Below are 57,671 nucleotides of genomic sequence, written 5' to 3'. Positions count from 1 at the left end.
GGCTTGAGCACGGCCTTCATCGCGCCGCAGTCGGTATGGCCGCAGATCACGATGTGCCGCACGCCCAGTACGGCGATGGCGTACTCGATCGCCGCAACCACGCCGCTGACGTGCTGGGAGTAAGGCGGCACCACATTGCCGATATTGCGATAGACGAACAATTCGCCCGGTTGTGCGGAGAAGATCAGCTCGGGCATGACGCGCGAGTCGGCGCAGGTAATGAACAACGTGTGCGGACTCTGGCCGCCGGCCAGTTCCTGAAAGCGCGCACTCTGGCGCGGATACACTTCCTTACGGAAATGACGAAAACCTTCTAGCAAACTTTCCATGGGAGATACCTCTAGGCAACGAATGGCTATCCGCGGCGCAGGCCGCGAATTGCAAAGACGAACAAATCAAAGGATGCCGGTGCGCTGCACCGGTTGACGCGACTAACGAAGGATCAGGCGCGCGCTGCGTTGGGAGGACGCAGTTGCGGGATCAGGTCGCGTTTTTGAGTTGCCGGCGCGTAGTGCGCGTACCAGGAGGGGAAATAACGTGCGACCACCGGCCATGCCTGGGAGAGCAAGGGGATGTCGTCTGCAGAGTGCGTATCGACCTGGGTCTGTGCGTCCCCGTCGTCCTGCAGATCATCGGCTGCGTCGCGTTCTTCACCAGCATCCGCCATCACCGCCACGCCGTCGCCCACAAGCGCATCGTGGATGCGGTCGTGCGCATCGGCCGCCGACCACGCAGTGAGCGCGAGCAGGCAGGCCAACAGCAATTGGAGGAATCGGGGAAACATGGCCTCGAAACTAACAATTTAGAACGCGCCTGTGCAAGTGGTGCGACGCACAAAGCGCGTGATACGCCGCCGTTCCACCTGGTTGGTTCAGGTCGCAATAAGCTTGAGCTCGCTGAAACGGTGAACCACGCCACTGTCACATCTGTCATACGACGCGGCCCGTTCAGACTCATGACACACACTGACAAAAGACAAACACGCGTAAATCTTTGTCTTTGTTGACAAAAATCAGATTGCAACGTGATCCGAAGTTGTCACATTAACGCAACTTTCACGCCATAGCCTGCGCTCACTTTCTCAGGTCGCAAGGCACATATGAAACTTTCTCCCACCCTGCTGGGCGCTGCCCTGTTGCTGGCGCTGGCCGCACCTGCCGCGCATGCCGAAATCGCCATCGACGTGATCGGCGGCTCGGAGATGTCGCTGGAAGGCCTGGTCCAGGCTGATGGCAACTGGTTCCACAACGATGTGCAGGATCTCAATGGCCCGATCGGAGCCAATGGCGACAATTCCGAATTCAGCATCCGCCGTGCCGAGCTGGTGCTCAAGGGCAAGGGCCCGGGCAATTTCGAATGGGTGGCCGGTTACGACCCGAGCGTGCTGAAGGAGGTCACCATCCGCGGCACCACCATCCGCAGCACCGGGCGTTTCCTCGACAACAACATCAAGTACAAGTTCGCCGGCAACGCCAACAACTACCTGCAGGTCGGCCAGTTCAAGCAGCCCAACAGCCTGGAAGAGCTGTCCAGCACCAAGAACAACGACTTCGTCTCCAAGGCCGCAGTGACCAACACCTACGGCATCTCGCGCCGGCTGGGCGTGGCCTACGGCGTGGGCGACAACGACTGGAGCATCACCGCCAGCGCGTTCGGCCGCGAACTGACCCGCAACCAGGCACATGGCAGCGGCTACGGCGCACGCGGCACCTGGGCGCCGATCAACGAGAACGGCAATGTGCTGCACGTCGGCCTGAGCTACCTGGGTTACGACACCGACGACGACACCCTGCGCCTGCGCGCGCGCCCGGACGCCGACCTGACCACGGTGCGCCTGATCGACAGCGGCGCCATCACCAACGTGGACAGCGTGGGTGTGGCCGGAGCCGAGGCGATGTGGATCACCGGCCCGTTCAAGCTGCAGGGCGAGTTCTTCCAGGAAAACGCCAAGCGCATCGGCAACAACGCCAACGACTACAAGAGTGATGGCTGGTACGTCAGCGGCGTCTGGAACATCACCGGCGAGACCTGGGGCTACAAGGCCGGCGTGCCGACCACCCCGCTGCCGAACGCGCCGGCCTCGGGGATGTGGCAGCTGGCGGTGCGCTACGACACCCTGGACCTCAACGACGGACACCTGGTCTCCAACGGCACCACCCCGTTCGTGGACGGCGTGCTGGGCGGCAAGATGGACGTGTGGACGGTCGGCGCCAACTGGTACTGGCGCTCCAACTTCAAGTTCGCGCTCGACTACGCCAAGGTGGAAAGCACCCGTTACAACAGCGCCACGCGTGGCCTGGTCGACGACAACCCGTCGATCATCGAGGCACGTGCGCAGTTCTATTGGTAAGTGCGCGATCGATCCGGCCGCCCTGCCGCGCTGCTGTGAGCGCGCCATGGCGGTGACTCACCTGGCCCGGTAACGCGCTCCGCCGCAACGCCGTCATCTGCATGTCATCTCCCGGACACCGCGCGGTCATGCCCCTGCCCTGCAATGGCACGACCGCGGGACGTCCTCATCCCTTCGCTACAGGAGCTGTTCCGTGATCCACTCTCTGAAGACCCGTCTGGCCGTCGGCGTGCTCACCGCCTCGCTGGCCTTGTGCGCCCAGGCCGCCGATGTCACCGGCGCCGGTGCCTCGTTCATCTACCCGGTGATGTCCAAGTGGTCGGCCGACTACAACGCGGCCACCAAGAAGCAGGTCAACTATCAATCGATCGGTTCGGGCGGCGGCATTGCCCAGATCAAGGCGGCCAGCGTGGACTTCGGCTCGTCCGATGCCCCGCTCAAGCCGGAAGAACTGGCCGCTGCCGGTCTGGCGCAGTTCCCGTCGGTGATCGGCGGCGTGGTGCCGGTGGTCAACGTGCCCGGCGTGGCCGCAGGCGCCCTGAAACTGGACGGCAAGACCCTGGGCGACATCTTCCTGGGCAAGGTCAGCACCTGGAACGATCCGGCGATCGCCGCGCTCAACCCGGGCGTGAAGCTGCCCGAGGGCAAGATCACCGTGGTGCATCGCTCCGACGGTTCGGGCACCAGCTTCAACTTCACCAACTACCTGTCCAAGGTCAACCCGGACTGGAAGAGCAAGGTCGGCGAAGGCACCGCGGTGCAGTGGCCGACCGGCATCGGTGGCAAGGGCAACGAGGGCGTGGCCGCGTACGTGAAGCAGATCAAGGGCGGCATCGGCTATGTCGAGCTGTCGTATGCGCTGCAGAACAAGATGGCCTACACCGCGATGAAGAACGCCGCGGGCAAGTTCGTGCAGCCGTCCGACGAGACCTTTGCCGCCGCTGCCAACAGCGCCGACTGGGGCAACAGCAAGGACTTCTACCTGGTGATGACCAACGCCTCCGGCGACAACGCCTGGCCGATCACCGCGACCAACTTCATCCTGGTGCAGAAGAAGCCCAAAAACCCGGCCGGCCTCAAGAACACGCTGGAGTTCTTCCGCTGGGTCTACAGCAAGGGCGATGCGCAGGCCAAGCAGCTGGACTACGTGCCGCTGCCGGACAGCCTGGTGACCCAGATCGAGGGCTACTGGGCCAAGAACCTGCCCAAGTAACGCCACGCACAGCAACAGGAACGACGCCGTCTCTCTCCCCGGCGTCGGCACCGGGACGCGGCCCCACGGGGGTCGCGTCTTTTTTGTGATGCCTTCTCCAAAAGGCACTGTCATGCACGTGTAACAAAAACATCATTTCATAGCGTGGTCTGCCGGGTCCCCCGGCCAATCCAGCCTCGGAGCTTCCATGAAACTGCAGTCGGCCAGCCTGACCGCCCTGTCCCTCACCATCGCCCTCGCCCTGGCCGCCTGCTCGCCCGGCAAGGATGCGCAGTCCGGCGATACCGCCAAGGGCGCGCCCAGCGCGGGCGCCACCGCCAGTGACAGCAAGAGCGCCGAGATCTCCGGCGCCGGTGCATCCTTCATCTATCCGCTGGTCTCCAAGTGGTCGGCCGACTACAACGCCGCCACCGGCAACAAGGTGAACTATCAGTCGATTGGCTCCGGCGGCGGCATCGCGCAGATCAAGGCCGGCACGGTGGACTTCGGTTCGACCGACAAGCCGCTGGACAGCGCCGAACTGCAGCAGGCCGGTCTGGGCCAGTTCCCGTCGGCGATCGGCGGCGTGGTGCCGGTGGTGAACCTGGAAGGCATCGCACCGGGCAAGCTGCGCCTGACCGGCGCGCTGCTGGGCGACATCTTCCTGGGCAAGGTCACGATGTGGAACGATGCGGCGATCGTGGCGGCCAATCCGGGCGTGACCCTCCCGGCCACCAAGATCAACCTGGTGCATCGCTCCGATGGCTCGGGCACCACCTTCAACTTCTCCAACTACCTGTCCAAGGTCAGCCCGGAGTGGAAGAGCAAGGTCGGCGAAGGCACCTCGGTGCAGTGGCCCGGCGGCGTCGGCGGCAAGGGCAATGAAGGCGTTGCGTCGTACGTGCAGCAGATCAAGGGCTCGATCGGCTATGTCGAACTGGCCTACGCCCTGCAGAACAAGATGCCCTACGCCTCGCTGCAGAATGCCGCCGGCCAGTGGGTGGAGCCGAACGCGGAAAGCTTCGCCGCCGCTGCGGCCAGCGCCGACTGGGCCAACGCCAAGGATTTCAACCTGGTGATCACCAACGCACCGGGCGAGAAGGCCTGGCCGATCACCGCCACCAACTTCATGCTGATGCACAAGCAGCCCAAGGATGCGGCGCGCAGCAAGGCGACGCTGGACTTCTTCAAGTGGGCGCTGGACAACGGCCAGGCCCAGGCCAGCGAACTGCATTACGTGCCGCTGCCGCCGGAGCTGGTGAAGCAGATCCAGGCCTACTGGGCCAGCGAGTTCAAGTGATGCCCTGCACCCGCTGTCGTGGCGGGATGCGCTGCGGTGAGGTGCCTGCGGGCGCCTCGCCGTTCCTGCTGTCTCACGCTCCCGCGATTGCGCGGGTGACGAGTCCAATCGAATGAATGCCACCGCCATTCCCGAAGCGATGACCGCCCCGCGCGGCCGCGACCTGCGCGATGCGCGTGCCGATCGCCTGTTCAAGCTTGCGCTGGCCGCCACGGTCGTTTTCGTCCTGTTGGCGCTCGGCAGCGCCGCGCTGTCGATGCTGTGGGGCGGACGCCATGCCTTGCAGATGCAGGGCCTGAGCTTTTTCTATTCCGCCGACTGGAATCCGGTGGAAAACAAATACGGCGCGCTCGCGCCGATCTACGGCACCCTGGTCACCGCCCTGATTGCGATGGTGATTGCGGTGCCGGTGAGTTTCGGCATCGCGTTCTTCCTTACCGAGGTGGCGCCGCGCTGGTTGCGTGGCCCGGTCGGCACTGCGATCGAACTGCTGGCCGGCATCCCGTCGATCATCTACGGCATGTGGGGCCTGTTCGTGCTGGTGCCGGTGATGACCGAGCACGTGACGCCCTGGCTCAACGATCACCTGGGCACGCTGCCGCTGATCGGCCCGTTGTTCCAGGGCCCGCCGCTGGGAATCGGTCTACTGACCGCAGGCTTCGTGCTGGCGATCATGGTGATTCCGTTCATCTCCTCGGTGATGCGCGAAGTGTTCCTGACCGTGCCGACGCGCCTGAAGGAATCGGCGTACGCGCTGGGATCGACCAAGTGGGAAGTCAGCTGGGACATCGTGCTGCCCTACACCCGCTCCGCGGTGATCGGCGGTGTGTTCCTGGGCCTGGGCCGTGCGCTGGGCGAGACCATGGCAGTGGCGTTCGTGGTCGGCAACACGGTGCGGCTGTCGCCGTCGCTGCTGGAGCCCGGCACCACCATCGCCGCGTTGATCGCCAATGATTTCGGCGAGGCCACCGAAACCTATCGTTCGGCATTGCTGCTGCTGGGGTTTGTGCTGTTTATCGTGACCTTCATCGTGCTGGCGATCGCGCGTTTCATGCTGATGCAGCTGTCGCGTCGGGAGGGCAACTGATGTCCTCGGTCTCGCAATCACTGTACAACCGCCGCCGCGTGACCAACGCGATCGCCCTGTTGCTGTCGTGCGTCACCGCGGTGTTCGGCCTGTTCTTCCTGGCCTGGATCCTGTGGACCCTGTTGTCCAAGGGCGTGCCGGGCATCGACGTCAACCTGTTTACCAAGATGACACCGCCGCCGATGCAGGAAGGCGGCCTGCTCAACGCCTTCTTCGGCAGTGCGGTGATGTGCGGCCTGGCACTGGCGATCGGCACGCCACTGGGCATTGCCGCCGGTACCTGGCTGGCCGAGTACGGCAATACACGCAAGGCCGGGCTGGTGGTGCGTTTCGTCAACGACATCCTGTTGTCGGCACCGTCGATCGTGCTGGGCCTGTTCGTCTACACGCTGTACGTGATGCAGACCGGCGGGCGCTTCTCCGCGTTTGCCGGCGCGCTGTCGCTGGCCTTCATCGTGCTGCCGGTGGTGGTGCGCACCACCGACGAAATGCTGCGCCTGGTGCCGGCGCAGATGCGCGAAGCGGCGCTGTCGCTGGGCATTCCGCAGTGGAAGGTGACCGTTCAGGTGCTGTATCGCGCCGCCTCGGCCGGCATCCTCACCGGCATCCTGCTGGCCCTGGCCCGCATCAGCGGCGAAACCGCGCCGTTGCTGTTCACCGCCTTCGGCAACCAGTACTGGAACAGCAATGTGTTCCAGCCGATGGCCAGCGTGCCGGTGATCATGAATCAGTTCGCCGGCAGCCCCTACGAGACCTGGCAGACCCTGGCCTGGTCCGGCGCGCTGGTGCTGACCGTGTTCGTGCTGCTGGTGAGCCTGGGCGCGCGTGCCCTGCTATTGCGCAACAAGATCTCCAATGACTGACCTCTCCCTCCGGACACCCCACATGAACGATCTCCAAAACGCCATGCCGATGCATCGCATCGCCGTTCCGGCCGCCAAGGGGGCACCGACCGCACAGGCGCCGGTGAAGGTGGCCGCACGCAACCTGGATTTCTACTACGACAAGTACCACGCGCTCAAGGGCATCAACATCGAGATTCCGGAAAAGCGCGTCACCGCGCTGATCGGGCCGTCCGGTTGCGGCAAGTCGACCCTGCTGCGCATCTTCAACCGCATCTATGCGCTGTATCCGAAGATGGAGGCGCGCGGCGAAGTGTTGCTGGACAACGAAAACATCCTCTCGCCGAAGTACCCGATGAACCGGCTGCGCAGCAAGGTCGGCATGGTGTTCCAGAAGCCGGTGCCGTTTCCGATGACGATCTTCGAAAACGTCGCCTACGGCATCCGTCACCACGAAAAACTGTCCAAAGCCGACATGCAGAACCGTGTCGAGCAGGCGCTTCGCCAGGGCGCGCTCTGGGACGAGGTCAAGGACAAGCTGGGGCAAAGCGCGCTGGGACTGTCCGGCGGCCAGCAGCAGCGGCTGTGCATTGCACGCGCCGTGGCGCTACGGCCGGATGTGTTGCTGCTGGACGAACCGACCTCGGCGCTGGATCCGATTTCCACCAGCCGCATCGAGCAACTGGTGGAAGAGCTCAAGCGCGAATACACCATCGTGATCGTGACCCACAACATGCAGCAGGCCGCGCGCGTGTCCGACTACACCGCCTTCATGTATCTGGGCGACCTGATCGAACACGACCGCACCGAAACGATTTTCTCCCAGCCGTCCAAGCAGCAGACCGAGGACTATATCACCGGTCGTTTCGGTTGATGTAAGGCGGGCGCCGCATCCCGCATCGACGCCGCTTCGCCGCACCCTTGCCCGGCACGACATCCCCCTCACCTGCGATGTCGCCAAGGTGAAGGCGGACACCCACCACCGCCACGAATCGAGACCACGATGAACCAGCACCTCAACGACCATATCGTCAAAAGCTACGACGAGGAGCAGCACCGTCTTGTCGCCGAGATCGTGCGCATGGGCGACACGGCGGTGGCGCAGCTGGAAGCCGCACTGGATGTGGTGGAACGTCGCGACGACAACGCCGCACATCGCATCGTGGTCAACGACGAGGCGATCGATGCGCTGGAGCATGCGATCAGCCACGACGTGATGCGGCTGGCGTTGCGTGGCCCGATGGCGCGCGACCTGCGCGAGATCCTGGCCGGCCTGCGCATTCCGGCCGATATCGAACGCATCGGCGATTACGCGGCCAATGTCGCCAAGCGCTCGATCGCGCTCAATTCAGCACCGCCGCTGCCGCAGACGGTGGGCCTGCGTGCACTTGGCCAGATGGCGGCCGACGCCGTGCGCGAGGCGGTGCAGGCATACCGCAACAAGGATGCCGATGCGGCCATCCGCGTACGCGATGAAGATGCACGCCTGGATGCGCAATACACCGCGCTGTTTCGCGAGTTGCTGACCTACATGATGGAAGACCCGCGCAACATCACCCCGTGCACGCACCTGCTGTTCATGGCCAAGAACCTGGAGCGCATCGGCGACCACGCCACCAATATCGCCGAGAACGTGTGGTTCCTGGTCCATGGCGAGCAGCCGCTGCCGCCGCGCCTGAAGCGCGACGACACCAGCACCACCGGCGTCATCTGACCCCCGCCTGCGACCCCCGCTGGCACGCCGCGAACACGCGCAGAGGCCCTGATCATTACGTATTCAGCAAATTGCGCCTAGGGTGCAATCACACAGGCTGTTCCTGTGACGCAGGAGTACGCAGATGAAACGCATCATCGGATCCCTCATGGTTGTGTCGCTGCTGACGTCCGGTGCAGCGTTCGCTGCGCCGCAACAGCATGACGACCGCGATCGCCGCGCGCAGCACCACGACGCGCGTGGTCCGGACCGTGGCGATGAGCATCGCGACGACAGGCACGATGACAGGCGTGACCACCGCCCTGGCGCGCACAACGACGACCACCGCAACGATCGTCGTGGCCCGCCTTATCGGCGCGGTGAACGTCTGGCACCGGACCATCGCGGCACGCGCGTGGCCGACTACCGCAAGCATCATTTGCATGCGCCGCAGCGCGGGCACGAGTGGCGCCGCGTGGACAACAACTACGTGCTGATTGCAGTGGCCACCGGCCTGATCGCAAGTGTGGTTGCCGCCCGCTGAGGCCAGCGCTTGCGATGCGAGGTTATCGGGCCCGATCCGTGGCAACACGGGTCGGGCTTTTGTTTGCCCGATTGCCAGTGCGGACGTGCGGGCAAGCTGCCGACTGCCACGATCGGGCCGGTCGTGCGACCTGCTAGGCTATGCCGATGAACGCACCGGTCGACCTGCCACCTGCCCCCTCCTTCCTGCCCATGTCGCGGCGCTTTCGCGGCTACCTGCCCGTGGTGGTGGATGTGGAAACGGGAGGATTCGACTGGAACAGGCACGCCCTGCTGGAAATCGCCTGCGTGCCGATCGAGATGGATGCCGACGGGCGGTTCTTCCCCGGCGAGACCGCCAGCGCGCATCTGGTGCCGGCGCCAGGGCTGGAGATCGACCCGAAGTCGCTGGAGATCACCGGCATCGTGCTCGACCATCCGTTCCGTTTTGCCAAGCAGGAAAAGGACGCGCTGGACCACGTGTTCGCACCGGTGCGCGCGGCAGTGAAGAAGTACGGCTGCCAGCGCGCGATCCTGGTCGGGCACAACGCGCATTTCGATCTGAACTTCCTCAACGCCGCGGTTGCGCGCGTCGGCCACAAACGCAATCCATTCCATCCGTTCAGCGTGTTCGACACCGTGACCCTGGCCGGCGTGGCGTATGGGCAGACCGTGCTGGCGCGCGCGGCACAGGCCGCGGGCCTGGAGTGGAACGCCGCCGACGCGCATAGCGCGGTCTACGACACCGAACAGACCGCGCGGCTGTTCTGCACGATCGCCAATGCGTGGCCGGGGCCTAGCGCGGGCTGATCGAGCCGGGAATCGGGAATCGGGATTGGGGAATCGCAAGAGCAGCGAGGCTTCCTGCTCGAGAAATCAGCAGTTAGTGGCGCCGCCGTGTGGCCGTGCCCTCATCCGCCCTTCGGGCATCTTCTCCCGCAGGAGAAGGAAAGCGCCAGGCACCTTGCTCTGCGATTCCCGATTCCCGATTCCCGATTCCCGATTCCCCAATCCCAGCACCTAACCCACACAGATCCGGTCGCGCCCCGCGCTCTTGGCCTGGTACAGCGCCTGATCGGCGCGCTGCATCAGCGATGAGCCGGTGTCGTCATCGCGCAACTCGGCCACGCCGGCACTGAAGGTCACCTGCAGGCCGTCCACGCCGCCCCAGTCGTGGCGCGCATGGAACAGCTCGCGGATGCGCTGGCATAGCGCCTGCGCATCGTCCAGCGTCGTATCGGCCAGCAGCAGGGCGAACTCTTCGCCGCCCAGGCGTGCCGGCAGGTCCGATGCGCGCGCGGCGGCCGTCAGCAGCACGCCGACGTCGTGCAGCACCGCATCGCCGCTGGCGTGCGAGTAGTGGTCGTTGATGCGCTTGAAGTGGTCGATGTCCAGAATCGCCAGCACCAACGGGCGCGTGCTGCGGCGTGCGCGGCTGATGTCGCGCGCCAGCGCCTCGTCGAAATGCCGGCGGTTGGGCAGCCCGGTCAGGGCGTCCTCGTGCGCCTGGCGCTCGAACACGTCCGACTTGATGCGCAGCCGCGTCAGCAGCTCGCTCTTTTCCTGGTTGGCCTGCAGCAGGCGCTGTGCCTGCAATTGCAGATCTTCGGTGCGTATGCGCACCAGTTCGGCCAGGCGCGCGTTATGGGTCTTGTAGCGGCGCAGCAGGAAGCGATACACCAACGCGAGTGCAAACATGGCGCCCAGCACCGCGGCCAGGCGCACGTCCTGGCGCTGCCACCACAGCGGCAGCACCTCGAACGCCCACATCGCCTCGTGCGTGCTCCAGGCACCGCCGGGATGACGGGCTGCCACATGCAGACGGTAGCGTCCCGGCGGCAGGCCGATGAACTCCACGCTGCGTTGCCGGCCACGCTCGATCCAGTCGTTGTCCAGCCCTTCCAGGCGCGTGCGGTACTCGATGCGCTCCGGCAGCAGGAAGCTCATGCCGACGTAGGACACGTTCAGGCGATGCCCGCCCGGTAGCCGTGCCTGCTGCCGCCATGTCAGCGGACGTGCGTCCTGTTGCACGCTCTCGATCACTGCAGGCGGTGCGGGCCGCTCGCGAAAGCGCTGCAGGCGCGCCGGGTCGACTGTGCTCACGCCACCGGCGGTGACCACCCAGATCGAGCCATCGGCACGCTTGATCATGCTCGGCCCGGAGCTGCCATTGGCCTGCGCGTTGCCCATGCCGTCGATCTCGCCATAGCGTTCGATGACCAGCCGACCGCGTCCATCGGCAACCGCGTCGAGCAGCGTCAGTGGCGTGCGCAGCACGCCGCGATTGCTGCTGATCCAGGCGTTGCCGAATCGGTCGTCGACCAGCTGGAACACCGTATCGACCGGCATGCCCTGCTCCAGGCCCACGCGTGCGAGCCTGCCGTTACGCATGCGGTACAGGCCGCGATCGGTGGAGATCCAGACAGCGTCACCGATGCGCTGAAAACCGAACACACTCCGCGCGCCGCCATGGGCTTCCAGATCCAGCTGCTGCAGCTTTCCGTTGCGCAGCACCGCCGCGCCGTCGACCGAGCCAATCCACAGCGCGCCATCGATGCTGACCAGTGCGGTCACGACCCCGTCGGGCAGGCCTTCGACGGCCAGGGACTGGCGCCTGCCGTCGACCAGCTTCACCACCCCGCGCTGCGTGGCCAGCCACACCACGCCGGGGTCTTCGGTCACGATGGCGCGGATATGCCCGCTGGGAATGCCCTCGGCATCGCCGTAATGTTGCAGCAGACGTCCGTTGCGCAAGACGAAGACGCCATCGGCATAGGTGCCCACCCACAGATCGCCGCGCCGATCCAGCGCCAGGCTGAGCACCGAGAGCTTGCGCCCGGATGGTGTGGCCACCGCCACCGGCACGATGCGTCCGTCCGGCAGCATGCGATCCAGGCCGGCGGTGCCGGCGATCCACAGACTGCCGTCGTGGTCTTCCAGCACGGCACGGGCGTAGTCGCCGCTCAGGCCATCGCGCTGGCTGTAGCTGCTGAACAGGGTTTCGCGCAGGCGAAACAGCCCGCCGTTGGCACCGACCCAGATGCTGCCTTCGGCATCCTCGCGCAGGCTGACGATGCGCCCGGTCGGCAGGCTGCGACCGGCCGGCAAGTGCTCCACCCCATGACTGCCGATGCGCAGCAGCCCCTGATTTTCGCTGCCCAGCCACAGGTCGCCGTGGCGATCCTGCAACATCGCGGTGAAGTGGCCTTGCCCGGGCACACGATGCACCAATTCGGAGGACTCGCCCTGCAGCCGGTACAGCTGCTCGCCGGCGACGACCCACAGCGTGCCGTCCGCTGCGCGGTACGGCCATGCCAGCCCTGGCGGCAGGCCGAATGCGGCCGGGGCACGATGCATGCGTCCGTCCGGTTCGCGGTAGATCAGGCCGTCCAGCGTGCCGATCAGCAGCCGGCCCTGGTCATCGAACGCCATGCGCGGAAAGCTGCTCTGCAGCGGCACGCCATCACGCGGCGGAAAGTACTCAAAGCGCCCATCCGGCCACAGGCAGCCCAGCCCGTGTCCCTCGAACAGCAGCCACATGCGACCACGCGCATCCATGGTCATCGCATGGATCAGCGCCTGCGGCCACTGCCCTTGCCGCTGCCAGTGCCGCCACTGCCCATCGCTGCCATGACGCACCAGATTGCCGCGCGCATCGCTGAGCCACAGCGCACCATCGCGGTCGACGTACAAGGCACCGACGCCGTTGTCGGGCAAGCCCGGACGCGTGCTGCGGTCGATGATGCTGAATTCCAGGCCGTTGTAACGCACCAGCCCTTCCCAGGTGGCGAACCACAGGTAGCCGTCGCGGGTCTGGGCGATATCGCGCAGCGAGTTGTGCGGCAGGCCGTTACGCGAGCTCCAGCTGTCGATTGCGTAATCGCGCAGTGGCGCCGTGCCGGCCGGTGCAGCCAGTGCCGCGAGCGAGCACAGCGCCAGCAGCATGCAGACAACGGCACCGAGCCAGCGCTGCGGCCGCTTGTCTCCCCGTGCCGACGCCTTGGCATCGCATCCGTTCTCGCCCGTCGACCAGGCCCCCGCCCCATCTCTCATCAGACATAACACGCCGTTCGCTGGCGATATGGTAGGCAAAAACGGGCACGCGCGCCGGTGGATCACCGCATCCCCTGGCGAAAGTCACCTGCAGCGCGCCAGGTATGCGCTCGGCACTGCAGCGGCAAGCACACGGACGCGGTGGTTTGCGCAGATCCGATGGCTTGCTTGCGTAAGCGCCGGATCGCCCGACGCCAGCTGCGCGATCCGGCCGTGCCGATCCATCAGCGTGGCCCGCAGCCTGCGCGCAGGTGCCATCACGCCTGCCAGCACGACGTGGCCAGCGGTTGCCATGTGGGTGCGGCCGGCGCGGAGGAACGGCAGTGCACGCGTGGTATCTGCCGCTTCTCCGGGCAGCGGCCACGCCGCCTGGCCACTGTGCAGTGGCTGGCAGCCGCCTTAAGCGCCCAGGCGCTGGCGCACGGCTTCGAACAAGGTCACGCCGGCCGCCACCGACACGTTGAGGCTTTCGATATCGCCCGGCATCGGAATCTTGACCAGGCCGTCGCAGTGCTCGCGGGTGAGGCGCCGCAGGCCGTCGGCTTCGCCACCGAGCACCAGCCCGACGTTGCCGCGCAGGTCCACGCCGTACAGCGAGGCCTCGGCTTCGCCGGCCAGGCCGTACAGCCACACGCCCTGCTTTTGCAGGTCGCGCAGGCAACGCGCCAGATTGGTCACCGCCACCACCGGAATGCGGTCGGCCGCACCGGCCGAGGTCTTGCGCACGGTTGCGTTGACCGTGGCCGACTTGTCCTTGGGAATGACTACCGCAGTGACGCCGGCGGCCGCCGCGCTGCGCAGGCACGCACCGAGATTGTGCGGGTCCTGCACGCCGTCGAGGATCAGCAGCAGCGCACGTCCCTCGGCGGCGGTCACCAGCGCCTCGAGCTCGTTCTCGGCCCACAGGCGCGCTGCCGCATAACGCGCGACCACGCCCTGGTGGCGCACCTGGCCGCCGACGCCATCGAGTGCCTGGGTGTTGACACGGCGCACGTCGATACCCTTGCGGCGGGCCTGCTCCTCGATCTCGATCAGGCGCGGATTCTTGCTGCCGGCCTCGATCAATACCTCGCGCACGTTGTCGGCGTCGTTCTCGACGGACGAGGCGACGGCGTTGACGCCGACGATCCACTGATTCTGCTTGCTCATTGCGCGGGAATACGAAGCGATAAAGGGAGAATGGTAGGGCCTGCGGCCTGCCACGTCACGGCCGGACCCTCGCTACGAGCACCACGTGCCAACCGCGGCGCAACGGAAGTGGCCGTCGCCGCGACGCGCAGTTCAACGCGCCAGCTCGACAAACGCCGATGCGGCTGCCAGGGTCACGCAGGCCAGCGGTCGGTATCGTGATCCGGATGCTGGCGCGACACCAGTGCAGCCAGAAACGCAGGCGCCTGCGGGTCGTCCTCGGTGCGATGGGCCGGCAACGCGCCCAATGTGTCGACAAACGGCAGTTTGCCCTCGACCCCGTACTGGATCACCGGCGGCAGCAACGCGGGCGTGTCGAAGCTGCCGGCGGCAATGGCCAGGCCGTCGTGCGCCTCGTAGGTCAGCGGCGTTCCGCAGTCGGCACAGAATCCACGCTGCACCAGCGACGAAGACGCAAAGCGCCTGGGCTCGCCGCGTGTCCAGGCGAACTCGGCGCCACGCACCGACACCAGCGGCGCGTAATACGCACCGAAGGCCTTCTGGCACATGCGGCAGTGGCAGATCGAGGCGTCCGACAACCGGCCGCGCACGTGGAAACGCACCGCACCGCATTGGCAACCACCGCTGTACCCGATTGCTGTGTCCATCGTTGCCTCTGCGCCGTTGAAGACGGGTGACCCGTGCGTTTTGCGCGCTTGTTACACGCAACACCCTGCACGCGTGGCCAGCGATCGCTACGCATCGCGAGCGGCCGCCAGGCGACGGCTCGCGATGGTGTCACCGTGCTAGTGCTGCTTCTTCCTGCGCTTGGCCGGCTGATCGCGCGGCGGCAGCGGCGGTTCGGGCGAATCGCCACGGTCCTCGGCCAGGCGGAAGTCGATCTTGCGTTCTTCCATGCTGGCCTTGAGCACCAACACCCGCACCGGGTCGCCCAGGCGGAATGCGCGGCCGCGGCGCTCGCCACTGAGCGTCTTGCGGATCGGATCGAACTGGTAATAGTCCTGCGGCAACTGGGTGACATGCACCAGGCCGTTGACCTTGGATTCGTTCAATTCCACGAACAGGCCGAATCCGGTCACGCCACTGATCACGCCGTCGAACTGGCCGCCGACATGCTTTTCCATCCACGCGGCGCGATAACGCTCGTCGACTTCGCGTTCGGCTTCGTCGGCACGCCGGCCACGCTCGGAACACTGCAGCGACAACGCTGCCATCTGACGCGGGGTGTAGATGTACTTTTCCGGGCTGGCGCCGGTCAACGCGTGCTTGATCGCGCGGTGCACCAACAGGTCCGGATACCGGCGGATCGGCGAAGTGAAGTGCGCATACGCCTCCAGCGCCAGACCGAAATGACCGTTGTTGTCGGGCGAATACACCGCCAGGCTCTGGCTGCGCAGCAGCACCGACTCCAGCAGCGCCGCATCGGGGCGCGCACGCACCTTCTTCAGCAACTTGGTGTAGTCGCCGGGACGCACCTTGCTCCATGCCGGCAGGCTCAGCTGGAATTCCTTGAGGAACTCCAGCAGGTCTTCATATTTGCTCTCCGGCGGCCGCTCGTGCACGCGGTACGGTGCCGGCACATGCATGCTCAGCAGGTAACGCGCGGCTTCGACGTTGGCGGCGATCATGCATTCTTCGATCAGCTTGTGCGCGTCGTTGCGCACCAGCATGCCGGCCTGGGTGACCTCGCCGGTGTTGTCGAGCACAAAGCGCACTTCGGAGGTTTCGAACTCGATCGCGCCGCGCTGCGTGCGCGCCTTCGACAGCACGTTGTACAGCTGATGCAGGCGCTGCACCTGCGGCAGCAACGGGCCGATGAAGGCCTTGGTATCGGCATCGTCTTCGCCGACCGCCTTCCAGACCTGGTTATAGGTCAGGCGCGCATGCGAGTTCATCACCGCTTCGTAGAAACGCGAGCCGGTGACTTCGCCGTCGCGCCCCACCTGCATGTCGCAGACGAAGCACATGCGGTCGACCTTGGGCATCAGCGAGCAGATGCCGTTGGACAGCGTCTCCGGCAGCATCGGCACCACGAAACCCGGGAAGTACACCGAGGTGGCGCGCTTTTGCGCCTCGTCATCCAGTGGCGTGCCGGGACGCACATAGTTGGACACGTCGGCGATCGCCACCACCAGACGGAAGCCGTCGGCATTGGGTTCGCAATACACCGCGTCGTCGAAATCCTTGGCGTCTTCGCCGTCGATGGTGACCAGCGGCATCTGCCGCAGATCCACACGCCCGCCGATCATCTGCGGCTCGACCACCAACGGCACCGCCGCGGCTTCGTCCAGCACTTCCTGCGGGAATTCGTGCGGCAGCTCATGGCCATGGATGGCCATCTCCACCACCAGCGACGGCGTCAGCTTGTCGCCGAGCACGGCGATGATCTTGCCGATCGCCGGGCGCCGGGCGTCCGGCGGCGCGATCAGTTCGCACACCACCAGTTGCCCCTCGCGCGCCTCGCCGATGCCGTCCGGTGCGATCTGCACGTTGCGTTGCACGCGCTTGTCGTCCGGGTCGACATAGGCCACGCCATGCTCGTAGAAAAAGCGCCCGAGCATGCGTGACATGCGGCGCTCGAGCACGCGGGCAATCGCACCTTCGCGACGGCCGCGGCGGTCGATGCCGGTGACATTGGCCAGCGCACGATCGCCGTGCATGACCTTGCGCATTTCGTACGGCGGCAGGAACAGGTCGTCCCCACCTTCGTCCGGCTTGAGGAAGCCGAAGCCTTCCGGGTTGGCGATCACCACACCTGCAATCAGGCTGGTCTGCTGCACCGGCGCGTAGCCGCCGCGGCGGTTCTGCACCAGCTGCGCTTCGCGCACCATCGCCGCCAGGCGCTTGCCCAGCGCGTCGATGCGGTCGCTGAGGTTGAGTTGTTCGGCGATTTCCTCGGCGGTCTGCGGGCCGTCGCAGGCATCGAGCAGCTGCAGGATGGCCTCGCGGCTGGCGATCGGCTCGGCGTAGCGCAGTGCTTCGCGATCGGCATGCGGGTCCTTGAACCCGGCCGCTGGTGCGGGCGCTTCGGCCGGCGCCTGTTGGAAGCGTTCCGGCGGCGGCGCCGGCGGGCCGCTCTTGCGCGGATGCGGTGCGCGTGGTGCCGGCGGCGTGGGCAGCGCGGGCGCTACCGGCAGCTCGGGCGAGGCATTGGCGGCCTTGTCGGCAGCGCGTTTGTTCGCGGACTTGGTCGACGCGCCGGCGGCGGCGCGGACCAGGAAGTCCGGCATCCAGCCCGGCAACTTCTGTTTTTCGGCGGTGGTGGCATCGCCCGGGCTGGTGGACTTGCGGCGACTGGGCCGATCGGAATCTGGGGTGTTTTTCTTTGTCATTGCTTACATGGTACCCCTTGCGGCCGCGACATGGGCAGCACGCCTTGCCCGGCCGGTCGCAATTGCTGCGTGCCAGGCATTGACAAGCCTGCCGGGAGTCTGCAAAATTCGCGGCTCACCTGCCCAGGTGGCGGAATTGGTAGACGCACTAGCTTCAGGTGCTAGCGGGGGCAACTTCGTGGAGGTTCGAGTCCTCTTCTGGGCACCAGTTTAAAAAGACCTCCGAGCAATCGGGGGTCTTCTGGTTTCTGGGGTCTGGAAAGTTCTGCTGGTGGCCGTGCGCTTGCGTTGCCGGCCGATGGCAGCCCGCTATTGATCGGCGGCCGGCGCTTCATTCCGCTCACGCCATGACGCGGCAACCGTGCAACCGGATAGCCTGCTGCGCGACAGCAGCGCCCTCTTCGAGGCCGCTGCCCTGACTCCGCAGCGCAGGACGGCCTATGGCGTTGCCGTGATGCCCGCCTCGCGCAGTGCCGTGGCCCAGATCGCGTACCCGGTCTCACTGGGATGGGTGCCGTCCGGCATCAGCGCCTCGGGCAAGGTCCCGTCCGGCTGCAGCATCCGAGGGCCGATGTCGACCAGACGCACTGACCGATCCTTGCCATAACGCGCCGCCAGCAGCCGATTGGTCTCGGCAATGGGCGCGCGCTGCGCATCCCCGGCATGGCGGCCGCGCGGCATGATCGCCATCAGGATCAGCTGACTCCTGGGCAAACGGCGACGCACCTCGCTCACCACCGCCTCCACGCCCTGGGCGGCCTCGGCCGGCGTGGAGGCGCGCGCTTGCGCGGTGCCGGTGAGGTTGTTGGTGCCGATATGCAGCACCACCCAGCGCGGATCCAGGCCGTCGAGCTCGCCCTGGCGGATCCGCCACAGCACGTTCTGGGTGCGGTCCCAGCCAAAGCCCAGATTCAGCACCGGGACCCTGCCGTACAACCAGCTCCAGGACTCGGGGCCACTGACACGCGTGGCCTGCGGTGTGCCGGCCCAGAAGTGCGTGATCGAATCGCCGATCATCACCACCTCGGGCTTGAGCGTGCGCGCTGCGGCCAGCGCCGCATGGTGACGCGCATACCAGTCGTAGGAATCCTGCTCCAGCCGGTCGACCGGAATCAGCGAGGTCGCAAAGTCGCGGCCCAGCTGTGCAACCGGCTTGACCGGCGGCTCGCCGAGCAGGCGCGCCAGGGTCGGTTCGATCGCCTCGGCCAGCATGCGTTGACCTTGCGTGTCCGGATGCAGGGCACCGGCCGGCGGACGGAAGCGGGTGTCGTAGAACAGCTCGGTGCGCAGCTTGCCATCGCGCCGGAAGATCGACCCCACATCCAGATAGGTCACGCGCGGATTGTCGCCGTAGCGCACCGCCAGGCCCTGGTTGATCTGCGCATCGCGGCGCGACTTCTCGCCGGAGATGTCGCTGGGCAGCACGCCCACCAACAGGATCTGCGTGCGCGGCAATTTCTGTTCGATCGCCGCGACCACCGCATCGATACCGAGCTGGGCCTGCTCTGCGGTCTGGCCGAGATGGCCGGTGTTGTTGGTACCGATCAACACCAGCGCGACCTTTGGTTGCAGACCGTCGACCTCGCCATTGGCCAGCCGCCACAGCACGTTCTCGGTGCCGTCGCCGCTGAAGCCCAGGTTGAGCGCGCCACGGCTGCCGTAGAAGGTCTGCCAGGTCGGCTGGAAATCTTCGTCAGGCGCCTTGGCCTTTTCGTAGTTCTGAGTGATCGAATCGCCGATCAACAGCAGCGGGGTGTCAGGGTGCTGGCGCACCTGCTCCAGCACCTGCGCATGCCGCTGCGCCCACCACGACTCCTGCAGGCGGTCGGTGGGCACGATCGAAGGTGGCGGCGTCTGTGCGCTTGCCGCGGCGCAGACCAGCAACAGGCCACAACACACCAGCACCGGCGCGATGGCAGACAGCGAAAGACGAGGAAGCACAGCGTGCAAAGACCGGAGCATGCGCGCACCAGAGGCTGGAGAAGCCACGATTGTGATCCGCGCGCGCCGCGCACCACAAGCGTGGACGCAGCCACCCGCCATGTCAGGCTGCGACGTGCTTGTGGTGTGTCGGCGCCAGGCCACTGACACGGCGCATCTGTGATGCCGGATCGCTCATGCTTGCGTAGGAGCGCGCTTGCGCGCGATGCGGCGTCATCGATAACGCTTCATCGCGCGCAAGCGCGCTCCTACCTGGCAGTGGAAAGCAATCGCCTCCATCAAGGCACCGGATCGAGCGCTGCGCGCCTCGGGCCAATGGAATCGGCACCCGGCGGCGCGCTACCGAACTAGTTACTCAGCGCAGGCCGGTCTCGCCGCGCGCGATCACCAGGCGCTGGATTTCCGAAGTGCCCTCGTAGATTTCGGTGATCTTGGCGTCGCGGAGAGCGCTTCAGCGTTGCCGCGCCCTGAGGCAGCGCTGGAGCGTGGCCGACCTCAGCGCAGGCCGGTCTCGGCGCGCGCAATCACCAGGCGCTGGATTTCCGAGGTGCCCTCGTAGATTTCGGTGATCTTGGCGTCGCGGAAGTAACGCTCCAGCGGCATTTCCTTGGAATAGCCCATGCCGCCGTGGATCTGTACTGCCTGATGGGTGATCCACATCGCCGCCTCCGAGGCGGTGAGCTTGGCCACGGCCGCTTCGGTGCCGAACTTCTGGCCCTGCCCCTTCAACCAGGCCGCGCGCAGCGTCAGCAGCAACGCTGCGTCCAGCTTGCACTTCATGTCGGCGATCTTGGCCTGGGTCATCTGGAAGGTACCGATGGCCGCGCCGAAGGCCTTGCGCTCCTTGACGTAGGCCAAGGTCGCCTCGTACGCCGCACGCGCGATGCCGACCGCCTGCGAGGCGATGCCGATGCGCCCGGCATCGAGCACGCTCATCGCGGTCTTGAAGCCCTCGCCCTCCACGCCCAGCACTTCATCGGGCTGGGCGATGTAATCGGCGAACTCGATCTCGCAGGTGGCCGAGGCGCGAATGCCGAGCTTGGGCTCGGTCTTGCCGCGATGGAAACCGGCGCGATCGGCATCGACCATGAAGGCGGTGATGCCGCGCGCGCCCTTGTCCGGCTCGGTCACCGCGAACAACACGATGTACTTGGCGACCGGGCCGGAGGTGATCCAGCTCTTCTTGCCGTTGATCACGAAGCTGCCATCGGCCTGCTTGACCGCGCGGCACCGCATCGCCGAGGCATCCGAGCCGGACTGCGGCTCGGTCAACGCGAATGCGCCGATCTGCGCACCTTCGGCAATCGCGCGCACGTACAGCTGTTTCTGCGCTTCGCTGCCGTTCTTCAGGATACCGGTGCAGAACAGCGAGTTGTTGACCGACACGATGGTGGAATGCGCGCCGTCGGCAGCGGCGATCTCGATCATCGCCAGTGCATAGCTGATCGGGTCCATGCCGGCGCCACCGTACTCGGCCGGCACCTCGATGCCCATCAGGCCGTTCTCGCCGAGCAGGCGGATGTTCTCCAGCGGGAACTCGCCGCTGCGATCGAACTGCTCCGCGCTGGGTGCGATCTTTTCCTGGGCGATGCGGCGCGCCACATCCTGGATCATCAATTGTTCTTCGGTAAAGCTGAAATCCACGTGGCACCCCTCCAGGCCTAGGCTGAGCGCCCATTGTAGCCCCAACCATTCGCATGCGTATGTAGTTGACCCCACACCCTGCCCGGTCGAAAATATCTCCATATCGCGATATAGAGATATTCATGGATCTGGAAGACTGGTCGGCGCGCCTGAAGGTATTTGCCGACGCCACCCGCGTCCGCCTGCTGACCTTGCTGGAGCAGGAGGAACTCACCGTGGCCGAGCTGTCGGCGATCACCCGCCTGGCGCAACCACGCGTGTCCACGCATCTGGCCAAGCTCAAGGAAGCCGGGCTGGTGCGCGACCGCCGCGCCGGCGTGTCGGCCTATTACCGTTTCGACGAGGTGTCGCTGGACCCGGCGCAGCGCGCCCTGTGGCTGGCGCTGAGCACCGGCAGCGACGATCCGCTGCTGCGCCAGGACGCCGAGCGCGTGGCCGCGGTGCTGGCCAACCGCGCCGCCGACCAGAACTGGGCCGATTCGGTGGCCGGCGACATGGAGCGGCATTATTCCCCCGGTCGCACCTGGGAAGCGCTGGCGCGCACCGCCCTGCCCTTGCTGGAAACCGGCGACGTGCTCGACATCGCCTCCGGCGACGGCGTGCTGGCCGAGTTGGTGGCACCGCATGCCACCCGCTACATCTGCATCGACACCAGCGCGCGCGTGGTCGCCGCGGCCAGCGAGCGCCTGCGCAAGCTGCGCAATGTGGAAGTGCGCGAAGGCGACATGCATGCGCTGCCGTTTCCCGATGCCAGCTTCGACCTGGTGGTGCTGATGCATGCGCTCACCTACGCAGCCAAGCCCGCGCAGGCGGTGGCCGAATCCGCGCGCGTGCTGCGCCACGGCGGCCGGCTGCTGCTGTGCAGCCTGGCCAAGCACGAACACCGCGCCGCGGTGCATGCCTATGGCCACGTCAATCTCGGCTTTGCGGCCAAGGAACTACGCAAGTTCGCCGAGAAAGCCGGGCTGGACGTGTCCAGCCTGGAAACGGTGACGCGCGAGAAGCGCCCGCCGCATTTCGAGGTGATTTCGTTGATTGCGGTGAAGCCGGGAATCGGGAATCGGGAATCGGGATTGGTTGAAAGCAAAGGCGCTGCTTTGCGGAGAGCTGAATCATGACGCATGTATCCAATCCCCAACCTCCAATTCCGTTTGCACTGCCCTGGCTGCATCCGGAGCGCGCCGCCAAACTCACGGCCGCGCTTGCCGAACGCATCCTCATCATCGATGGCGCAATGGGCACCATGATCCAGCGTCACGGGCTGCAGGAGCCCGACTACCGCGGCACCCGCTTTGCCGACGGGTACGACAGCACCCAGGTACACGTGCATGGCCCGGGCTGCGATCACGCACACGTGCCGCAGGGCCACGACCTGAAAGGCAACAACGACCTGCTGTTGCTGTCGCGCCCGGAGATCATCGCCGGCATCCACCGCGCCTATCTGGACGCCGGGGCCGACCTGCTGGAAACCAACACCTTCAACGCCACCTCGGTGAGCCAGGCCGACTATCACCTGGAACATCTGGTCTACGAATTGAACAAGGCCGGCGCACAGGTCGCGCGCGCCTGCTGCGACGAGGTCGAGGCGCTGAGCCCGCACAAGCCGCGCTTCGTGATCGGCGTGCTCGGCCCCACCAGCCGCACCGCCTCGATCAGTCCGGACGTCAACGACCCGGGCTATCGCAACACCAGCTTCGACGCATTGCGCGACACCTATCGCGAGGCCATCGACGGCCTGATCGACGGCGGTGCCGACACGTTGATGGTGGAAACCATCTTCGACACGCTCAACGCCAAGGCCGCGTTGTATGCGATCGAGGAAGTGTTCGAAGCGCGCGGCGGGCGCCTGCCGGTGATGATCTCCGGCACCATCACCGACGCATCCGGACGCACCCTGTCCGGGCAGACGGCCGAGGCGTTCTATGCCTCGGTCGCGCACGGCAAGCCGCTGTCGGTGGGCCTGAACTGCGCGCTGGGCGCCAAGGATCTGCGCCCGCATGTGGAAACCTTGTCGCAGATCGCCGACGCCTATGTCAGCGCGCATCCCAACGCCGGCCTGCCGAATGCCTTCGGCGAATACGACGAAACCCCGGAAGAAATGGCGCAGACCTTGCGCGAGTTCGCGCAGGCCGGCCTGCTCAACCTGGTCGGCGGCTGCTGCGGCACCTCGCCGGATCACATCCGCGCCATCGCCGAGGCAGTGGCCGACCTGCCGCCGCGGCAGTTGCCTGGCGCGCAGGAGCTGGCCGCGTGATGCGGCAGGCACACCCTCATCCGCCCTTCGGGCACCTTCTCCCGCAAGCGGGAGAAGGGCAGCGCATGGCGTGGCTTGCTACGAAGACGCTCCGTGCGCAGCACAGCACCCTTCTCCCGCTCGCGGGAGGAGGACGGCGCATGGCTTGGCTTGCCACGAAGACGCCCCGTGCGCAGCCAAGCACCCTTCTCCCGCCTGCGGGAGAAGGTGGCGCGCAGCGCCGGATGGGGGCCGCAGTGTCTCGCGCCCCATGGCCAGGCCGCGAGGAACACCCACGCACCAACACCAATCGCGCCGCCGTCAACGTCCAGCAGAGCCTCGCATGAGCACTCCCCGCTACACCCGCCTGTCCGGCCTGGAACCGCTGGTCATCACGCCGGACCTGTTGTTCGTCAACGTGGGCGAGCGCACCAACGTCACCGGCAGCGCGCAGTTCCGCAAGCTGATCAAGGAAGAGCGCTACGAAGAAGCAGTGGAAGTGGCGCGCCAGCAGGTCGCCAACGGCGCGCAGATCCTCGACGTCAACATGGACGAGGGCCTGATCGATTCGGAAAAGGCGATGACGCGCTTTCTCAACCTGATCATGTCCGAACCGGACATCGCGCGCATTCCGGTGATGGTGGATTCGTCCAAGTGGAGCGTGATCGAAGCCGGCCTGAAATGCCTGCAAGGCAAGAGCGTGGTCAATTCGATCTCGCTCAAGGAGGGCGAAGCGCAGTTCATCGAACAGGCACGCAAGGTGCTGCGCTACGGCGCCGCCGCGGTGGTGATGGCCTTCGATGAAGTGGGCCAGGCCGACACCTGCGCGCGCAAGGTCGAGATCTGCACGCGCGCCTACAAGGTGCTGACCGAACAGGTGGGCTTCCCGCCGGAAGACATCATCTTCGACCCGAACATCTTTGCCGTGGCCACCGGCATCGAGGAGCACGACAACTACGCGGTGGACTTCATCGAAGCCACCCGCCAGATCAAGCGCACATTGCCGCATTGCCATATTTCCGGCGGCGTTTCCAACGTGTCGTTCTCGTTCCGCGGCAACGAGATGGTGCGCCAGGCGATCCACTCGGTGTTCCTGTTCCATGCGATCAAGGCCGGCATGGACATGGGCATCGTCAACGCCGGCGGCATGCCGATCTACGACGAACTGGACCCGGAACTGCGCGAACGCGTGGAGGATGTGATCCTCAACCGGCGCAAGGACGGCACCGAGCGGCTGCTGGACATCGCCGAACGCTACAAGGGCAGCAAGGGCGCGGCGAAAGTCGAGGATCTGGCCTGGCGCGAGAAGCCGGTGCGCGCACGGCTGGCGCATGCGCTGGTGCATGGCATCGACGCATTCGTGGAAACCGATACCGAGCAAGCGCGCCAGCAATCCACGCGCCCGCTGGATGTGATCGAAGGGCCGCTGATGGACGGCATGAACGTGGTCGGCGACCTGTTCGGTGCCGGCAAGATGTTCCTGCCGCAGGTGGTCAAGTCCGCGCGCGTGATGAAGAAGGCGGTGGCGTATCTGCTGCCGTTCATCGAAGCGGAAAAACTGCGTACCGGCGATGTCGGCAAGTCCAACGGCAAGATCATCATGGCCACCGTCAAGGGCGATGTACACGACATCGGCAAGAACATCGTCGGCGTGGTGTTGGCCTGCAACAACTTCGATGTGGTGGACCTGGGCGTGATGGTGTCGGCGCAGGTGATCCTGGACCGGGCGCGTGCGGAGAATGCCGACCTGATCGGCCTGTCCGGCCTGATCACGCCGTCGCTGGAAGAGATGTCGCACGTCGCGCGCGAGATGCAGCGACAAGGTTTCGAGATTCCGCTGTTGATCGGTGGCGCCACCACCTCGCGCGCACACACCGCATTGAAGATCGACCCGCATTACACTGCGCCCACCGTGTGGGTGAAGGACGCCTCGCGTGCGGTGGGCGTTGCGCAATCGCTGATCTCGCGCGACCTGCGCCAGGCCTTTGTCGCCGCCAACGATGCCGACTACGCGGAGATCCGCGCGCGCCATCGCAATCGCGGCGACGCCAAGCGCCTGGTGCCGCTGGAAAAGGCACGCGCACAGCGTTTCGATGGCGACTGGGACGGCTACACACCGCCCGCCCCGCGCCAGCCCGGCCTGCACGTGTTCGACGATTACCCGCTGCAGGAGTTGATCGAGCTGATCGACTGGACCCCGTTCTTCCAGGCCTGGGAGCTGGCGGGCAAGTTTCCGGCGATCCTCAGCGACGCGGTGGTCGGCAGCCAGGCCAGCGAGTTGTACCGCGACGCACGCAAGATGCTGCGCACCATCGTCGCGGAAAAATGGCTGACCGCCAAGGCCGTGTTCGGGCTATGGCCGGCCAATAGTGTGGGCGATGACGTGGAAGTGATCCTGCCGGACCATCGGGATTCGGCAAGCGGGATTGGGGATTCGCAGCAGCCCAGCCAATCCCCAATCCCGAATGCCCAATCCCGGCATTCCCTGCACTTCTTACGCCAGCAGGTCGACAAACCCATCGGCCGCCCCGACTTCTGCCTGGCCGATTTCATCGCGCCTAGAAGCAGCGGCAAGCAGGACTGGATCGGCGCGTTTGCGGTCACCGCCGGCATCGGGATCGACCCGCATGTGGCGCGCTTTGAAGCCGCGCACGACGACTACAACGCGATCCTGCTCAAGGCCCTGGCCGACCGCCTGGCCGAGGCGTTGGCCGAGCGCCTGCATCAACGCGTGCGTACCGAGTTCTGGGGCTATGTGGACGACGAGACGCTGGACAACGAGGCACTGATCGCCGAACGCTATCGTGGCATTCGCCCGGCACCGGGGTACCCGGCCTGCCCCGAGCATAGCGAAAAGCGCACCCTGTTCGACCTGCTCGATGCCGAGCGCCACACCTCAATCACGCTGACCGAAAGTTTCGCGATGCTGCCTACCGCAGCGGTTTCCGGCTATTACTTCAGCCATCCCAAGAGCCAGTACTTCGTGGTCGGGCGCCTGGGCAAGGAACAGGTGGCCGACTACGCGAGGCGCAAGGGCATCACTTTGGCAGTGGCCGAGCGCTGGCTGGCATCGAACCTGGATTACGACCCGGAATAATGGCCGCCGCAAACACCGTAGGAGCGCACCCGGGCGCGACAGGGCGTTACTGGTAACGCTCCGTCGCGCCCGGGTGCGCTCCTACGGTGGGGCCGCCGACCTTCGACAGCGGCGCTTTGATCACATCAACATCAGGCAGCCGGCCGCAACACGTTCAGGACCTCGTAGCACGCGCCCATGGTGTGGTAATCGGTCTTGCCGGCGGGGCTTTTTTCATCGCTGTACTTGCGGTTGTCCGCATCCAGGATGCGATACCACGCGCCATAGCGGTGGTCGACCATGTGTTCCCAGGAATACGCCCACAGCTTGTCGTACCACTGCCAGTAGCGCTCCTGGCCGCTGCGCTGGGCCAGCAACGCCGCCGCCGCCAGCGATTCGGCCTGCACCCAGAAGTACTTGTCGTCGTCGCAGACCTTGCCGTCCGGGTCGAAGCCGTAATACAGACCGCCACGCTGTGCATCCCAGGAGCGCTCCACCGCCACATCGAACAGATGTTGCGCGGTCGGCAGCAACCAGTCGCTCGGCGCGTAGCGATCCAGCAGCATCAGCAGCTTGGCCCATTCGGTCTGATGGCCGGGCTGGAACCCCCAGGGGCGGAACAGGTGCTTGGGATTGTCGCGGTTGTAGTCCCAGTCGATGTTCCACTGCGGATCGTAGTGTTCCCACACCAGGCCGTCGGCCTTGGCCGCCTGACGCCGGGTCATGGTGTCGGCAAGCGACAGCGCGCGGTCCAGGTAACGCTGCTCGCCACTGGCTTCGTACGCGGCGATCATCGCCTCGCACATGTGCATGTTGGCGTTCTGGCCGCGGTAGCTGGTGAAGTTGAATTGCGCATCGGCTTCATCGCGGTACAGGCCGAATTCCGGCTCCCAGAAATGTGTTTCCAGCAGCTGCCAGGTTTCGTCCATCCATGCCCGCGCGTCTTCGATGCCGGCCTTCAGGCCGCACGAATACGCCAGCAGCACGAACGCCACGCCGTAGCAGTGATTCATGTCGTCTTCGACCACGCCATCGCGCAGGGTCCAGGCATAGCCGCCGGTGGCCGGATTGCGGTGCACGTTGCGCAGGTAATCCAGGCCGTGATGCACCGCCTGCAGGTACTGCGCATCGCCGAATTCGCGATACGCCATCGCGTAGTTGAAGACAAAGCGCGTACTGCTGACCAGATGTCGGTGCCCGGCATCGTAGATCGCGCCATCGTCGCGGAAATACTGGAAGAACCCGCCCGCCGGGTCGATCGCGCGCGGATGGTAGAACGCCATGGTGTCGGCGATATGCTGACGCAGCACATCGGCCGAACGGAAATCGGGTGCGGGGGTCGCAGGCAAACGGCTCATGGTTGTTCCTGGATCAGGGAATGGACTTCATCGACGCTCGGCATCGCCGCAAACGCGCCCTTGCGCGTCACCGCCAGCGCACCGACCGCCGCGGCAAAGCGGATCACCGCGGTCATCGCAACCGCATCGCCACACAGCTGCTCCAGCGTGGACGCGCGCGCAGCCAGCTGAAACAGCAGGCCGCCGACGAATGCATCGCCCGCTGCCGTGCTGTCACGCACCTGCACGTCGAAGGCCGGCACCTGGCCGGAATCGGTGCGTGTCTGCCAATGCACCGGCCCGCCGCCGTCGGTGACCAGCAACCAGCTGGCCTGGCCCTGCCAGAGCTTGCGGGTGACCGCGCTGGCATCGCCATCGAGCGTGCCGGCCAGGTAATCGAGTTCCTCGCGCGAGAGCTTGACCACGTCGGCCAGTGCCAACGCCTCCCACAGCAGCGCGGCCGGGTCCACATCCTGCGGCCACAACATCGGGCGCAGGTTGAGATCCAGGCTGACGATGGCGCCATCGGCGCGAGCGCGGCGCATGCCGTCCAGCGTGCACTGCGCGATCGCAGGTTCGGTCATGCTGTTGGAGCACACATGCAGCACGGCGGCCTGCGTGAAGGCGTCCGTGGCGAAATGCTCGGGACGGAACAACAGGTCCGCCGCAGGCGGACGATAGAAACTGAAACTGCGCTCGCCGGCCTCATCCAGGGCCACGAAGGCCAGCGCGGTCTTGGCTTGATCAGTGCGCACGATGCCATCGGTGGCGACGCCGGCCTGCTGCAGACTCTGCAGCAAGAAGTCGCCGAACATGTCGCGCCCCAGCATGCCGACAAAATGCGCCGCGCCACCCAGCCGCGCCACCGCAACCGCGACATTGGCCGGCGCACCGCCGGCGTATTGCGCAAACGTACGTGCCTCGTCGGGGCCGGCGGATGGCAATGCCAGCATGTCGATCAAGGCCTCGCCGAAACAGACCACCCGGTTCTTGGCCGCACTCATGCGTGCGCCTCCGCCAGTGCGCCACGCAGACGCGAGCCCCAGATGCCATAGAACACGATGTACAGGTAGCACACCAGCGGCAGCACGAACGACTCGTGCAAGCCGATGCTGTCGGCCAGCAGACCTTGCAGATACGGCACGATGGCGCCGCCGACAATGGCCATGATCAACAGGCTCGACGCGCGACCGGTCAGCGGACCAAGCCGCTCGATGCCCAGCGTAAAGATGGTCGGGAACATGATCGAATTGAACAGGCCGATCGCCACCAGCGCATACACCGCCAGCATGCCGCCACTGGCCATGGTCAGCACCAGCAGCAGTGCGTTGATCCCGGCGAACACCGACAACAGCACGCGCGGCGACAACTTGGCCAGCAGCGCCGAGCCGATGAAGCGGCCGATCATTGCCAGCGTCCAGTAGGCCGACACGTAGTGGGTCGCCTCACGCTCGGTGAACCCGCCGATCTGCGGCAACGAGAAATAGTTGACCATCAGGCTGCCGATCGCCACTTCCGCGCCGACATAGAAGAAGATCGCCAGCACACCGAAGCGCACGTGCGGATGCGCCAGGGCGTCCAGCAGCGAATGCCTGCTTTCCTCCTTCTGCGCGCCCGCGTCGGTCAATGCCGGCAGACGGAACAGGAACACGAAGATCGCCAGCAGGAACAGCACGATGCCCAGACCGATGTACGGCCCCTGCACGGCCTGCGCTTCCTGTACGCGATAGGCCAGCTGCTCGGCCTCGGGCAGCACCTTGAGCTGATCGCCGCTCATCACCGTGTTGGACAGGATCAGCCAGCCACCGAACAGCGGTGCGATCGCAGTCCCCAGCGAATTGAGCGCCTGCGCCAGCGTCAACCGGCTGGAGGCACTGCGCTCCGGACCCAGCAGCGCAACATACGGGTTGGCGGCCACCTGCAGGATGGTGATGCCGGTGGCCAGCACGAACAGTGCGCCGAGAAATGCGCCATAAACGCGCAGTTCCGCCGCAGGCCAGAAGCCCAACGCACCGACCGCGGCAACCGCCAGCCCGGCCACGATGCCTTGCTTGTAGCCAAGCCTGGCCACCAACCAGCCAGCCGGCAACGACATCAGGAAGTACGCGCCGAAGAAGGTGAACTGCACCAGCATCGCCTGCGCGAAGTTGAGTTCGAATACCGCCTTCAGATGCGGAATCAGGATGTCGTTGAGGCAGGTGAGAAAGCCCCACATGAAAAAGATCGTGGTGACGACCGACAACGCAACGCCGTTGTTGACGGGCGCCTTGTTGCCACTTGGCACTGTGGATTGCGTGGAAAGGGAAACCATAGGAATTGCCTGGTCAGCGGCCTGGGGCCTTGGTGGGGGAATGTGCGGGGGAATCGCTGGGGGAGTGAAGCGAAACGATGGAACTCGACGCGCCGGCGCTGCTGGCGCGGATCTTCAATTCGACCGCGGCGGTCAGGCGTTGCGATGCAAGGTCGGGACTGCCGATACGCTGCAGCACCAGCTGCGCCGCCTGGCGGCCGCGCGCGCGCGGATCGGCGGCCAGGGTGGTCAACGCGGGCGTAAACAATGCGGCTTCGGCGATATCGTCGAAGCCGGTCACCGCGAAGTCGCGCCCCGGCACGATGCCGTGCATCGCCAGCGCGGCCATCAGGCCCAAGGCGACACTGTCGTTGTAGCAGACTGCCGCGGTTGCGCGATCGTGTTCGGCACGATCCAGCATGCGACCGGCGCACAGCGCAGCCTCCTGCCGGTTCGGTGCGGATTCGACATAGTGCGCGGGCAGGCCGGCATCGGCCATCGCGCGCGCATAACCGGCACGGCGTTGCCGGCAGGAACTGGATTCGGCATGGCCGCCGAAGAACACGATGCGCCGATGGCCTTGCGCAATCAGATGCGTGCAGGCAAGCAACGCACCCTGCTCGTTGTCCAGCGCCAGCAGATCCCAGCCCGCGCCCTCCACTTCGCGGTTGAACAACACCACGTTGTGTTGACGCCCCAGCACCTGGGTCAAGGCCTGCGCCTGGCTGCCTTCGGCCGGCGACAGGATGATGCCGGCAGGCGTGTGCTCCATCAGCGAGGTCAGCACCGCCTGCTGGCGCTGGGTCGATTCGCCGGTGCTGCCGAGCAGGGTCACATAACCGGCAGCGCCCAGCGCCTCGTCCACGCCTGCGGCAAATTCGGCAAAGAACGGGTTGGACAGATCGTTGATGACCAGCGCGATGCTGGATGACGTGCGGCGGCGCAGATTGGCGGCGGCACGGTTATAGACGTAGTGCTGCCGATCCAGCTCGGCTTCCACGCGCGCACGCGTGGTCGCGTGCACCAGCGGGCTGCCGCGCAGCACCAACGACACCGTCGCACGCGACACGCCGATGGCGCCGGCGATATCGCGCAAGGTCACCGGACCGCGTCCGCCGCGACGGGCGTCGCCGTCCTCCGCAGCGGAGGGAGTCGGTTTGGCACGCGTCACGCTGCCGACCTTGCAATGGAAGAAGTGCGCATGCATCTGGCGTCGATTGGATCGATCCAATTAGGCCTTTTCCGCGTACCCAATGCATGCGGCAGTGCAACATAGTCAGCAGCCGCGCCGATCCCGACTGCAATCGCCTCCTTACTGGAATGCGATCGACAGGCCGATCCCGCCCTGCCAGTCCGGGCTTTCGGAGGTCAGCCCGCGCAGCACCGAGACATCCAGTTGCATCGCGTGCGGCAACTGCCAGGCACCACCGGCGCCGGCCACGCGCGAGTGCTCGCTGCCGGTGTCGAAACCCGCTTCCACATAGCTGCTGAAATGCTCGCCGGAGAAGAACGTGTAGTTGGGCGAGAAGGTCCAGGTATGCCCCTCGCTGTCGCGTGCGTAGTTCACGTACAGCGCCAGGGCGCGCTGCTGCGCCAGATCCCAGGAGGCGGTCACGCCCAGTTCGCGCGCATAGCCGTCACTGAAGGCCGGGCTGCCGGTCGGCACGCTGTAGCTGCCGAGCGCGGCCCAATGAAAGCTGTCCGACTGCGACGGCAATGCCACCTTCAGGCCGATATGGCTATCGCCCCCGCCACGCACACGCTCACCGCCACCGTGCTGCCAGTTGTAGCTGTCGCTACCCACCTGCAGCTCCACGTTCTGGAACAGCCCCAGGCGCAGTAGCGTATCGGCGATGTACTGCGTGGTGCGTTGCCCGTCGCTGCGATCGGTACTCGCGTCCGGCAGGCCCTGCTCCCAGGCGAACGCGCCAGGCTGCAGCACTTCGGCAGCAAACGGAATACCGGGACGGTCGAACGCCGGTGCGTCCTCCGCCTGTGCAGCGGCCTGCTGACTCACCACGCACAACCCAAGCATCACCGCGGCCGGCCCCAAGGCGCGCGTCGCCTGAAAACCCGAAGCGCCGCGCGCGGTGGATGTGGCCGATGCAACAACGCAGGCCTTCAACATTTTCGACAACATGGACATACACGGCACCATGGGCAGGGAATGAGCGGCAACACAACAGGCACCATGCCCGGAGGCGTTGACCGGTAAGGCCGCGATGGTGCCGCGCGCGCCGTGACCGGCCCGTGTATCGCCCACGCCGCGTCTGCTGCAGCTCGGCCGGACCGCGCGCAGTAACGATCAGGTGCGCACCACGCAAGGCAACGCACCAAACAACATGGGCACCCATCAGGTGCCCATGACCAACAAAACCTAGCGCACGCAGGGTTACCAGACCAGGTCGTCGGGCACCTGATACTGGGGGTCGGCATACGGGTCTTCGCCTGCCGGCGCATTCGGATCCACCTTCAATGCCACCGATGGCGCGAACACCGCTTCGGCTTCTGCCAGTACCTCGGCGGTGACCAACAGATAGCGGCCGTTGAGCTGCAGCACGCCCAGCTCACCGGCGTTGAGCGCCTTGAGCTGATCGGCAGTCACGTAGATACGCTTGATCTTGCCGCCATACGGGAAATGCCGGGCGATATCCGCATCGGCATGATTCAGCCCCTTGTCCTTGAGCAGCTCTTCGAGCTTGGCCTTGGCTTCGCGACGCAGGCGTGCTTCTTCCTGCTTCAGCCGCTCGGCTTCGATGCGCTCGTCCTTCTCGCGCTGCGCACGGATCGCATAGGCCTTGGCCAGATCGATGTCTTCGCGCGTGCGTGCCGGCCTGGGTCCGCGACGCTCGGCAGTGGGCTGCTGCGGACGCGGCGATGCCGCCGGCTTGCCATCGTTACGACGCTCGGGCCGGCCATCGTGTTTGCGCTCGACCCTGCCGTCGGTCGCCGCAGCGGCATGCGGCCGCTGCGGTCCCCTGCCCTGGCCGCCCGGCTTGTTGCCGCCGGGCGCAGGCCTGCCACCGTTGCCATGTTGACGCGCGGCAGGCCGTGCGTCGGGTTTGCGTTCGGGCTTGGGTGCGGACTTGAAGCCCAACCCAAGCAACTGGTCACGTAGGGTATCGCTCATGGCGGTGGCAATCTGCAATCAATAGTGCGGAGGCGGCGGTTCATCCGCAGCGTCGGCAAACAACGTGGAGCGCACCTTGCCCAGATCCTCGAGCAGGTGGCGGATCAGCTCGGCGTTGCGGGCGCCCGTCAAACGGGCGTCCGCAAGTGCTTCACTCAGTTCATTGAGCGCCTGCTCCTGAAAGGACAGGCGCGTTTCCAGTTCAACCAACCGCGCGTCCAGTTCCTGGTCGCGCGGCGAGAGTTGCTCATGCATGCAACGAACGGCCTCGTCCGATGGCGTAGTAGGCCAGACCTGCGGCTTCGATTTCCTGCGGGTCGTAAAGGTTGCGACCGTCGAACACGACGTCGTCCTTCAAGGCCTGCTTGATCTTGCCGAAATCCGGGCTGCGGAACTGCTTCCACTCGGTGACCACGACCAGGGCATCGGCGCCTTCCAGCGCGGCAAATGCCTCGTCGCAGAAGGTCAGGTCGTCGCGCTCGCCGAAGATGCGCTTGGCCTCATGGGTCGCTTCCGGGTCGTAGGCACGCACGGTGGCACCGGCTTCCCACAACTGCTCCATCAAACGCCGGCTGGACGCGGCACGCATGTCGTCGGTATTGGGCTTGAATGCCAGGCCCCAGACCGCAAAGGTCTTGCCGGCAATGCTGCCGGTGCCTTCGGCGCCGTAATGACGCTGCACCAGTTCGAACAGGTGACCCTTCTGCGCATTGTTGACGCTTTCCACCGCGTTGAGCAGGGTCGGCTCCATGCCGTACTGCTCGGCGGTCTTGGCCAATGCCTGCACATCCTTCGGGAAGCACGAGCCGCCATAGCCGGCGCCGGGATAGATGAAGTGCCAGCCGATGCGCGGGTCCGACCCGATGCCGTTGCGCACGTGCTCGACGTCCGCACCGACACGCTCGGCAATGTTGGCGATCTCGTTCATGAAACTGATCTTGGTCGCCAGCATCGCGTTGGCCGCGTACTTGGTCAGCTCGGCCGACCGTACGTCCATCTCCACGATGCGATCGCGGTTGCGGTTGAACGGCGCATACAGACGGCGCATGCGTGCAATGGCCGCCGGCTTCTTGGCACCGATGACGATGCGGTCCGGACGCATGCAGTCGGCCACGGCGTCGCCTTCCTTGAGGAACTCGGGGTTGGAGACCACGTCGAATTCATGGTCCACGCCGCGTGCGTCCAGCTCTTCCTGGATCGCGACCCGCACCTTGTCGGCAGTGCCGACCGGCACGGTGGACTTGTTGACGACCACCGACGGGCCGTCGATATGCCGGCCGACGGTACGCGCAACCGCCAGCACGTACTGCAGGTCGGCACTGCCATCCTCGTCCGGGGGCGTGCCCACGGCGATGAAGGTGATTTCGCCGTGCGCAATCGCCTCGGCCGCATCGGTGGTGAAGCGCAACCGGCCAGAGGCGTGGTTGGCTTTCACCATCGGCTCCAGGCCGGGTTCATAGATGGGAATCACCCCACGATTGAGACCATCAACTTTCGCCTGGTCGATATCCACGCAGATAACGTGATGACCTACTTCCGCCAGACAGGTACCGGTGACAAGACCAACATAGCCGGTACCAAAGATCGCAACTCGCATGGGTGGGGGTACTCCTGTGGGGGATCAGGGAAGGATACCCATCAGTTCGACATCGAACGTCAACGTTGCGTCTGGTCCGATCGGCCCCCCCTGCGTGCCGTTCGGGCCATAGGCCAAGTTGGATGGAATCCAGAAACGATACTTCGAACCGACCGGCATCAAGGCGACGCCCTCGGTCCAACCTGCAATGACTTGATTCAGACCGAACTCGGCCGGCTGACCGCGCTGGTAGGAGCTGTCGAAGACCTGCCCGTTGAGCAGCTTGCCTTCGTAGTTCACGCGCACCGTGTTGGTGGGCATCGGACGCTCGCCGCTGCCCTGGCGCAGCACCATGTACTGCAGGCCCGATGCGGTGGTGATCACGCCCTTTTCGGTCTTGTTCTTGGCCAGGAAGGCATTGCCTTCCTCGCGGTTCTTGGCGCCGGCAGCGCCCTGCTTGGCAGAGGCGAACGCCTGCATGGTAGCCGCGGCTTCCTGCTGGGTCAGGCGCGTGGTGCCCTTGGCGAACACGGTGCGGACGGCTTCCATCAGGATCGACAGGTCGATCTCGTCCTTGATGCCGGCCAGCGAGGGACCGACTGCGCGATCGCCCAGCATCAGGCCGACATTTTCCTTGGACGGCGCGGCCGGCGCGCTGCCCGGGGCCATGCCCGGAACCTGCTGCCCGTTACGTGCCGCCAGCGCGGTGCGCAATGCGGTATCGGTGGCCTGGGTCTGCTCGTCGGACAACAGCGGCTTGCCGCCCTTGAATGCATTCTCGATGGCGCGTTGCAGTGCGCTCACATCGATGTCCTGGGCAATCGGCTCGAACGAACGTGCCACATCCATACCGATGGCGTAGCTGACGTTGTCGCGCGTGCTCTTCTCAGACGATGCATTCAAAACTGGCTTCTCCTTGGTGGCCGCTGCGGCCGGTTGCTGCGACATCGCCGGCATCGATGCCGACAGTGCCACCATCAGTAGCGACGCCGCCGCGCCGCGCTTTCCCATCTTCATTCGATGCACTTCCCGAAAGTGAAAAGACACGCCGACGCCGGCGCTGAATGCGCATTGTCGCATGTGCGCGTGGCGTTGCGAGCGCCGCGCTCAGCGCGACGGCGCGTTGAGCTCGCGTTCGATTGCCGCCAGCACGCTCGGATCATCCGGTTTGATCTTGCTGGGGAACTGCGCCACCACGCGTCCATCGCGACCAATCAGGTATTTGTGGAAGTTCCAGCCCGGCGCCACGCCCGTGGCCTGCGTCAACCGCTGATACAGCGGCGTGGCCTGCGCGCCCAGCACATGCACCTTCTCAAACATCGGAAACTTGACGCCATAGGTCAGCGTGCAGAATTCCTGGATCTGCTTCTCAGATCCCGGTTCCTGCCCCTGGAAATCGTTGGACGGAAAGCCCAGCACCGAAAAACCGCGACTGCCGAAGCGCTGGTTCAGCGCCTCCAGCCCTTCGTACTGCGGGGTGTAGCCGCATTTGCTGGCGGTGTTGACCACCATCAGGACCTTGCCGCCGTAGGTACGGTTCAGGTTGATCGGCGCCTTGCCGGCCAGCGGCCGGTAGTCCAGATCCAGCACCGGCGCGCCTGCGGCCAGCGCCGCGGCGGAAAAAAAGCCAGCGAATACAACCACCAGCAGACGTTTGAGCAACATGGGCGATCCCTTTCGATAGGTCCGGGCCACCCGCGAGTGCGGGGTGCCATCAGTTGGGTATGACAGGCAGTTGACTGCCTGCGTGTCGGTGTTATAGTTGAATACAACACCAGTCATCCAACGCAGGGGGAAAGCATGAACAGCACACGCTTCACGCGACCAGCTCCATTGCTGCTGTTCGGCAGCGCCCTGTTCGTCATTGGTTGTCTGGGAGCCGCTTCCAGTCAGGTTACGGAGTCCGGCGCCGATTATGGCGTGTCGGAGGCGGTTACGGAAAACGCGACGACTCCCCCCGAAGCGCGCACCCGGCCCGGCCGGCACCTGCGCGCTTCGCTGTCGATGCCCTATTTCTCCTTCGCGCAGGTCCTGCGTCCACGGAGCTGACCATGAACGACATCCAATGGAGCGACGGCGCTCCCATCTACCGCCAACTCAAGGAACGGGTGATTGCCATGATGCTCGATGGAATCCTCAAGCCGGGCGACGCCCTGCCCTCGGTACGGCAGGTGGCGGCCGACTACCAACTCAACCCCATCACCGTCTCGCGTGCCTACCAGGAACTGGCCGACGAGAACCTGGTGGAGAAACGCCGCGGCCTGGGCATGTTCATGACCCCGGAGGCCGCGCAGAAATTGCGCGGCAGCGAACGCGAGCGTTTCCTGAATGAAGAATGGCCCGCGGTGCTGGAACGCATCCAGCGCCTGGGACTGTCCATCGACGATCTGTTGCCACAGGGAAAAACACCATGACCGCCGTCTCCTCCGACCATGTGGTCGACGCACGTGGCCTGCGCAAGGCCTACAAGCATCGGCTCGCGCTGGACAACACCAGCTTCACCATCGCTGCCGGGCGCATCGTCGGCCTGATCGGCCCCAATGGCGCCGGCAAGACCACCGCGCTCAAGGCGGTGCTGGGGCTGACCGATTTCGACGGCGAGCTGAGCGTGCTCGGCATGGATCCGCGCACCCAGCGCAACGCGCTGATGAACGAGGTCTGCTTCATCGCCGACGTGGCAGTGCTGCCACGCTGGCTGCGGGTTGGCGAGGCGATCGACTTCGTCGCCGGCGTGCATCCGCGCTTTGATCGCGCCAAGTGCGAACGTTTCCTGGCCAATACGCAGCTCAACCGCAAGTCGCGGGTGCGCGAACTGTCCAAGGGCATGATCGTGCAGCTGCACCTGGCGCTGGTGATGGCCATCGACGCGCGCATCCTGGTGCTGGACGAGCCCACGCTGGGCCTGGACATCCTGTATCGCAAGCAGTTCTACCAGCGCCTGCTGGAGGACTACTTCGACGAGCAGAAGACCATCATCGTCACCACCCACCAGGTCGAGGAAATCGAACACATCCTCACCGATGTGATGTTCATCCGCGACGGCCGCATCGTGCTGACCGCCGACATGGAGAACGTGGCCGAGCGTTACACCGAAGTGCTGGTGGGTGCCGAACATCTCGACGCCGCCAGAGGCCTGACGCCGATCGACGAGCGCGGCCTGCCGTTCGGCAAGACCGTGATGCTGTTTGATGGCGTGCCCAAGGCGCAGCTCGCCCGTTTTGGCGAAACCCGCAATCCCGGCCTTGCCGACCTGTTCGTTGCGGTCATGAAGGGGACCTACGCATGAAGACACTCACCCACCAAGCTTCTCCCGCACGCACGTTCGGCTGGCTGCTCAAGCGCGAGTACTGGGAACACCGCGGCGGTTTCGTCTGGGCGCAGATCATCACCGGCGGCATCGCGGTGTTCTTCGCGCTGCTGGGCGCGGTGATCGGCGCGATCAGCGCGCGTCGCAACATGATCGGCGACAGCATCACCATGGACGATCTGGCCGAATACACGCGCACGCTGGGCCAGGTCGGCGACGGCCTGCTGCTGGGCGGCATCGGGATCGCCTCGGTGGTGCTGGCATTCGTGGTGTTTTTCTACTCGCTGGGCAGCCTGTACGACGACCGCCGCGACCGCAGCGTGCTGTTCTGGAAGTCGCTGCCGGTGTCCGATGTGCAGACGGTGCTGTCCAAGGCGGCCTGGGCGTTGTTGCTGGCGCCGCTGATCGCCATCGCGATCGGCGTGCTGGTCGGCCTGGCGCTATGGCTGATCGCCATCGTGGGCGCCCTGATCGCCGGCGTCCCCAGCCCCTGGGCACTGGCAACCCATTCGCATCCCTTCTCGCTGCTGTGGCTGTTGCTGAAGACCGTGCCGATGAGCCTGCTGTGGGCGTTGCCGACCGTGGGCTGGCTGATGTTCTGCTCGGCCTGGGCCACCAGCAAGCCGTTCCTGTGGGCGGTGCTGTTCCCGCTGCTGGCCTGCGTGATGTTGAGCATCCTCTCGGCGATGCCGGGTGTCTCGCTGCCGATCGGCTGGATCTGGTACATCGTCGGCTACCGCGGCCTGCTCAGCGCCCTGCCCGGCACCTGGTCGCCACGTGCGGTCAGCGGCAACCTCGACAGCAGCGCGATGCAGAACCCCAGCGATCTGGTGCAGTGGGCGCTGCAGCACACCGACAGCGCACTGGTCTATGGCAATCCCGACATCTGGATCGGCGCCGCCATCGGCGTGGTGCTGATCGCTGCCTCCATCTACCTGCGCCGTCGGCGCTCCGAAGCCTGAAGGACATCCCATGCGTCGTCTGCTGAGTCTGGCCATCCTGTGCGCAGTGCCCGGCGCTGCGTTTGCCGAGGAGCAATGCACGTTTTCCGAACCGCGCAGCCTGGAGTTGAAACTGAGCGGAGTGAAGTCGGTGCTGTTCGAGGTCGCCTCCAACGACCTGCATCTGGACGCCGCGCCAGGCAACGGCGGCCGTCTGAGCGGCCGCGCCTGTGCCGCCAGGGCCGACCTGCTCGAGGGCCTGACCGTCACCCAGAAGCGCGTCGGCGACAAGCTGGTGGTGACGCTGGCCGATGATCGCCCGTCGCGCATCTCCATCGGCGACAGCTACGCGTACCTGGACCTGCGTGGCAACGTGCCCGACACGCTGCTGGTGCAGTTCGACGTGGGCTCCGGCGACGCCGAGATCAGCGGCGCGGCTGCAGTGAGTGCCGATGTCGGTTCCGGCGACATGGCCATCCACCGCACCAAGGGCCGGGTGACCGCCAAGGTCGGTTCCGGCGACATCGAACTGGAGGACATGGGGGCATTGCGCGTGCTGGCAGTCGGCTCCGGCGATTTGAAGGCCCGCCGGATTCGCGGCGCGGCCGAGGTCGGCAAGGTCGGCTCCGGCGACGTCAAGCTGCGCGGCGTTGCCGGCCACGTCAAGCTCGGCACGGTCGGCTCCGGCGATGTCGATATCGACGATGTACAGGGCGATGTCGGCGTGGAAGCGGTCAACTCCGGCGCCCTGAGCGTGCACAAGGTGCGCGGCGACGTCAGCGTGGCGCGCAAGGGCAGCGGCGACATCGACGTCAGCGATGTTGCCGGCACCACCCGCGTACCGACCGACAACTGACCACTGCATTGACCATTACTGAGGGGGACTGCTGATGAAACTGTTGATTTGTGCGGTATTGGCGGGTGCGCTGCTGGTCGGTTGCGGCAAGTCCGAACCCACCGTCGTGGTGTCGGGCAAGGCCAACGCGCGCGGGGTGAGCTTCAACGGCAAGAGCCTGACGCTCCACCGCGACGGTCTGCCTGCTGCCACCATCGGCGCGGATGGCGCGCTCAGCATCGCCGGCAAGCCGGTGAGCCTGAACGATGCGCAGCGCCAGGCGATGCGCACTTTCTATGTGCAGATCCAGGGCGTCGCCGAAAAAGGCATCGACATCGGCACGCAGGGCGCGGCCTTCGGTGCACACGCCGCCGGCGAAGCGCTCAAGGGCGTGCTCAGCGGCAACACCGACCAGATCGGCGACAAGATCCAGGCGCAGGCGGAAACCTTCAAACACAATACGATGCAGATCTGCGACCAGCTGGCCACGCTGCGCAACGCGCAGGACGCCGCCGCGCAACTGGTGCCGTCATTCGCGCCGTACTCGACCCTGACCCAGCACGACGTCGACGACTGCCGCAAGTAAGCGCGGCACCGACCGCCGCTGCGCCCCCATCGACGGGCGCAGCGGCGGACCGGAACCGGCTGGAGCGTCGTGTCGATTCTGCGCGCACGCCAGGCAACCGATACCGGCCTGCGACATCTTGTCAGCGGCGCCATGTGCCGCCGGCACTGATCGGCTGCCGGAGCGGGATTACACTAATGCGCTCCCCAGACCCCAGCGACCCCATGAACAAGTTCGTGATGCTTTGCATGGCGCTCCTGCTATGCGCCCTGACCGCCTGTGGCGACCAGTCGTCGCGACGCGCCGAACGCGGCAAGCCGCGCGTTGCCATCACCACCCAGTCGGTGATGATCCGCCGCCCACCGGCCGCCAATGCGGAAATCACTCCGGACGGCACGCTGAAGATCGACGATATCGCACTGCCGCAGAAGAAACCGACGCGCGCCAAATTGCAGTTGCTGTTCGGGCACCTGCAGATGCTGCGCCAGCAGGCCGTCAACGAGGCCGGCGCGGATCCGGAGTACAAGTCGATCAAGCTGACCGCCACGCCGGAGATCCAGCGGCTCAGCGGCGAATTGCTGGACGAGATCCCGTCGCTGCAACCGTATCGCGAGAGCTTCGGCAACGTGCAGGCCGAGCGGCACTGAGTCCTGGCGACGCCGCGGACTCGCGCAAGCCCGTGTAGGAGCGCACCTGGGCGCGACGGGGCTGTATCGACAACGCCCGTCGCGCCCAGATGCGCTCCTACACACACACGCTGTCAGTGATCAGCCACCGCCGCCACTGCTGCCGGCCTGGATGCCACCACGCGTCAGCGCGGCCGGATCCAGCAAACGGCGCATATCCGCCTCAGTGAGCCCACTGTCTTCCAGCGCCACGTCTAGCACCGGGCGCTGCTCCTTGTAGGCACGCTTGGCGATCGCGGCGGCCTTCTCGTAGCCGATGATCGGATTGAGCGCGGTGACCAGGATCGGATTGCGATCCAGCGCCTCGCGCACGCGCTCCTGGCGCACCTTCAAGCCGGCAATCGCGCTGTCGGCCAGCAGCCGCGACACATTGCCCAGCAGGTTGATCGAATCCAGCAGGTTGTAGGCGATCAGAGGCAGGGTCACGTTCAACTGGAAGTTGCCGGTCTGCCCGGCCACGGTAATCGCCGTATGGTGGCCGATGACCTGCGCGCAGGCCATCACGGTGGCTTCGGGAATCACCGGGTTGACCTTGCCCGGCATGATCGAACTGCCCGGCTGCAACGCCGGCAACTCGATCTCGCCCAGCCCGGCCAGGGGGCCGGCATTCATCCAGCGCAGATCGTTGGCAATCTTGATCAAGGCCACCGCCAGCGCATTGAGCTGGCCGGACAACTCCACCGCATCGTCCTGCGCGGCCAGGCCTTCGAACTTGTTGTCGGCACTCTCGAACTTGACCTTGCTCAAGCCCGACAGGGCCTTGGCCACCTTGCCGCCGAAACGCGGATCGGCATTGATGCCGGTGCCGATCGCGGTGCCGCCCAGCGGCAACCGCCGCAGGCGCTTGAGCGAATCGTCGATGCGCTCCTGCGCCGAACTCAGCTGCGCCGACCATGCACCGAATTCCTGGCCGAAGGTCAGCGGCATCGCATCCATCAGATGCGTGCGCCCGGTCTTGACGACCTTCTCCAGCCCCTTGGCGCGCTTGTCGATGGTCTTGCGCAGATGCTTGAGCGCCGGTTGCAGGTGTTCCTGCACCGCAAGCAGCGCAGACACGCGGATCGCGGTGGGCACCACGTCGTTGGAACTCTGCCCGAGATTGACGTGATCGTTGGGATGCACCGCGTCCTTGCCGGCGCGCGTGGCCAGCGTGGCGATCACCTCGTTGGCATTCATGTTGGACGAGGTGCCCGAGCCGGTCTGATAGACATCGATCGGGAACTGCGCGTCATAGGTGCCGTCGGCCACCTGCAGCGCCGCGTCCTGCACGGCCTTGCCGATCGACTTGGGCAGCAGCCCGAGCTCGGCGTTGACGCCGGCCGCGGCGGCCTTGATCAAGCCCAGCGCGCGGATGAAGCCGCGCGGCATCGGCTGGCCGGAGACCGGAAAATTCTGCACGGCACGCTGGGTCTGCGCGCCCCACAAGGCATCGGCGGGCACCTGCAATTGCCCCATGCTGTCGTGTTCGGTCCTGAAACGTTCGCTCATCTGCACTCTCCGCACATGGTTGGTCTGTGGTGATGGATGGCTGGCAGCGGGCGCACCCACGCTGGCGAGACTGCCTACGATACTCGCTCGCGGCGTTGCGACCGTGTCGTCGCAAGCCGTGGGCTAGACTGCCCATCGATCCATACGAGGTACCACGCTGCCATGGGCGACGACCCTGACTGTAGCAACGCATTATTTGTGTCCTTGCTGCCCGCACACCGCCCGACCCCTCACGCGCAACGGCGGACACGCGGCATGACCGCCGCTGCACGGCACCGAGGCCGACGCCATGCTGGGTAATGTGCTGCTGTTGTTCGTCGCGTTGCTGCTGGTGCTGCTGAACGGCTTCTTCGTGGCCGCCGAGTTCGCGCTGGTCAAGCTGCGCCACACGCAGGCGGTGGGCCTGGCGCAAACCAACGGGTGGCGTGGGCGTCTGTTGCTCGGGGTGCATGCGCACCTGGATGCCTACCTGTCGGCCTGCCAGCTCGGCATCACGCTGGCCTCGCTCGGCCTGGGCTGGGTCGGCGAGCCGGCGTTCGCGCACCTGCTGCAGCCGCTGTTCGACAGCGCCGGCCTGTCGCCGGAAGCGGCGCAGTTCACCGCGCTGGCGATCGCCTTCAGCCTGATTTCGTTTCTGCACATCGTGCTGGGCGAACTGGCACCCAAGACCATGGCGATCCGCCGCCCGGAGCGGATGTCGCTATGGACCGCCGCGCCGCTCTACGTGTTCTATTGGCTGATGTATCCGGCGATCTGGGTGCTCAATACCAGCGCCAACCGCCTGCTGCGGGTACTGGGCTGGGGCGATGTGGAACATCAGTCGCATCGCTATTCGCGCGAGGAGCTGATGCTGATCGTCGGCCGCCAGGATCCGAACGCGGCCACGCCCGATCACGGGCTGGCCCTGATGAGCCACGCGCTGGAATTGCCCGACCTGGTCGCCGGCGACCTGATGCGCCCGCGCGAGCACCTGCGCAGCCTGCGCGAGGGCATGACGCTGGAATCGGTGCTGGCCGAGTTCAGCGAGTCGCGCTACAGCCGCTACCCCTGGTTCGACGCCGATGGCGAGCAGGTGCTGGGCATTCTGCATACCAAGGATCTGCTGGTGGCGATGGCGCGCAGCCAGGACCTGGACGATCTGCGTCCGTTGCTGCGCCCGCCCACCCTGCTGACGCTGGAAACCCCGATCCCCAGCGCGCTGGAGCAGTTCCGCACCGGCACCACCCATCTGGCGCTGTGCGTGGAGGACCAGGGCCGCATCCTGGGCTTCTTCACCCTGGAAGACCTGCTGGAGGTGGTGGTCGGCGAGATCGAGGACGAGCACCGCCATGTGGTGCGCGATGCCCCGATCCGCAGCCAGGATGGCTCGCTGCTGGTGGCCGGCAGCACTTCGATCTTCCGCCTGGAGCGCCTGCTCGGCCGGGACCTGAGCGCGCCGGACCACGTCAATTCGGTGGGCGGGCTGATCGTGCACCGGCTGCAGCGGCTGCCCGAAGAAGGCGAGACCCTGGAACTGGACGGCCACGCACTGACGGTGCGGCGCATGGCCGGGCACCGGATCCAGGCGATCACGGTGCGGCCGATCGGCGAAGCCGGCGCCGGGGCGGCGTAGAATACGCACCCCCGCCAGCCTCCCAGTGCCCTGCCCATGTCGGATTCCGCCCTGCTCGCCCTGTCCCCGCTCGACGGCCGCTACGCTTCCAAAGTGGATGCGCTGCGCCCGATCTTCTCCGAATACGGCCTGATCAGGGCACGGGTCAAGGTCGAGATCGAATGGCTGCTGGCACTGGCGGCCGAGCCGGGCATCGCCGAGCTGACGCCATTCTCGGCCGCCGCCACCCAGACCCTGCGCCGCCTGGCCGACGACTTCAGCGTGAGCGACGCCGCACGCGTCAAGCAGATCGAGCGCACCACCAACCACGACGTCAAGGCGGTGGAGTACTTCATCAAGGAACAGCTCAAGGACGATGCGGAGCTGGGTCCGGCGCTGGAATTCGTGCATTTCGCCTGCACCAGCGAGGACATCAACAATCTCAGCTACGGCCTGATGCTGGAGCAGGCACGCCGCGAGGTGCTGCTGCCGACGCTGGACGGCATCACCGCCACGCTGCGCAGCCTCGCCCATGCCCAGGCCGGCCAGCCGATGCTCTCGCGCACGCATGGCCAGACCGCCTCGCCCACCACGCTGGGCAAGGAAATCGCCAACGTGATCGCGCGCCTGGAGCGTCAGCGCAAGCAGATCGCCGCGGTCGAGCTGACCGGCAAGATCAACGGTGCGGTCGGCAACTACAACGCGCACCTGGTGTCGTACCCGGAGCTGGACTGGGCCGCGTTCGCGCAGCGCTTCGTCGAGAGCCTGGGCCTGGTGTTCAACCCCTACACCACCCAGATCGAGCCGCACGACAACGTGGCCGAGATCGGCGACGCCAGCCGTCGCGTCAACACCATCCTGATTGACCTATCGCGCGACATCTGGGGCTACATCTCGCTGGGCTACTTCAAGCAGAAGCTCAAGGAGGGCGAAGTCGGCTCCTCGACCATGCCGCACAAGGTCAACCCGATCGACTTCGAAAATGCCGAAGGCAATTTCGGCATCGCCAACGCCTTGTTCGAGCATTTCTCGGCCAAGCTGCCGATCAGCCGCTGGCAGCGCGATCTCACCGACTCCACCGTCCTGCGTGCGCTCGGCACCGCATTCGGCCACACCCAGGTGGCGCTGGATTCGCTGGCCAAGGGCCTGGGCAAGCTGACCGTCAATCCGCAGCGCCTGGATGCGGACCTGGACGCGGCCTGGGAAGTGCTGGCCGAAGCCGTGCAGACGGTGATGCGTCGCCACGGCCTGCCCAACCCGTACGAACAGCTCAAGGCATTGACCCGCGGCCAGGGCATCACCGCCGCGTCCATGCAGGCGTTTGTCGAGAGCCTGCAGCTGCCGGAGCAGGACAAGCAGCGCTTGCGGGCGTTGACGCCGGGCGCCTACACCGGCCTGGCCGAGCAGCTGGCGCGCGCGATCTGAACCAGCGGCAGTCAACGACCGGCATCGCGACGTTCCATCCAGCCGTCAGGAGGAGTGCCATGGCATTGCGCTCACTGCTGTCTGTGCCCCTGCTGTCCGTGTCCCTGCTGGCATCGGTCGCCTGCGGGAGACAGGCCGCTGCCGCTTCCATCGCTGCCGCGTCGCAAGCGCTGGCAGGCGTGTCGACCACACGGTTGGGTCGGTGCCTTCGCCCAGCGACAGCCAGCTCGCCATCCACTGACCCGCCGATGCCGGCATCCCCCGTGCATGCCGGCCACGCATGGCAGGCACAGTCGCACTGAAATCTCCGCCACACCCGCCAGCAAGGCATCGCATGGCGGGCTGGGCGACAATAAGCCACTCCGCCGGCCGCACAGCGCCGGCCCTCCTGTCGGACCCGTGACACCATGAAAAAGACCGCCACAAAAAAGATCGCCGCCAGGAAAGGCGCGCCGCTGCCCTTCGAGGTCCACGCCACCGGCGACCAGCCCCTGGGCATGCCGGTCGAGCGCTTCCTGCGCAACTACTGGCACAAGCACCCGCTGCTGATCCGCAACGCGTTTGCGGACTTCCAGTCCCCGCTGCAGCCGGAAGACCTGGCCGGCCTGGCCTGCGAAGACGGCGTGCTGGCACGCCTGATCAGCCACGACCGCGCCACCGACGGCTGGGACGTACGCACCGGCCCGTTCCAGGAAACCGACTTCCCCGGCCTGCCCGACCATGACTGGACCCTGCTGGTACAGGATGTGGACAAGTGGGACGCGGACGTGCGCGCGCTGCTGGAACAGTTCCGCTTCCTGCCACGCTGGCGCATCGACGACATCATGATCAGCTTCGCCGCCACCGGCGGCTCGGTCGGCGCGCATGTCGACCATTACGATGTCTTCCTGCTGCAGGGCCAGGGCCACCGCCGCTGGCAGATCGACGCACGCGCGCAACAGGGCCGCAAGGCCGCGCCGCTGGCGTTCCGCGACGATGTCGAGCTCAAGCTGCTGCGCGACTTCAAGCCCACCCACGACTGGGTGCTGGGCCCGGGCGACATGCTGTACCTGCCGCCGCTGGTGCCGCACCACGGCGTTGCCGAAGACGCCTGCCTGACCTTCTCCATCGGCACCCGCGCGCCGTCGTCGGCCGAGCTGATCGGCGACTATCTGGATACGCTGATCGCCGATGCCGACGAGGCCGTGCGCTATCACGACGAAGACCTCAAGGTGCCGGCCGACCCGTACGAGATCGACGTCACCGCGATGAACCGCGTGGTCGAAGCGCTCAATGCCCTGCGCATGAACGACCCGGATCGGCTGGGCGACTGGTTCGGCCGCTTCATGACCACCTACCGCGCCTCCGGCGACGTGGTGCCGGCCCCCGAACCGATCCCGCGCGAGGCGGTCGAGCAGGCACTGGAGGAAGGCGTGCTGCTGCACCGTCACCCCTGGTCGCGGCTGGCTTGGCGGCGCGCCAAGCGTGGCGCCACCCTGTTCTGCAGCGGCCTGGAGTTCGCGCTGTCGGCCAAGGACGCCGCGCGCCTGGCCGCGGCCGAAGAGATCGACGGCACGCTGTATGCGCAGTTGTCCAACCGCGGCCGCGAGGTGGTGCTGGAGCTGCTGGCGCAGGGCCACTACCAGCGCGCCCACGAGGACGCGGAAGACGACATCCAGGACATCGACGACGACCAGGCCCATGGCCTGAGCCTGTCGGCCGACCAGGACGACGCCGAGGCCGACGCGCCGGATGCGGACGACGAGATCGACGCGGAGGCCGACGTCGAGCAGGTCGCCGATACCGCCGACGGCCCGACCCAGGCTGATGAGGACGAACCAGCTGCCGACGCCGACCAGGACGACGACAGCGAGCTCGCCGACGACGCGGCAACGTACGCTGGCGGCGACGGGTCCGACAACCGCGCATGAGCCCCCAGGCCGGCCCGCAGATCGTCTCGCTGGACCCGGCGTCCGACGCCGCGGCCCTGCGTGCGCTGCGCCTGGCCTGCGGCAGCGGCGACAGCGGCGCTGCCGAATGGGACGCACTGGACCCGCTCAGCCTGCACCTGGCCCTGCGCAGCGAGGACGGCCAGCTGATCGGCTCGGTGCGGCTGACCGCGGATCGGCGCATCGACAGGCTCGGCATCCTGCCGGGCTGGCGCCGCCGCGGCCTGGCCGACCAGTTGCTCGCAGCCGCCGTCGCCACCGCGCAACAACGCGGCTGGCCCGGCGTACGGGCCCGCGTCAATGCAGATGCCGGGGCGGTGTTCGCACGCCTGGGCTTCCTGCCGGACACCTCTTCCGACCCGCATCCCGATCGCGCCGCAACGGCGGGCGATCGGCCTGACGGGCCGTTGCACCGCCGTCTCGACGGCCCGATGGCGGTGGACGACCTGCGCGCGGCGCAGGCCGCCTCCACCGGCCTGCTGTGCGCCGCACGCCGCCAGGTCCTGATCTATACGCGGGCACTGGATCCGCCGCTGTTCGACAACGCCGCAGTGCTCGATGCGCTGCGCCGCTTCGCCACCGCCCGCCACGACAAGCGCGTGCAGGTGCTGGTGCAGGACACCGCCATTGCCGGCGCCAGCAGCAGCGCGCTGCTGCGGCTGGCCCAGCGCCTGCCCAGCGTGTTCCGCTTCCGCGCGGTCAGCGATCCGGTCGATGCCAGCTATGCGTCGGCCTATGTGGTGGGCGATGACGCCTACTACTTTCGTCCAACAGGCCATCGCTTCGACGATGGCGAAACCTGGCTGTCGGGCGCGGCGCGCAGCCGCCAGCTGGAGCGCGAATTCGCGCAGATATGGGAGCGCAGCGCGCTCTGGAACGAACCGCGCGCACTCGGCATCTGAGACCGCAGCGCCTTCCGCGCCTGGGCGCCAGGCGGCCGCACCTACCCGCTCGGTCAGCTTGCAGACGCCCCCTCACTGGCGCAAGGGGGTATAATTTTTCGAGATTTGAGACCGACCGATGGGGCATCTCGCCCTGCCGCTTCCGCACAATCATCCCCACAGCAGACCCGACTTACCATCGTGGATAATCTCCTAAAGCAGTTCGCACAGTCATCGCAGCTCGCCGGCGGCAACGCCGCCTATATCGAGGATCTGTACGAGCAGTACCTCGTCGCCCCGGACAGTGTCGACCCGAAGTGGAAGAGCTATTTCGATGGCTTCAAGGGTCGCGATGCCGGTGATGTGCCGCACTCGGCGGCCATTGCCCACATCCTCGCCGCCTCCAAACAGGCCGCCAACGCCGGAACCGGCGCAGGCGCCAGTGACGAGCGCGAGCGCAACGTCGGCCGCCTGATCACCGCCTATCGTGCGCGTGGTCACCTCGGCGCGCAGCTCGACCCGCTTGGCCTGACGCCGCCGGTCAACCCGCCCGATCTGGACCTGCCATTCCACAGCCTGTCGCAGGCGGATATGGACAGTGAGTTCAGCACCGGCGGCGTCGGCGGCCAGCCGCGCATGAAGCTGAAGGATCTGCTGACCCGCCTGAAGGCGACCTACGCCAGCACCATCGGCGCAGAGTTCATGCACATCCAGGAATTCGACCAGCGCCAGTGGATCTACAAGCGTCTGGAAGATGCCGGCGGCAAGATCGCCGGCGACGCGGCCAGCCGCAAGCGCACGCTGGAGCGGCTCACCGCTGCCGAAGGCCTGGAGCGCTACCTGCACACCAAGTACGTCGGCCAGAAGCGCTTCTCGCTGGAAGGCGGCGACGCGCTGATCCCGATGATGGACGAGATCATTCGCCAGTCCGGCAACGATCAGGTCAAGGACATCGTGATCGGCATGGCCCACCGCGGTCGCCTCAACGTGCTGGTCAATACGCTGGGCAAGAACCCGCGCAAGCTGTTCGACGAGTTCGAAGGCAAGTTCGAGCACGCCCACGACGACCGCGCGCACACCGGCGACGTCAAGTACCACATGGGCTTCTCGGCCGATATCGCGGTCGGTGGCGACAAGCAGGTGCATCTGGCACTGGCCTTCAATCCCTCGCACCTGGAAATCGTCGACCCGGTCGTGGTCGGCAGCGTGCGGTCGCGCCAGGAACGCTTCGGCGATGCCGAGCGCAAGACCGTGCTGCCGATCCTGATCCACGGCGATGCCGCATTCGCCGGCCAGGGCGTGGTGATGGAGCTGTTCCAGATGTCGCAGGCGCGCGGTTTCGCCGTCGGCGGCACCGTGCACATCGTGGTCAACAACCAGATCGGTTTCACCACCAGCGCCCGCGACGACGCCCGTTCCACGCTTTACTGCACGGACGTGGCCAAGATGATCGGCGCACCGGTCTTCCACGTGAACGGGGACGACCCGGATGCGGTGATGTTCGTGTCCAAGCTGGCCTACGAATTCCGCCAGCAGTTCAAGAAGGACGTGGTCATCGACCTGGTCTGCTACCGCCGTTGGGGCCATAACGAGGCCGACGAGCCGGCAGCGACCCAGCCGGTGATGTACCAGACCATCCGCAAGCACAAGACCACCCGCGAGCTGTACGCCGCCAAGCTGGAAAGCGACGGCGTGCTGAGCGCCGACGAGGCCAAGGCGCTGGTCGACGGCTACCGCAACAAGCTCGATTCGGGCGAATACACCACCGAGCTGGCGACACGCAAGCCGGACGAATTCGCCATCGACTGGTCTAAGTACCTGGTCGGCACCGCTGCCGATCCGGTCGACACCCGCGTCAAGCGCGAGCAGCTGGATCGTCTGGCCAAGCTGATCACCACGATCCCGGAAGGCGTGGAGCTGCATGCCCGCGTGGCCAAGATCTACGAAGACCGCGTCAAGATGGCCGCCGGCGACCAGGCCGGCGACTGGGGCTTTGCCGAGAACCTGGCCTACGCCACCTTGCTGGCCGAAGGCCACAAGCTGCGCCTGGTCGGCCAGGACGCCGGTCGCGGCACGTTCTTCCACCGTCACGCGATCCTGCATGACCAGAAGACCGACAGCTACTACCTGCCGCTGCGCCAGCTGGTGCAGAACCCCGAGGACGCCACCATCATCGACTCGCTGCTCAGCGAAGAAGCGGTGATGGGCTTCGAGTACGGCTACTCCACCACCGACCCGAATGCACTGTGCATCTGGGAAGCGCAGTTCGGCGATTTCGCCAACGGCGCGCAGGTGGTGATCGACCAGTTCATCGCCGCCGGCGAAGCCAAGTGGGGCCGCATCGCGGGCCTGTCGCTGTTCCTGCCACACGGCTACGAAGGCCAGGGCCCGGAGCACAGCTCCGCGCGTCTGGAGCGCTTCCTGCAGCTGTGCGCGTTGGAGAACATGCTGGTCTGCGTGCCGACCACCCCGGCGCAGTGCTTCCACATGATCCGCCGGCAGATGCGCATGACCACCCGCAAGCCGCTGGTGGTGATGACGCCCAAGTCGCTGCTGCGCCACAAGCTGGCGGTGTCGAGCCTGGAAGAACTGGCGGAAGGCGAGTTCCAGCACCTGATCCCCGACGCCAAGGCCGATGCCGGCAAGGTCAAGCGCGTGGTGCTGTGCTCGGGCAAGGTCTATTACGACCTGCTCGAAGACCAGACCAAGCGTGGCCAGGACGACGTCGCCATCCTGCGCGTGGAGCAGCTGTATCCGTTCCCGCGTGCGCAGCTGGCCGCCGAGCTCAAGGCCTATGCCAACGCCACCGACGTGGTGTGGTGCCAGGAAGAACCGCAGAACCAGGGTGCGTGGTACCAGATCCGCCACCATCTGAACTTCTGCCTGGCCAGCGGCCAGAGCCTGCATTACGCCGGCCGTGCCCGTTCGCCCTCGCCTGCCGCCGGCCATATGGCCGACCACATCGTCGAACAGCAGAAGCTGGTCGCCGATGCGCTACTCAATCCGTTCAACGACCAAGTCGCTGAATAACTCCTCTTCCCCAAAGAACGAAAACCCTAGGACGCTCCCCGAATGGCCACCGAAGTCAAAGTTCCGGTACTGCCCGAATCCGTTTCCGACGCCACCATCGCCAGCTGGCACAAGAAGGCCGGTGAAGCGGTCAAGCGCGACGAGAATCTGGTCGACCTGGAAACCGACAAGGTCGTGTTGGAAGTTCCTTCGCCGGTCGACGGCGTGCTGAAGGAAATCAAGTTCGAAGCCGGCAGCACCGTCACCAGCAACCAGATCCTGGCGATCATCGAGGAAGGCGCCGTGGCTGCGGCCGCACCGGCCGAGGAGAAGAAGGCCGATGCACCGGCACCTGCCGCTGCTGCACCGGCCGCAGCGCCGGCGCCGGCTGCTGCCGCTGCGCCTGCTGCTGCCTCCAAGTCGGCTGCCGATGCGCTGCCCCCGGGTGCGCGTTTTTCCGCGATCACCCAGGGCGTGGATCCGGCCCAGGTCGAAGGCACCGGCCGTCGTGGCGCGGTGACCAAGGAAGACATCGTCAACTTCGCCAAGGCCGGCGGCGTGGGCAAGGCGTCCGGCGCCCGTCCGGAAGAGCGCGTGCCGATGACCCGCGTGCGCAAGACCATCGCCAAGCGCCTGATGGAGTCCAAGAACTCCACCGCGATGCTGACCACCTTCAACGAAGTGAACCTGGCCAAGGTCTCGGCCGCACGCAAGGAACTGCAGGACGAGTTCCAGAAGGCGCACGGCATCAAGCTCGGCTTCATGAGCTTCTTCGTCAAGGCGGCCGCCAACGCGCTGCAGCGCTTCCCGCTGGTCAACGCCTCGATCGACGGCGACGACATCATCTATCACGGCTACAGCGATATCTCGATCGCCGTCTCCACCGACAAGGGCCTGGTCACGCCGGTGCTGCGTAACGTCGAGCGCCAGTCGTTCGCCGACGTCGAGCAGGGCATCGCCGACTACGCCGCCAAGGCGCGCGCCGGCAAGCTGGGCCTGGACGACCTGCAGGGCGGCACCTTCACCATCACCAACGGCGGCACCTTCGGCTCGCTGCTGTCCACCCCGATCATCAACCCGCCGCAGAGCGCCATCCTGGGCATGCACGCGATCAAGGAACGTCCGATCGCCGAGAACGGCCAGGTCGTGATCGCGCCGATGATGTACCTGGCGCTGTCCTACGACCACCGCATCATCGACGGCAAGGATTCGGTGCAGTTCCTGGTCGACATCAAGAATCAGCTGGAAAACCCGGGCCGGATGTTGTTCGGTCTGTAAGAGCCGGGAATCGGGAATGGAGATTGGGGAATGGGCAAGCACCCATCGACCGCTCCATTCCCGCCTTGACTCGGATGGGACGCGAGCGGCGCATGCGCTGTTGCGATTCCCCATTCCCTACTCCCCATTCCCGTGAGCAAATGAAATGAGCGAACAATTCGACGTCGTTGTCATCGGTGCCGGTCCGGCCGGTTATCACGCTGCGATTCGCGCGGCCCAGCTGGGCATGAAGGTCGCCTGCATCGACGCGGCCATCGGCAAGGATGGCAAGCCTGCACTGGGCGGCACCTGCCTGCGCGTGGGCTGCATTCCGTCCAAGGCGCTGCTGGATTCCTCGCGCCAGTTCTGGAACATGGGCCACCTGTTCGGCGACCACGGCATCAGCTTCAACGACGCCAAGATGGACGTGCCCACCATGATCAGCCGCAAGGACAAGATCGTGAAGCAGTTCACCGGCGGCATCGCGATGCTGTTCAAGGCGAACAAGATCACCCCGTATTACGGCTTCGGCCAGCTGCTGCCGGGCAACATCGTCAAGGTCGCCCAGCACGAAGGCGGCGAGATCGAGCTCAAGGGCACCAACGTGATCCTGGCGCCGGGTTCGGAATCGATCGAGTTGCCGTTCGCCAAGTTCGAAGGCGACACCATCGTCGACAACGTCGGCGGCCTGGATTTCACCGCCGTTCCCAAGCGTCTGGCAGTGATCGGCGCCGGCGTGATCGGCCTGGAGCTGGGCAGCGTGTGGAAGCGCCTGGGCGCCGAGGTCACCATCCTCGAGGCACTGCCGGACTTCCTGGCGCTGGCTGATGCCGAGGTGGCCAAGACCGCGCTGAAGGAGTTCAAGAAGCAGGGCCTGGACATCAAGCTCGGTGCCAAGGTCAGCAAGACCGAGATCACCGGCAGCGGCGATGCCAAGCAGGTGGTGGTCAGCTATACCGACGCTGCCGGCGAGCAGACCCTGACCGTGGACAAGTTGCTGGTGGCCGTGGGACGCAAGGCCGCGACCAAGAACCTGCTGGCCGAGGGCACCGGCGTCAAGCTCAACGAGCGTGGTCAGATCGAAGTGGACGGGCATTGCCACACCGGCGTCGATGGCGTGTGGGCGATCGGCGACTGCGTGCGCGGCCCGATGCTGGCGCATAAGGGCTTCGAGGAAGGCATCGCGGTGGCCGAGCTGATCGCCGGCCTGCCCGGCCACGTCAACTTCGACACCATCCCGTGGGTCATCTACACCGAGCCGGAGATTGCCTGGGTCGGCAAGACCGAGCAGCAGCTCAAGGCCGAAGGCGTCGCCTACAAGGCCGGCAGCTTCCCGTTCGCGGCGATCGGCCGTGCGGTGGCCATGGGCGAGCCGGCCGGCTTCGTCAAGGTCATCGCCGACGCCGAGACCGACCGTGTGCTGGGCATGCACCTGGTCGGCGTGGGCGTGTCCGAGCTGGTGCACGAAGGCGTGCTGACGATGGAATTCAACGGCTCGGCCGATGACCTGGCCCGCATCTGCCACGCGCACCCGACGCTGTCCGAGGCGGTTCACGATGCCGCGATGGCAGTGAGCAAGCGCGCGATCCATAAGGCTAACTGACCGGGATTGGTGGATTCGGGATTGGGGATTCGCAACCGCGACTCCTGGTCCCGGCCCTCTCCGGCAATGGCATGGCGCCGGGTGAAAACCCGGCGTTATCTTTTTCAAGCCCGGCAAGAACTCAGACAATCAGCGCCCCCTCCGCCGACTGCAGCACGAGCAATCAGCGCAGCGCCACCTCGCTTTTACCAATCCCCAATCCCAACTCCCGAATCCCATGAAAAGCATCTGCGTCTACTGCGGCTCCAATGCCGGCAACAAACCCGCCTACGCCGAGCGTGCCACTGCGTTGGGGCAGCGCATCGCCGCGCAGGGACTGCGGTTGGTGTATGGCGGGGGCAACGTCGGCCTGATGGGCACCGTGGCCAATGCGGTGCTGGCAGCCGGTGGCGAGGTGACCGGCGTGATTCCGCAGCAGCTGGCCGATTGGGAAGTGGCGCACCGTGGGCTGACCACGCTGGAAATCGTCGGCTCCATGCATGCGCGCAAGATGCGCATGTTCGAGCTGTCCGATGCGTTCGTCGCCCTGCCCGGTGGCTTCGGCACCATGGAAGAGATCTTCGAGATGCTGACCTGGCGGCAGCTGGGCATCGGCAACAAGCCCTGTGCGTTCCTGGATATCGAAGACTTCTACGCGCCGCTGATCGGCATGATCGACCGCATGGTGGAAGAACGCTTCCTGCATCCGGACCAGCGCACCGACCTGTGGTACGGCGCCGACATCGAGCAGATGCTGGAGTGGATGCAGCACTACACGCCGGCGCAGGCCTCCAAGTGGATCGACGAGAAGCGCCGCTCCACCCTGGTGTAAAACGGCAGCGCCTGCGCTAACCGTCCTTGGGACTGCGCGCGCCCATCGCGCGCCCAGCCCGTCTCAATGCATCATCGAACACCCTCGATCTGCCGGCTTGCAACGGCAGTCACGACGGCCGCAGCGTCCGGCACGACCGGCTCGCATAGAATGGCGACGATGCTCGATACCCTCGCCGCTGACGCGCACCACAGCCTGGACATCAAGCACAGTCGCTTTGTGGCCAATGCTGCGGCACTGGACTCTCCCGCGCAGGCGCTGGAGATCGTGCAGCGCGTGTCCGTCGCCGATGCCACCCACAATTGCTGGGCCTATCGCTACGGGCAGGACTACCGGTCCAGCGACGATGGCGAGCCCAGCGGCACCGCCGGGCGGCCAATCCTCGCGGCCATCGACGGCCAGGGCTACGACCGCGTGGTCGTGGTGGTCACCCGTTGGTATGGCGGCATCAAGCTCGGTGCGGGCGGTCTGGTGCGTGCCTACGGCGGCACCGCAGCCGAATGCCTGCGGTTGGCGACGCGACAGCCGTTGATTGCGTTGTCGCTGCTCGATCTGCAGTGTCAGTTCGACGACCTGGGCCTGGTGCATGCTGCCTTGAGCGCCTTCCGCGCCGACAAGCTGGATGAACGCTTCGATGCGCAGGGCGCCGCGCTGCGCGTGCAACTGCCTGCCGATCAACTGGCCAGCTTGAAAACACGCCTGTGCGACGCCACTCGCAACCGTGTCCATCTCTCATCACCGGAAGCCGCATGAACCAGCCAGCCGCCGCCAGGCCCAACCCATTGCGGAAGCTTGGCAGCCTGCGCACCCTGTGGCCGTTCGTGCAGCGCCAGCGTGGCCTGTTCGCCGCCTGGCTGATCGCACTGGCCATTTCCTCGGCCGCCACATTGAGCCTGCCGGCGGCAGTCAAGCAGATGATCGACCATGGGTTTTCCGGCGGCTCGCAGATCAACCACGCCTTCGCGCTGCTGTTCGCCGTGGCGGTGGTGCTGGCGGTGGCAACGGCCGCGCGCTTCTATTTCGTCGCGCTGCTGGGCGAAAAGGTGGTCGCCGATCTGCGCGGCCGCCTGTATGCGCATCTGATCGGGCTGGACGCCGGCTTCCATGATCGCAGCCGCAGTGGCGAGCTGGTGTCGCGGCTGTCGGCCGACAGCGAGCTGCTGCGCGGGGTGATCGGCACCACCATGTCGGTGGCGCTGCGCAGCTCGGTCACGGTGATCGGCAGCATGGTGATGCTGTTCGTCACCAGCCCGCGGCTGGCCGGCTTCACCCTGATCGGCATTCCGCTGGCGGTGCTGCCGATCGTGCTGGGCGCACGCCGCCTGCAGAAGATCTCGCGCGCCAGCCAGGACCGCGTGGCCGATGCCAACACGCTGGCGGCCGAAACGCTGGGCGCGGTGCGCACCGTGCAGGCGCATGCGCGCGAGCGCTACGAGAGCCAGCGTTTCAGCCAGGCCCTGTTCGCCGCGATCGATACCGCGCGGCTGCGCATCCGCACCCAGGCCATGGTCACTGCGGTGGCGATCATGCTGATCTTCGGCGCCATCGTCGGTGTGCTGTGGCTGGGCGCGCACGATGTGATCGCCGGACGCATGACGCCCGGCACGCTGGGACAGTTCGTGCTGTACGCACTGATCGGTGGCGGCTCGGTGGGTGCGCTGGCCGAGGTCTGGAACGAGTTGCAGCGCGCGGCCGGCGGCATGGGCCGGGTCGGCGAATTGCTCGACGAGCAGCCGGCGATCGTCGCGCCGGCCACGCCGCAGCCCTTGCCGCAGCCGCTGCGTGGTGCGATCCATTTCGACCAGGTGGTGTTTCATTATCCGCAGCGCCCCGATGCGCCGGCGCTGGACGGCTTCGACCTGCATGTCCATCCGGGCGAAACCGTGGCGCTGGTCGGGCCCTCCGGTGCCGGCAAGAGCACGGTGCTGGCGATGTTGCTGCGCTTTCACGACCCTGTCAGCGGCAGACTGCGCATCGACGAGGTGGACCTGCGCCAGACCGACCCGGTGCTGCTGCGCGAACGGATTGCATTGGTGCCGCAGCAACCCACGCTGTTTGCCGCCAGCGCCGCCGACAACATCCGCTACGGGCGCCTGGACGCCAGCGACGCGGAGGTGCAAGCCGCCGCGGCGGCCGCCGAGGCCGATGGGTTCATCCGCGCCCTGCCGCAGGGCTACGCCAGCGAACTCGGCGAACGCGGCACGCGCCTGTCGGGCGGCCAGCAACAGCGTGTGGCGATCGCGCGCGCCCTGCTCAAGGACGCGCCGATCCTGCTGCTGGACGAGGCCACCAGCGCGCTGGATGCGCAGAGCGAACGCGCGGTGCAGCAGGCGCTGGACCGCTTGATGGAAGGCCGCACCACGCTGGTCATCGCCCATCGCCTGGCCACCGTGCTCAAAGCCGACCGCATCGTGGTGATGGAGGCCGGCCGCATCGTCGCGCAGGGCACGCATGCACAATTGATCGCCGAAGGCGGCCTGTACGCCGAACTGGCGCGGCTGCAGTTCATCGATCAGTGACGCCTGGGTGACACCGGCATGTGCTGTCATGCCGGGGTATCCGCGGCAGCGGCCCGGGCCGACCCTGCGCCCCCACGC

The 57,671-nt window shown here is 66.0% G+C and carries 48 protein-coding genes, 1 tRNA gene and 1 other RNA gene (1 of these 50 running past the window's edge); 30 read left to right on the top strand and 20 right to left on the bottom strand.

Translation table 11 applies throughout. From position 1 onward, the window contains the following. On the bottom strand, positions 1-329 hold the beginning of the coding sequence (locus EO170_RS15160; RefSeq protein ID WP_016902474.1) for a carbonic anhydrase. 352 nt of this gene lie to the left of the window's left edge; the window shows 329 of its 681 coding nt (coding positions 1-329); the start codon lies at positions 327-329; its stop codon lies beyond the left edge, outside the window. Positions 330-442: 113 nt separating this feature from the next. After that, the gene (locus tag EO170_RS15155; RefSeq protein ID WP_181116173.1) at positions 443-763 is read right to left on the bottom strand and encodes a hypothetical protein; all 321 of its coding nucleotides are present in this window, start codon (positions 761-763) and stop codon (positions 443-445) included. Between the two features lie 336 nt (positions 764-1,099). Between EO170_RS15155 and EO170_RS15150 the strand changes: the two genes are divergently transcribed. From EO170_RS15150 to rnt, 9 genes are all read left to right on the top strand, one after another. Continuing rightward, positions 1,100-2,350, top strand: coding sequence for an OprO/OprP family phosphate-selective porin (locus EO170_RS15150; RefSeq protein ID WP_126946157.1), 1,251 nt, complete (start codon positions 1,100-1,102; stop codon positions 2,348-2,350). Between the two features lie 193 nt (positions 2,351-2,543). Beyond that, positions 2,544-3,563, top strand: a complete 1,020-nt coding sequence (gene pstS, locus EO170_RS15145) for a phosphate ABC transporter substrate-binding protein PstS (protein ID WP_115676666.1) — start codon at positions 2,544-2,546, stop codon at positions 3,561-3,563. Between the two features lie 187 nt (positions 3,564-3,750). Then, complete coding sequence (pstS, locus tag EO170_RS15140) at positions 3,751-4,842, top strand: phosphate ABC transporter substrate-binding protein PstS (protein ID WP_104623270.1); 1,092 nt, start codon at positions 3,751-3,753, stop codon at positions 4,840-4,842. Between the two features lie 112 nt (positions 4,843-4,954). Beyond that, positions 4,955-5,929 carry a phosphate ABC transporter permease subunit PstC gene (gene pstC, locus EO170_RS15135; RefSeq protein WP_006450306.1) on the top strand — a complete coding sequence of 325 codons (975 nt, stop codon included), beginning with the start codon at positions 4,955-4,957 and terminating at the stop codon, positions 5,927-5,929. After that, entirely contained in the window at positions 5,929-6,792 is an 864-nt protein-coding gene (pstA, locus tag EO170_RS15130; protein WP_126946152.1) for a phosphate ABC transporter permease PstA, read from the top strand. Before pstC ends, pstA begins: the two co-directional genes overlap by 1 nt. Before the next feature lie 22 nt (positions 6,793-6,814). Continuing rightward, complete coding sequence (gene pstB, locus EO170_RS15125) at positions 6,815-7,645, top strand: phosphate ABC transporter ATP-binding protein PstB (protein ID WP_104582775.1); 831 nt, start codon at positions 6,815-6,817, stop codon at positions 7,643-7,645. Between the two features lie 129 nt (positions 7,646-7,774). After that, positions 7,775-8,485 (top strand): phosphate signaling complex protein PhoU, encoded by a 711-nt coding sequence (gene phoU / locus EO170_RS15120; RefSeq protein WP_005994733.1) that lies wholly within the window; start codon positions 7,775-7,777, stop codon positions 8,483-8,485. Between the two features lie 124 nt (positions 8,486-8,609). Continuing rightward, positions 8,610-9,008, top strand: coding sequence for an RcnB family protein (locus tag EO170_RS15115; protein WP_104648422.1), 399 nt, complete (start codon positions 8,610-8,612; stop codon positions 9,006-9,008). A 140-nt stretch (positions 9,009-9,148) separates the two neighbouring features. Next, positions 9,149-9,796, top strand: a complete 648-nt coding sequence (rnt, locus tag EO170_RS15110) for a ribonuclease T (RefSeq protein WP_115676665.1) — start codon at positions 9,149-9,151, stop codon at positions 9,794-9,796. A gap of 210 nt (positions 9,797-10,006) precedes the next feature. On the opposite strand, the gene EO170_RS15105 is transcribed toward rnt, so the two are convergent. From EO170_RS15105 to rnr, 5 genes are all read right to left on the bottom strand, one after another. After that, positions 10,007-13,039, bottom strand: a complete 3,033-nt coding sequence (locus EO170_RS15105) for a ligand-binding sensor domain-containing diguanylate cyclase (protein WP_126946149.1) — start codon at positions 13,037-13,039, stop codon at positions 10,007-10,009. 264 nt (positions 13,040-13,303) lie between these two features. Then, positions 13,304-13,379, bottom strand: a non-coding RNA gene (locus EO170_RS15100) — sX9 sRNA. Positions 13,380-13,438: 59 nt separating this feature from the next. After that, on the bottom strand, positions 13,439-14,188 hold the full coding sequence (gene rlmB / locus EO170_RS15095; RefSeq protein WP_126946146.1) for a 23S rRNA (guanosine(2251)-2'-O)-methyltransferase RlmB: 750 nt from the start codon (positions 14,186-14,188) through the stop codon (positions 13,439-13,441). Positions 14,189-14,361: 173 nt separating this feature from the next. Continuing rightward, entirely contained in the window at positions 14,362-14,835 is a 474-nt protein-coding gene (locus EO170_RS15090; RefSeq protein WP_126946143.1) for a GFA family protein, read from the bottom strand. Between the two features lie 138 nt (positions 14,836-14,973). Next, the gene (gene rnr / locus EO170_RS15085; protein ID WP_126946140.1) at positions 14,974-17,520 is read right to left on the bottom strand and encodes a ribonuclease R; all 2,547 of its coding nucleotides are present in this window, start codon (positions 17,518-17,520) and stop codon (positions 14,974-14,976) included. Between the two features lie 121 nt (positions 17,521-17,641). Here rnr and EO170_RS15080 point away from each other — a divergent pair. Then, positions 17,642-17,728: transfer RNA gene (locus EO170_RS15080), tRNA-Leu, on the top strand. A 230-nt stretch (positions 17,729-17,958) separates the two neighbouring features. On the opposite strand, the gene EO170_RS15075 is transcribed toward EO170_RS15080, so the two are convergent. Then, positions 17,959-19,482: a platelet-activating factor acetylhydrolase IB subunit gene (locus EO170_RS15075; RefSeq protein WP_164741061.1), complete on the bottom strand. Its 1,524-nt coding sequence runs from the start codon at positions 19,480-19,482 to the stop codon at positions 17,959-17,961. Positions 19,483-19,956: 474 nt separating this feature from the next. Continuing rightward, positions 19,957-21,105, bottom strand: coding sequence for an acyl-CoA dehydrogenase family protein (locus EO170_RS15060; protein WP_104648417.1), 1,149 nt, complete (start codon positions 21,103-21,105; stop codon positions 19,957-19,959). A 122-nt stretch (positions 21,106-21,227) separates the two neighbouring features. Here EO170_RS15060 and EO170_RS15055 point away from each other — a divergent pair, with 122 nt between their 5' ends. From EO170_RS15055 to metH, 3 genes are all read left to right on the top strand, one after another. Then, positions 21,228-22,223: a metalloregulator ArsR/SmtB family transcription factor gene (locus tag EO170_RS15055; RefSeq protein ID WP_164741060.1), complete on the top strand. Its 996-nt coding sequence runs from the start codon at positions 21,228-21,230 to the stop codon at positions 22,221-22,223. Beyond that, positions 22,220-23,359: a homocysteine S-methyltransferase family protein gene (locus EO170_RS15050; RefSeq protein ID WP_126946127.1), complete on the top strand. Its 1,140-nt coding sequence runs from the start codon at positions 22,220-22,222 to the stop codon at positions 23,357-23,359. Before EO170_RS15055 ends, EO170_RS15050 begins: the two co-directional genes overlap by 4 nt. Positions 23,360-23,609: 250 nt before the next feature. Next, positions 23,610-26,435 carry a methionine synthase gene (metH, locus tag EO170_RS15040; RefSeq protein WP_126946121.1) on the top strand — a complete coding sequence of 942 codons (2,826 nt, stop codon included), beginning with the start codon at positions 23,610-23,612 and terminating at the stop codon, positions 26,433-26,435. Between the two features lie 131 nt (positions 26,436-26,566). Here the strand turns inward: metH and EO170_RS15035 are convergent, their stop codons facing one another. The 10 genes from EO170_RS15035 to EO170_RS14990 all read right to left on the bottom strand — a co-directional run bounded on the left by EO170_RS15035 (position 26,567) and on the right by EO170_RS14990 (position 36,412). Then, a complete protein-coding gene (locus tag EO170_RS15035; protein ID WP_126946118.1) occupies positions 26,567-27,772 on the bottom strand; it encodes an AGE family epimerase/isomerase in 1,206 nt (401 codons plus the stop codon). Further along, on the bottom strand, positions 27,769-28,755 hold the full coding sequence (locus EO170_RS15030; RefSeq protein ID WP_164741058.1) for a carbohydrate kinase: 987 nt from the start codon (positions 28,753-28,755) through the stop codon (positions 27,769-27,771). Before EO170_RS15030 ends, EO170_RS15035 begins: the two co-directional genes overlap by 4 nt. Continuing rightward, positions 28,752-30,062 (bottom strand): L-fucose:H+ symporter permease, encoded by a 1,311-nt coding sequence (fucP, locus tag EO170_RS15025; protein WP_126946112.1) that lies wholly within the window; start codon positions 30,060-30,062, stop codon positions 28,752-28,754. Before fucP ends, EO170_RS15030 begins: the two co-directional genes overlap by 4 nt. 13 nt (positions 30,063-30,075) lie before the next feature. Then, on the bottom strand, positions 30,076-31,248 hold the full coding sequence (locus tag EO170_RS15020; RefSeq protein WP_164741067.1) for a LacI family DNA-binding transcriptional regulator: 1,173 nt from the start codon (positions 31,246-31,248) through the stop codon (positions 30,076-30,078). Between the two features lie 105 nt (positions 31,249-31,353). Beyond that, a complete protein-coding gene (locus tag EO170_RS15015; protein ID WP_126946109.1) occupies positions 31,354-32,199 on the bottom strand; it encodes a transporter in 846 nt (281 codons plus the stop codon). 234 nt (positions 32,200-32,433) lie between these two features. Next, positions 32,434-33,171, bottom strand: coding sequence for a DUF2058 family protein (locus tag EO170_RS15010; protein WP_343134525.1), 738 nt, complete (start codon positions 33,169-33,171; stop codon positions 32,434-32,436). A gap of 18 nt (positions 33,172-33,189) precedes the next feature. Continuing rightward, on the bottom strand, positions 33,190-33,426 hold the full coding sequence (locus tag EO170_RS15005) for a SlyX family protein (protein ID WP_024939344.1): 237 nt from the start codon (positions 33,424-33,426) through the stop codon (positions 33,190-33,192). Continuing rightward, positions 33,419-34,768, bottom strand: a complete 1,350-nt coding sequence (locus tag EO170_RS15000) for a UDP-glucose/GDP-mannose dehydrogenase family protein (RefSeq protein ID WP_024939343.1) — start codon at positions 34,766-34,768, stop codon at positions 33,419-33,421. The genes EO170_RS15005 and EO170_RS15000 overlap by 8 nt, the downstream gene beginning before the upstream one ends. A gap of 24 nt (positions 34,769-34,792) precedes the next feature. Then, complete coding sequence (locus tag EO170_RS14995; RefSeq protein WP_016901531.1) at positions 34,793-35,764, bottom strand: FKBP-type peptidyl-prolyl cis-trans isomerase; 972 nt, start codon at positions 35,762-35,764, stop codon at positions 34,793-34,795. 90 nt (positions 35,765-35,854) lie between these two features. Further along, the gene (locus tag EO170_RS14990; RefSeq protein WP_104648406.1) at positions 35,855-36,412 is read right to left on the bottom strand and encodes a glutathione peroxidase; all 558 of its coding nucleotides are present in this window, start codon (positions 36,410-36,412) and stop codon (positions 35,855-35,857) included. A 135-nt stretch (positions 36,413-36,547) separates the two neighbouring features. Between EO170_RS14990 and EO170_RS14985 the strand changes: the two genes are divergently transcribed. The 7 genes from EO170_RS14985 (at position 36,548) to EO170_RS14955 (ending at position 41,042) form a co-directional block, all read left to right on the top strand. Beyond that, positions 36,548-36,796, top strand: coding sequence for a hypothetical protein (locus tag EO170_RS14985; protein WP_104582755.1), 249 nt, complete (start codon positions 36,548-36,550; stop codon positions 36,794-36,796). A 2-nt stretch (positions 36,797-36,798) separates the two neighbouring features. After that, positions 36,799-37,161 (top strand): GntR family transcriptional regulator, encoded by a 363-nt coding sequence (locus EO170_RS14980; protein ID WP_003483692.1) that lies wholly within the window; start codon positions 36,799-36,801, stop codon positions 37,159-37,161. Then, the gene (locus EO170_RS14975; protein WP_104582754.1) at positions 37,158-38,033 is read left to right on the top strand and encodes an ABC transporter ATP-binding protein; all 876 of its coding nucleotides are present in this window, start codon (positions 37,158-37,160) and stop codon (positions 38,031-38,033) included. The genes EO170_RS14980 and EO170_RS14975 overlap by 4 nt, the downstream gene beginning before the upstream one ends. After that, positions 38,030-39,016 carry an ABC transporter permease gene (locus EO170_RS14970; RefSeq protein WP_104582753.1) on the top strand — a complete coding sequence of 329 codons (987 nt, stop codon included), beginning with the start codon at positions 38,030-38,032 and terminating at the stop codon, positions 39,014-39,016. Before EO170_RS14975 ends, EO170_RS14970 begins: the two co-directional genes overlap by 4 nt. 10 nt (positions 39,017-39,026) lie before the next feature. Next, the gene (locus EO170_RS14965; RefSeq protein WP_104648404.1) at positions 39,027-39,851 is read left to right on the top strand and encodes a DUF2807 domain-containing protein; all 825 of its coding nucleotides are present in this window, start codon (positions 39,027-39,029) and stop codon (positions 39,849-39,851) included. 34 nt (positions 39,852-39,885) lie between these two features. Next, complete coding sequence (locus tag EO170_RS14960) at positions 39,886-40,416, top strand: DUF2884 family protein (protein ID WP_126946104.1); 531 nt, start codon at positions 39,886-39,888, stop codon at positions 40,414-40,416. A gap of 203 nt (positions 40,417-40,619) precedes the next feature. Next, entirely contained in the window at positions 40,620-41,042 is a 423-nt protein-coding gene (locus EO170_RS14955) for a hypothetical protein (protein WP_164741057.1), read from the top strand. A gap of 120 nt (positions 41,043-41,162) precedes the next feature. On the opposite strand, the gene EO170_RS14950 is transcribed toward EO170_RS14955, so the two are convergent. Continuing rightward, the gene (locus EO170_RS14950; protein WP_126946098.1) at positions 41,163-42,569 is read right to left on the bottom strand and encodes a class II fumarate hydratase; all 1,407 of its coding nucleotides are present in this window, start codon (positions 42,567-42,569) and stop codon (positions 41,163-41,165) included. A gap of 289 nt (positions 42,570-42,858) precedes the next feature. Between EO170_RS14950 and EO170_RS14945 the strand changes: the two genes are divergently transcribed. The 10 genes from EO170_RS14945 (at position 42,859) to EO170_RS14900 (ending at position 57,593) form a co-directional block, all read left to right on the top strand. Beyond that, a complete protein-coding gene (locus tag EO170_RS14945) occupies positions 42,859-44,181 on the top strand; it encodes a hemolysin family protein (RefSeq protein ID WP_119129076.1) in 1,323 nt (440 codons plus the stop codon). A 36-nt stretch (positions 44,182-44,217) separates the two neighbouring features. Beyond that, positions 44,218-45,585, top strand: coding sequence for an adenylosuccinate lyase (gene purB / locus EO170_RS14940; protein ID WP_126946095.1), 1,368 nt, complete (start codon positions 44,218-44,220; stop codon positions 45,583-45,585). A gap of 431 nt (positions 45,586-46,016) precedes the next feature. Then, positions 46,017-47,495: a cupin domain-containing protein gene (locus EO170_RS14935; RefSeq protein WP_164741066.1), complete on the top strand. Its 1,479-nt coding sequence runs from the start codon at positions 46,017-46,019 to the stop codon at positions 47,493-47,495. Then, the gene (locus EO170_RS14930) at positions 47,492-48,415 is read left to right on the top strand and encodes a GNAT family N-acetyltransferase (RefSeq protein ID WP_126946089.1); all 924 of its coding nucleotides are present in this window, start codon (positions 47,492-47,494) and stop codon (positions 48,413-48,415) included. The genes EO170_RS14935 and EO170_RS14930 overlap by 4 nt, the downstream gene beginning before the upstream one ends. Positions 48,416-48,520: 105 nt before the next feature. Then, complete coding sequence (locus EO170_RS14925; RefSeq protein WP_180496936.1) at positions 48,521-51,424, top strand: 2-oxoglutarate dehydrogenase E1 component; 2,904 nt, start codon at positions 48,521-48,523, stop codon at positions 51,422-51,424. A gap of 42 nt (positions 51,425-51,466) precedes the next feature. After that, positions 51,467-52,681: a dihydrolipoyllysine-residue succinyltransferase gene (gene sucB, locus EO170_RS14920; RefSeq protein WP_104582743.1), complete on the top strand. Its 1,215-nt coding sequence runs from the start codon at positions 51,467-51,469 to the stop codon at positions 52,679-52,681. Positions 52,682-52,826: 145 nt separating this feature from the next. After that, on the top strand, positions 52,827-54,263 hold the full coding sequence (lpdA, locus tag EO170_RS14915; RefSeq protein WP_119129070.1) for a dihydrolipoyl dehydrogenase: 1,437 nt from the start codon (positions 52,827-52,829) through the stop codon (positions 54,261-54,263). Between the two features lie 217 nt (positions 54,264-54,480). Next, a complete protein-coding gene (locus EO170_RS14910) occupies positions 54,481-55,074 on the top strand; it encodes a TIGR00730 family Rossman fold protein (protein WP_126946086.1) in 594 nt (197 codons plus the stop codon). Between the two features lie 150 nt (positions 55,075-55,224). Continuing rightward, entirely contained in the window at positions 55,225-55,827 is a 603-nt protein-coding gene (locus EO170_RS14905; RefSeq protein WP_164739029.1) for a YigZ family protein, read from the top strand. Beyond that, positions 55,824-57,593, top strand: coding sequence for an ABC transporter transmembrane domain-containing protein (locus EO170_RS14900; protein ID WP_104648392.1), 1,770 nt, complete (start codon positions 55,824-55,826; stop codon positions 57,591-57,593). The genes EO170_RS14905 and EO170_RS14900 overlap by 4 nt, the downstream gene beginning before the upstream one ends. The last annotated feature ends 78 nt before the right edge of the window (positions 57,594-57,671 follow it).

This window comes from Xanthomonas sp. BRIP62409, from assembly GCF_003992965.1.
Classification (GTDB): Bacteria; Pseudomonadota; Gammaproteobacteria; order Xanthomonadales; family Xanthomonadaceae; genus Xanthomonas; species Xanthomonas euroxanthea.
This window is presented reverse-complemented; position numbering and strand designations above follow the sequence as displayed.

Excerpts from the sequence above, each read along its gene's own strand:
- EO170_RS15150 (WP_126946157.1), top strand. The coding sequence starts at position 1,100 with ATGAAACTTTCTCCCACCCTGCTGGGCGCTGCCCTGTTGCTGGCGCTG.
- pstS (WP_104623270.1), top strand. The coding sequence starts at position 3,751 with ATGAAACTGCAGTCGGCCAGCCTGACCGCCCTGTCCCTCACCATCGCC.
- pstC (WP_006450306.1), top strand. The coding sequence starts at position 4,955 with ATGAATGCCACCGCCATTCCCGAAGCGATGACCGCCCCGCGCGGCCGC.
- pstA (WP_126946152.1), top strand. The coding sequence starts at position 5,929 with ATGTCCTCGGTCTCGCAATCACTGTACAACCGCCGCCGCGTGACCAAC.
- pstB (WP_104582775.1), top strand. The coding sequence starts at position 6,815 with ATGAACGATCTCCAAAACGCCATGCCGATGCATCGCATCGCCGTTCCG.
- phoU (WP_005994733.1), top strand. The coding sequence starts at position 7,775 with ATGAACCAGCACCTCAACGACCATATCGTCAAAAGCTACGACGAGGAG.
- EO170_RS15115 (WP_104648422.1), top strand. The coding sequence starts at position 8,610 with ATGAAACGCATCATCGGATCCCTCATGGTTGTGTCGCTGCTGACGTCC.
- rnt (WP_115676665.1), top strand. The coding sequence starts at position 9,149 with ATGCCGATGAACGCACCGGTCGACCTGCCACCTGCCCCCTCCTTCCTG.
- EO170_RS15105 (WP_126946149.1), bottom strand. The coding sequence starts at position 13,039 with ATGAGAGATGGGGCGGGGGCCTGGTCGACGGGCGAGAACGGATGCGAT.
- rlmB (WP_126946146.1), bottom strand. The coding sequence starts at position 14,188 with ATGAGCAAGCAGAATCAGTGGATCGTCGGCGTCAACGCCGTCGCCTCG.
- EO170_RS15090 (WP_126946143.1), bottom strand. The coding sequence starts at position 14,835 with ATGGACACAGCAATCGGGTACAGCGGTGGTTGCCAATGCGGTGCGGTG.
- rnr (WP_126946140.1), bottom strand. The coding sequence starts at position 17,520 with ATGACAAAGAAAAACACCCCAGATTCCGATCGGCCCAGTCGCCGCAAG.
- EO170_RS15075 (WP_164741061.1), bottom strand. The coding sequence starts at position 19,482 with ATGCTCCGGTCTTTGCACGCTGTGCTTCCTCGTCTTTCGCTGTCTGCC.
- EO170_RS15055 (WP_164741060.1), top strand. The coding sequence starts at position 21,228 with ATGGATCTGGAAGACTGGTCGGCGCGCCTGAAGGTATTTGCCGACGCC.
- EO170_RS15050 (WP_126946127.1), top strand. The coding sequence starts at position 22,220 with ATGACGCATGTATCCAATCCCCAACCTCCAATTCCGTTTGCACTGCCC.
- metH (WP_126946121.1), top strand. The coding sequence starts at position 23,610 with ATGGCCAGGCCGCGAGGAACACCCACGCACCAACACCAATCGCGCCGC.
- EO170_RS15035 (WP_126946118.1), bottom strand. The coding sequence starts at position 27,772 with ATGAGCCGTTTGCCTGCGACCCCCGCACCCGATTTCCGTTCGGCCGAT.
- EO170_RS15030 (WP_164741058.1), bottom strand. The coding sequence starts at position 28,755 with ATGAGTGCGGCCAAGAACCGGGTGGTCTGTTTCGGCGAGGCCTTGATC.
- fucP (WP_126946112.1), bottom strand. The coding sequence starts at position 30,062 with ATGGTTTCCCTTTCCACGCAATCCACAGTGCCAAGTGGCAACAAGGCG.
- EO170_RS15020 (WP_164741067.1), bottom strand. The coding sequence starts at position 31,248 with ATGCATGCGCACTTCTTCCATTGCAAGGTCGGCAGCGTGACGCGTGCC.
- EO170_RS15015 (WP_126946109.1), bottom strand. The coding sequence starts at position 32,199 with ATGGTGCCGTGTATGTCCATGTTGTCGAAAATGTTGAAGGCCTGCGTT.
- EO170_RS15010 (WP_343134525.1), bottom strand. The coding sequence starts at position 33,171 with ATGAGCGATACCCTACGTGACCAGTTGCTTGGGTTGGGCTTCAAGTCC.
- EO170_RS15005 (WP_024939344.1), bottom strand. The coding sequence starts at position 33,426 with ATGCATGAGCAACTCTCGCCGCGCGACCAGGAACTGGACGCGCGGTTG.
- EO170_RS15000 (WP_024939343.1), bottom strand. The coding sequence starts at position 34,768 with ATGCGAGTTGCGATCTTTGGTACCGGCTATGTTGGTCTTGTCACCGGT.
- EO170_RS14995 (WP_016901531.1), bottom strand. The coding sequence starts at position 35,764 with ATGAAGATGGGAAAGCGCGGCGCGGCGGCGTCGCTACTGATGGTGGCA.
- EO170_RS14990 (WP_104648406.1), bottom strand. The coding sequence starts at position 36,412 with ATGTTGCTCAAACGTCTGCTGGTGGTTGTATTCGCTGGCTTTTTTTCC.
- EO170_RS14985 (WP_104582755.1), top strand. The coding sequence starts at position 36,548 with ATGAACAGCACACGCTTCACGCGACCAGCTCCATTGCTGCTGTTCGGC.
- EO170_RS14980 (WP_003483692.1), top strand. The coding sequence starts at position 36,799 with ATGAACGACATCCAATGGAGCGACGGCGCTCCCATCTACCGCCAACTC.
- EO170_RS14975 (WP_104582754.1), top strand. The coding sequence starts at position 37,158 with ATGACCGCCGTCTCCTCCGACCATGTGGTCGACGCACGTGGCCTGCGC.
- EO170_RS14970 (WP_104582753.1), top strand. The coding sequence starts at position 38,030 with ATGAAGACACTCACCCACCAAGCTTCTCCCGCACGCACGTTCGGCTGG.
- EO170_RS14965 (WP_104648404.1), top strand. The coding sequence starts at position 39,027 with ATGCGTCGTCTGCTGAGTCTGGCCATCCTGTGCGCAGTGCCCGGCGCT.
- EO170_RS14960 (WP_126946104.1), top strand. The coding sequence starts at position 39,886 with ATGAAACTGTTGATTTGTGCGGTATTGGCGGGTGCGCTGCTGGTCGGT.
- EO170_RS14955 (WP_164741057.1), top strand. The coding sequence starts at position 40,620 with ATGAACAAGTTCGTGATGCTTTGCATGGCGCTCCTGCTATGCGCCCTG.
- EO170_RS14950 (WP_126946098.1), bottom strand. The coding sequence starts at position 42,569 with ATGAGCGAACGTTTCAGGACCGAACACGACAGCATGGGGCAATTGCAG.
- EO170_RS14945 (WP_119129076.1), top strand. The coding sequence starts at position 42,859 with ATGCTGGGTAATGTGCTGCTGTTGTTCGTCGCGTTGCTGCTGGTGCTG.
- purB (WP_126946095.1), top strand. The coding sequence starts at position 44,218 with ATGTCGGATTCCGCCCTGCTCGCCCTGTCCCCGCTCGACGGCCGCTAC.
- EO170_RS14930 (WP_126946089.1), top strand. The coding sequence starts at position 47,492 with ATGAGCCCCCAGGCCGGCCCGCAGATCGTCTCGCTGGACCCGGCGTCC.
- sucB (WP_104582743.1), top strand. The coding sequence starts at position 51,467 with ATGGCCACCGAAGTCAAAGTTCCGGTACTGCCCGAATCCGTTTCCGAC.
- lpdA (WP_119129070.1), top strand. The coding sequence starts at position 52,827 with ATGAGCGAACAATTCGACGTCGTTGTCATCGGTGCCGGTCCGGCCGGT.
- EO170_RS14910 (WP_126946086.1), top strand. The coding sequence starts at position 54,481 with ATGAAAAGCATCTGCGTCTACTGCGGCTCCAATGCCGGCAACAAACCC.
- EO170_RS14905 (WP_164739029.1), top strand. The coding sequence starts at position 55,225 with ATGGCGACGATGCTCGATACCCTCGCCGCTGACGCGCACCACAGCCTG.
- EO170_RS14900 (WP_104648392.1), top strand. The coding sequence starts at position 55,824 with ATGAACCAGCCAGCCGCCGCCAGGCCCAACCCATTGCGGAAGCTTGGC.